At 43.1% G+C, this 57671-nt stretch carries 54 protein-coding genes and 3 pseudogenes (1 of these 57 only partly in view); 33 read left to right on the top strand and 24 right to left on the bottom strand.

All coding sequences use genetic code 11. The features are described from left to right. A protein-coding gene (locus Xsze_RS02515; protein WP_038237641.1) for a DEAD/DEAH family ATP-dependent RNA helicase crosses the window boundary here: on the top strand, window positions 1-738 show its 3' portion. It extends 1203 nt beyond the left edge of the window; only the last 738 of its 1941 coding nucleotides appear in the window; its start codon lies beyond the left edge, outside the window; the stop codon is at window positions 736-738. 207 nt (window positions 739-945) lie between these two features. On the opposite strand, the gene Xsze_RS02510 is transcribed toward Xsze_RS02515, so the two are convergent. From Xsze_RS02510 to Xsze_RS02495, 4 genes are all read right to left on the bottom strand, one after another. Continuing rightward, window positions 946-1374, bottom strand: coding sequence for a hypothetical protein (locus tag Xsze_RS02510; protein ID WP_143707570.1), 429 nt, complete (start codon window positions 1372-1374; stop codon window positions 946-948). A 552-nt stretch (window positions 1375-1926) separates the two neighbouring features. After that, the gene (btsR, locus tag Xsze_RS02505; protein WP_038237638.1) at window positions 1927-2649 is read right to left on the bottom strand and encodes a two-component system response regulator BtsR; all 723 of its coding nucleotides are present in this window, start codon (window positions 2647-2649) and stop codon (window positions 1927-1929) included. A 2-nt stretch (window positions 2650-2651) separates the two neighbouring features. Further along, window positions 2652-4349 (bottom strand): sensor histidine kinase, encoded by a 1698-nt coding sequence (locus tag Xsze_RS02500; RefSeq protein ID WP_038237636.1) that lies wholly within the window; start codon window positions 4347-4349, stop codon window positions 2652-2654. Window positions 4350-4554: 205 nt separating this feature from the next. After that, window positions 4555-7548: an inverse autotransporter beta domain-containing protein gene (locus Xsze_RS02495; RefSeq protein WP_038237633.1), complete on the bottom strand. Its 2994-nt coding sequence runs from the start codon at window positions 7546-7548 to the stop codon at window positions 4555-4557. An 896-nt stretch (window positions 7549-8444) separates the two neighbouring features. Between Xsze_RS02495 and Xsze_RS02490 the strand changes: the two genes are divergently transcribed. From Xsze_RS02490 to Xsze_RS02465, 6 genes and pseudogenes are all read left to right on the top strand, one after another. Then, on the top strand, window positions 8445-9038 hold the full coding sequence (locus Xsze_RS02490) for a tyrosine-type DNA invertase (protein WP_038237631.1): 594 nt from the start codon (window positions 8445-8447) through the stop codon (window positions 9036-9038). 1178 nt (window positions 9039-10216) lie between these two features. Further along, window positions 10217-11185, top strand: coding sequence for an HlyD family secretion protein (locus Xsze_RS02485; protein ID WP_038237629.1), 969 nt, complete (start codon window positions 10217-10219; stop codon window positions 11183-11185). Between the two features lie 12 nt (window positions 11186-11197). Next, window positions 11198-12343, top strand: coding sequence for an ABC transporter permease (locus Xsze_RS02480; RefSeq protein ID WP_038237625.1), 1146 nt, complete (start codon window positions 11198-11200; stop codon window positions 12341-12343). Next, window positions 12343-13521, top strand: coding sequence for an ABC transporter permease (locus Xsze_RS02475; protein ID WP_038237622.1), 1179 nt, complete (start codon window positions 12343-12345; stop codon window positions 13519-13521). The genes Xsze_RS02480 and Xsze_RS02475 overlap by 1 nt, the downstream gene beginning before the upstream one ends. 259 nt (window positions 13522-13780) lie before the next feature. Beyond that, window positions 13781-14071: pseudogene (gene ubiT, locus Xsze_RS02470) on the top strand (ubiquinone anaerobic biosynthesis accessory factor UbiT); the annotation flags it as partial. Then, complete coding sequence (locus Xsze_RS02465) at window positions 14065-14583, top strand: GNAT family N-acetyltransferase (RefSeq protein WP_038237619.1); 519 nt, start codon at window positions 14065-14067, stop codon at window positions 14581-14583. The pseudogene ubiT and the gene Xsze_RS02465, both read left to right, overlap by 7 nt. A 4-nt stretch (window positions 14584-14587) precedes the next feature. Here Xsze_RS02465 and Xsze_RS02460 read toward each other — a convergent pair whose 3' ends face one another. Continuing rightward, a complete protein-coding gene (locus Xsze_RS02460) occupies window positions 14588-14923 on the bottom strand; it encodes a GIY-YIG nuclease family protein (protein ID WP_038237617.1) in 336 nt (111 codons plus the stop codon). Window positions 14924-15193: 270 nt separating this feature from the next. Between Xsze_RS02460 and bhsA the strand changes: the two genes are divergently transcribed. Together bhsA and Xsze_RS02450 are read left to right on the top strand one after the other, a co-directional pair. Beyond that, a complete protein-coding gene (gene bhsA / locus Xsze_RS02455; RefSeq protein WP_038237615.1) occupies window positions 15194-15445 on the top strand; it encodes a multiple stress resistance protein BhsA in 252 nt (83 codons plus the stop codon). A gap of 118 nt (window positions 15446-15563) precedes the next feature. Next, window positions 15564-16001, top strand: a complete 438-nt coding sequence (locus tag Xsze_RS02450; protein ID WP_038237613.1) for a YhbP family protein — start codon at window positions 15564-15566, stop codon at window positions 15999-16001. Here Xsze_RS02450 and nrdG read toward each other — a convergent pair. The 4 genes from nrdG to pyrI form a co-directional block, all read right to left on the bottom strand. After that, window positions 15998-16462: an anaerobic ribonucleoside-triphosphate reductase-activating protein gene (gene nrdG, locus Xsze_RS02445; protein ID WP_038237700.1), complete on the bottom strand. Its 465-nt coding sequence runs from the start codon at window positions 16460-16462 to the stop codon at window positions 15998-16000. The two genes, Xsze_RS02450 and nrdG, sit on opposite strands and share 4 nt — an antisense overlap. A gap of 4 nt (window positions 16463-16466) precedes the next feature. Then, window positions 16467-18383: an anaerobic ribonucleoside-triphosphate reductase gene (gene nrdD, locus Xsze_RS02440; protein WP_051462378.1), complete on the bottom strand. Its 1917-nt coding sequence runs from the start codon at window positions 18381-18383 to the stop codon at window positions 16467-16469. Between the two features lie 239 nt (window positions 18384-18622). Continuing rightward, complete coding sequence (ridA, locus tag Xsze_RS02430; protein WP_038237609.1) at window positions 18623-19009, bottom strand: 2-iminobutanoate/2-iminopropanoate deaminase; 387 nt, start codon at window positions 19007-19009, stop codon at window positions 18623-18625. A gap of 147 nt (window positions 19010-19156) precedes the next feature. After that, on the bottom strand, window positions 19157-19621 hold the full coding sequence (gene pyrI / locus Xsze_RS02425) for an aspartate carbamoyltransferase regulatory subunit (protein ID WP_038237607.1): 465 nt from the start codon (window positions 19619-19621) through the stop codon (window positions 19157-19159). Window positions 19622-19890: 269 nt separating this feature from the next. On the opposite strand from pyrI, the gene Xsze_RS02420 reads away from it, so the two are divergent. The 4 genes from Xsze_RS02420 (at window position 19891) to Xsze_RS02405 (ending at window position 25261) form a co-directional block, all read left to right on the top strand. Beyond that, window positions 19891-20619, top strand: coding sequence for a M15 family metallopeptidase (locus tag Xsze_RS02420; protein ID WP_051462377.1), 729 nt, complete (start codon window positions 19891-19893; stop codon window positions 20617-20619). Window positions 20620-20661: 42 nt separating this feature from the next. Further along, complete coding sequence (locus Xsze_RS02415) at window positions 20662-21882, top strand: DUF819 family protein (protein ID WP_176553639.1); 1221 nt, start codon at window positions 20662-20664, stop codon at window positions 21880-21882. A 203-nt stretch (window positions 21883-22085) separates the two neighbouring features. Then, window positions 22086-22445 (top strand): hypothetical protein, encoded by a 360-nt coding sequence (locus Xsze_RS02410; RefSeq protein ID WP_038237604.1) that lies wholly within the window; start codon window positions 22086-22088, stop codon window positions 22443-22445. Between the two features lie 497 nt (window positions 22446-22942). Then, window positions 22943-25261 (top strand): FdhF/YdeP family oxidoreductase, encoded by a 2319-nt coding sequence (locus tag Xsze_RS02405; RefSeq protein WP_038237602.1) that lies wholly within the window; start codon window positions 22943-22945, stop codon window positions 25259-25261. Window positions 25262-25356: 95 nt separating this feature from the next. On the opposite strand, the gene Xsze_RS02400 is transcribed toward Xsze_RS02405, so the two are convergent. The 7 genes from Xsze_RS02400 to Xsze_RS02375 all read right to left on the bottom strand — a co-directional run bounded on the left by Xsze_RS02400 (window position 25357) and on the right by Xsze_RS02375 (window position 29823). Then, on the bottom strand, window positions 25357-25635 hold the full coding sequence (locus tag Xsze_RS02400) for a hypothetical protein (protein ID WP_038237599.1): 279 nt from the start codon (window positions 25633-25635) through the stop codon (window positions 25357-25359). 136 nt (window positions 25636-25771) lie between these two features. Then, entirely contained in the window at window positions 25772-27307 is a 1536-nt protein-coding gene (locus Xsze_RS02395; RefSeq protein WP_038237596.1) for a hypothetical protein, read from the bottom strand. Next, the gene (locus tag Xsze_RS02390) at window positions 27304-27591 is read right to left on the bottom strand and encodes a hypothetical protein (RefSeq protein ID WP_038237594.1); all 288 of its coding nucleotides are present in this window, start codon (window positions 27589-27591) and stop codon (window positions 27304-27306) included. The genes Xsze_RS02395 and Xsze_RS02390 overlap by 4 nt, the downstream gene beginning before the upstream one ends. Then, window positions 27576-27836: a hypothetical protein gene (locus Xsze_RS02385; RefSeq protein WP_038237592.1), complete on the bottom strand. Its 261-nt coding sequence runs from the start codon at window positions 27834-27836 to the stop codon at window positions 27576-27578. The genes Xsze_RS02390 and Xsze_RS02385 overlap by 16 nt, the downstream gene beginning before the upstream one ends. Before the next feature lie 309 nt (window positions 27837-28145). Continuing rightward, a complete protein-coding gene (gene pyrB / locus Xsze_RS02380; RefSeq protein ID WP_038237590.1) occupies window positions 28146-29087 on the bottom strand; it encodes an aspartate carbamoyltransferase in 942 nt (313 codons plus the stop codon). 57 nt (window positions 29088-29144) lie between these two features. Beyond that, window positions 29145-29303, bottom strand: a complete 159-nt coding sequence (locus Xsze_RS22060) for a hypothetical protein (RefSeq protein WP_156935880.1) — start codon at window positions 29301-29303, stop codon at window positions 29145-29147. A 91-nt stretch (window positions 29304-29394) separates the two neighbouring features. Beyond that, entirely contained in the window at window positions 29395-29823 is a 429-nt protein-coding gene (locus Xsze_RS02375; RefSeq protein WP_038237587.1) for a carboxymuconolactone decarboxylase family protein, read from the bottom strand. Window positions 29824-30010: 187 nt separating this feature from the next. Here Xsze_RS02375 and tnpA point away from each other — a divergent pair, with 187 nt between their 5' ends. The 3 genes and pseudogenes from tnpA to Xsze_RS22550 form a co-directional block, all read left to right on the top strand. Next, window positions 30011-30439 (top strand): IS200/IS605 family transposase, encoded by a 429-nt coding sequence (gene tnpA, locus Xsze_RS02370; protein ID WP_099138321.1) that lies wholly within the window; start codon window positions 30011-30013, stop codon window positions 30437-30439. A gap of 240 nt (window positions 30440-30679) precedes the next feature. After that, window positions 30680-30760 (top strand): annotated as a pseudogene (locus tag Xsze_RS23285) (RNA-guided endonuclease InsQ/TnpB family protein); the annotation flags it as partial. Then, a pseudogene (locus Xsze_RS22550) lies at window positions 30759-30987 on the top strand (hypothetical protein); the annotation flags it as partial. The pseudogenes Xsze_RS23285 and Xsze_RS22550, both read left to right, overlap by 2 nt. Here Xsze_RS22550 and rnz read toward each other — a convergent pair. After that, on the bottom strand, window positions 30885-31805 hold the full coding sequence (gene rnz / locus Xsze_RS02360) for a ribonuclease Z (RefSeq protein ID WP_038240389.1): 921 nt from the start codon (window positions 31803-31805) through the stop codon (window positions 30885-30887). The pseudogene Xsze_RS22550 and the gene rnz overlap by 103 nt on opposite strands. A 26-nt stretch (window positions 31806-31831) precedes the next feature. Next, on the bottom strand, window positions 31832-33409 hold the full coding sequence (rtcR, locus tag Xsze_RS02355) for an RNA repair transcriptional activator RtcR (protein WP_038240387.1): 1578 nt from the start codon (window positions 33407-33409) through the stop codon (window positions 31832-31834). Window positions 33410-33960: 551 nt separating this feature from the next. On the opposite strand from rtcR, the gene Xsze_RS02350 reads away from it, so the two are divergent. From Xsze_RS02350 to Xsze_RS02305, 10 genes are all read left to right on the top strand, one after another. Next, on the top strand, window positions 33961-35103 hold the full coding sequence (locus Xsze_RS02350; protein WP_038240385.1) for a slipin family protein: 1143 nt from the start codon (window positions 33961-33963) through the stop codon (window positions 35101-35103). Between the two features lie 11 nt (window positions 35104-35114). After that, on the top strand, window positions 35115-36341 hold the full coding sequence (locus Xsze_RS02345) for an RtcB family protein (RefSeq protein ID WP_038240394.1): 1227 nt from the start codon (window positions 35115-35117) through the stop codon (window positions 36339-36341). A gap of 50 nt (window positions 36342-36391) precedes the next feature. Next, a complete protein-coding gene (locus Xsze_RS02340; protein ID WP_408909173.1) occupies window positions 36392-37210 on the top strand; it encodes a nucleotidyltransferase domain-containing protein in 819 nt (272 codons plus the stop codon). 144 nt (window positions 37211-37354) lie between these two features. After that, window positions 37355-37921 (top strand): RNA 2'-phosphotransferase, encoded by a 567-nt coding sequence (locus Xsze_RS02335; RefSeq protein WP_038240383.1) that lies wholly within the window; start codon window positions 37355-37357, stop codon window positions 37919-37921. 19 nt (window positions 37922-37940) lie between these two features. Continuing rightward, complete coding sequence (locus Xsze_RS02330; RefSeq protein ID WP_038240381.1) at window positions 37941-38564, top strand: LysE family translocator; 624 nt, start codon at window positions 37941-37943, stop codon at window positions 38562-38564. A 126-nt stretch (window positions 38565-38690) separates the two neighbouring features. Continuing rightward, window positions 38691-39122 carry a hypothetical protein gene (locus Xsze_RS02325; protein WP_038240379.1) on the top strand — a complete coding sequence of 144 codons (432 nt, stop codon included), beginning with the start codon at window positions 38691-38693 and terminating at the stop codon, window positions 39120-39122. Between the two features lie 175 nt (window positions 39123-39297). Then, on the top strand, window positions 39298-39669 hold the full coding sequence (locus Xsze_RS21770) for a hypothetical protein (protein WP_141557224.1): 372 nt from the start codon (window positions 39298-39300) through the stop codon (window positions 39667-39669). Beyond that, window positions 39669-40619, top strand: coding sequence for a hypothetical protein (locus Xsze_RS02315; RefSeq protein ID WP_038240377.1), 951 nt, complete (start codon window positions 39669-39671; stop codon window positions 40617-40619). Before Xsze_RS21770 ends, Xsze_RS02315 begins: the two co-directional genes overlap by 1 nt. 480 nt (window positions 40620-41099) lie before the next feature. Next, window positions 41100-41393: a type II toxin-antitoxin system TacA family antitoxin gene (locus Xsze_RS02310; protein WP_038240376.1), complete on the top strand. Its 294-nt coding sequence runs from the start codon at window positions 41100-41102 to the stop codon at window positions 41391-41393. Further along, window positions 41374-41886 carry a GNAT family N-acetyltransferase gene (locus Xsze_RS02305; protein ID WP_038240375.1) on the top strand — a complete coding sequence of 171 codons (513 nt, stop codon included), beginning with the start codon at window positions 41374-41376 and terminating at the stop codon, window positions 41884-41886. Before Xsze_RS02310 ends, Xsze_RS02305 begins: the two co-directional genes overlap by 20 nt. A gap of 211 nt (window positions 41887-42097) precedes the next feature. Here Xsze_RS02305 and argF read toward each other — a convergent pair whose 3' ends face one another. Next, a complete protein-coding gene (gene argF / locus Xsze_RS02300; RefSeq protein ID WP_038240373.1) occupies window positions 42098-43108 on the bottom strand; it encodes an ornithine carbamoyltransferase in 1011 nt (336 codons plus the stop codon). A 233-nt stretch (window positions 43109-43341) separates the two neighbouring features. Here argF and rraB point away from each other — a divergent pair, with 233 nt between their 5' ends. Continuing rightward, complete coding sequence (gene rraB / locus Xsze_RS02295; RefSeq protein ID WP_038240371.1) at window positions 43342-43767, top strand: ribonuclease E inhibitor RraB; 426 nt, start codon at window positions 43342-43344, stop codon at window positions 43765-43767. Window positions 43768-43861: 94 nt separating this feature from the next. Here rraB and Xsze_RS02290 read toward each other — a convergent pair whose 3' ends face one another. Then, the gene (locus Xsze_RS02290; protein ID WP_038240369.1) at window positions 43862-44365 is read right to left on the bottom strand and encodes a GNAT family N-acetyltransferase; all 504 of its coding nucleotides are present in this window, start codon (window positions 44363-44365) and stop codon (window positions 43862-43864) included. A 124-nt stretch (window positions 44366-44489) separates the two neighbouring features. Next, a complete protein-coding gene (locus Xsze_RS02285) occupies window positions 44490-45416 on the bottom strand; it encodes a LysR substrate-binding domain-containing protein (RefSeq protein ID WP_038240367.1) in 927 nt (308 codons plus the stop codon). 104 nt (window positions 45417-45520) lie between these two features. Here Xsze_RS02285 and Xsze_RS02280 point away from each other — a divergent pair, with 104 nt between their 5' ends. The 5 genes from Xsze_RS02280 (at window position 45521) to Xsze_RS02260 (ending at window position 52520) form a co-directional block, all read left to right on the top strand. Beyond that, complete coding sequence (locus Xsze_RS02280; RefSeq protein ID WP_038240365.1) at window positions 45521-46603, top strand: tartrate dehydrogenase; 1083 nt, start codon at window positions 45521-45523, stop codon at window positions 46601-46603. Window positions 46604-47201: 598 nt separating this feature from the next. After that, window positions 47202-48821: a BCCT family transporter gene (locus Xsze_RS02275; protein WP_038240363.1), complete on the top strand. Its 1620-nt coding sequence runs from the start codon at window positions 47202-47204 to the stop codon at window positions 48819-48821. Window positions 48822-48838: 17 nt separating this feature from the next. Next, window positions 48839-49960: an aromatic ring-hydroxylating oxygenase subunit alpha gene (locus Xsze_RS02270; RefSeq protein WP_038240361.1), complete on the top strand. Its 1122-nt coding sequence runs from the start codon at window positions 48839-48841 to the stop codon at window positions 49958-49960. Window positions 49961-50013: 53 nt separating this feature from the next. Continuing rightward, a complete protein-coding gene (locus Xsze_RS02265) occupies window positions 50014-51462 on the top strand; it encodes an NAD-dependent succinate-semialdehyde dehydrogenase (RefSeq protein ID WP_038240359.1) in 1449 nt (482 codons plus the stop codon). Between the two features lie 92 nt (window positions 51463-51554). Beyond that, a complete protein-coding gene (locus Xsze_RS02260; RefSeq protein ID WP_038240357.1) occupies window positions 51555-52520 on the top strand; it encodes a PDR/VanB family oxidoreductase in 966 nt (321 codons plus the stop codon). A gap of 294 nt (window positions 52521-52814) precedes the next feature. Here the strand turns inward: Xsze_RS02260 and Xsze_RS02250 are convergent, their stop codons facing one another. From Xsze_RS02250 to Xsze_RS02240, 3 genes are all read right to left on the bottom strand, one after another. Next, window positions 52815-53588 carry an amino acid ABC transporter substrate-binding protein gene (locus Xsze_RS02250; RefSeq protein WP_038240353.1) on the bottom strand — a complete coding sequence of 258 codons (774 nt, stop codon included), beginning with the start codon at window positions 53586-53588 and terminating at the stop codon, window positions 52815-52817. 112 nt (window positions 53589-53700) lie between these two features. Continuing rightward, complete coding sequence (locus Xsze_RS02245; RefSeq protein ID WP_038240351.1) at window positions 53701-54465, bottom strand: amino acid ABC transporter ATP-binding protein; 765 nt, start codon at window positions 54463-54465, stop codon at window positions 53701-53703. After that, window positions 54443-55144 carry an amino acid ABC transporter permease gene (locus tag Xsze_RS02240; protein WP_038240349.1) on the bottom strand — a complete coding sequence of 234 codons (702 nt, stop codon included), beginning with the start codon at window positions 55142-55144 and terminating at the stop codon, window positions 54443-54445. The genes Xsze_RS02245 and Xsze_RS02240 overlap by 23 nt, the downstream gene beginning before the upstream one ends. 1048 nt (window positions 55145-56192) lie before the next feature. Here Xsze_RS02240 and Xsze_RS22055 point away from each other — a divergent pair. Further along, window positions 56193-57671, top strand: a 1479-nt coding sequence (locus Xsze_RS22055; RefSeq protein WP_169924452.1) for a hypothetical protein, incomplete at its 3' end; no start/stop codon positions are given.

The following is a 57671-nucleotide window of genomic DNA, read 5'->3' as shown; positions in this document are numbered from 1 at the left end:
GATCAATACCGTGCACTGTTGTCTAAATTGGGTACGGATGAAGAGCTGGATATGGAAACTCTGGCTGCTGCCCTGCTGAAAATGGCACAAGGTGAGCGCCCACTGATCCTGCCACCAGATCCAGTTCGCCGCCCTCGCCGTGAATTCAACGACCGTGATGACCGTCGCCGTAATGGAAATGGTTTCGGTGATCGTGACAGAGGTGACCGCGGTGACCGAGGTGATCGTGGTGACAAAGGTGACCGTCCGCGTCGTGAACGTCGTGATGTGGGTGATATGGAACTGTATCGCATTGAAGTGGGCCGTGATGATGGTGTTGAAGTTCGTCATATCGTGGGCGCAATTGCTAACGAAGGCGATATCAGCAGCCGTTATATTGGCAATATCAAACTGTTCGCGACTCACTCCACGATTGAGCTGCCAAAAGGAATGCCGGGCGAATTATTGTCTCACTTTACCCGCACTCGCATTCTGAACAAGCCTCTGAACATGCAGTTGATGGGTGATGCACAACCATTCGAGCGCCGTGAGCGTCGCAGTGGTGGTGGCCGCAACGGTGGTGGCAATGGTCAGCGTCGTGATCGTGATAATGCAGGCAACAATGGCGGCCGTCGTTTTAATAACGAACGTCGTGGTGGCGGTGAGCGTGGTTCTTTCCGTGGCCGCAGCAATGATGATTTTAATGGCGGTGCTCCACGCCGTCGTCAAAGCAACAGCAATAGTGCGAGCAACGCATAAAAACGCATAAATAAGTCACCCAATAGCCCAAGCGACGAATAATGTATTCGTCGCTTGAGTGGCCGGGTTAGCTGCGGTTTTGAAAAATGCCGGAAATAAAGCCCTTTCTTTCATCGGAAAGGGCTTTTGTTATGTGTTCCGTTTGATATTTATAGAGAATATGAAGCTATGTATGAATGTAGTTTTATGGGGTGGAAGGGGATTGATTTAGCTCCATTTGATAGGGAATCGCTTATTTAATTGCGCCTTAACTTCTTCATCTGAAAGTAAGTGTTCACCTTCATAGATGACGGCTTCATTGATATAGCCACGGAAACTGATGTGTACGACTTCTGTCAATATCCGTTGTTCCACAGAACATAAACCGCCTTCGCTTTTCTCCAGAGGATGGATAATGATCCGATTTCTCCAATCTAAAAACCATCTGAGCCCTTTTCGGAAGTGATGCCGTCTCAGTAATTTGACTAATTGACGGTGGGCGTCATGAAACTCACCAATCAGCAAACGGGACGAACTAAAGTTTCCTTCAATCTCAAATTCTTTCTGGGTATTAATGTTTTTCAGGATCATCCTGTTTGTCTTTATCTTAAGATAAAAATATATCAAGCGTTTTTCCTTGTCAGAATTGAATGACATATCAACACCGAATTTTTGGGGCAAAATTGCCACAATCTTATGTTAGAAATCAGATATGAAAGAGACAATCGCCACCAGTTGGCTACTCTGTAATTCAGCTAAGTTTTCCAACCATTGCTTCAAGCTTCAACGTCATGTTTCAATGCAGTGCGCTTTATATCATATTTCCTTTTTGCTCAATGTGAATAACCGCCGGGATATCCAGGCTATTTGTTAACATCTTTTGTGAACTGTTTATCTCCTCACTGTGAAAGAAAATCTCACTGTAAAAGAAAATCGTCAGTCACAAGTCGGTTCGAATATGTGACATATAGCGCATGTCGTTATGGCGCAGGTAGTTATGGTGCATGTGGTTATGTGGTTATGTGGTTATGTGGCTATGGGTGGCTGTGGTCATACATAAAACACTGCTATAAACGGCGCGCGCAATATCTTGGTGGCGCGGTACATCATGCTTGCCTGTAGAGGAACGGTGCAAGTCAGGCTACCCGTTGAAGCAGGAACTCAGCGAGTGAGTTAAACAGTTCTGAACATTGTAGGAATTTCCGTTCCTTAGTAATTTAGTCCTAACGCCTCTTTCAGGGGTTTCAAATAACGACGGCTAACCGGGATCTGTTCATTATTCCTCAGCACCAGCTCTGCTTGCCCGCTTTCCCCAAACACAATTTCTCGCAAATGAATCATGTTGACCAAATATTGCCGGTGACAGCGGATCAGTGACGTACGGCTTTCCAGTGTACGCAGAGTCAACTCCGTAAAACCCTCTTGCCCGCTGGCACTCATCACATATACACCGCTCAGGCGGGAAGTGACATACAAAACATCATCCAGCGGCATCAGCCATATCCGGCTGCGGCCTGTGCAAGGAATATATTTCAGTTGCTCATCTTCGCGTTGTAATTCCGCCAGATTCTGCTTCTGATAACCAGAACGCAGCCGTTGTAGTGTTTTGCTCAGCCGCCCTTTTTCCAGCGGCTTCAATAAATAATCGAACGCATGTTCTTCAAAGGCTTGCACTGCATATTCATCAAAAGCCGTCAGAAAAACGATATAAGGGCGATGCTCCGGATCGAGCATTCCTACCATTTCCAGACCGGTAATGCGGGGCATCTGGATATCGAGGAAAACGACATCCGGTTTCAGGCGATGGATAGCACCAATGGCTTCTACGGCGTTGGCACATTCCCCCATGATCTGAATATCTGTTTCTTTTTCCAATAGACAACGTAGATTCTCACGAGCCAACGGCTCATCATCAACAATCAATATATTCATCTTTACGCTGCCTCTTTAGCCTCTTTTTCCAATGGTAAACGTAAAATGACACGGGTAAATTCTTCTGATTGGCAATGAACACTGATGCCATACTGCTTACCATAACGAAGCTGTAGACGTTTATCTACCAGACTCATCCCAAGTCCATCTCCTGCATGTTTGGGACAATAAAGCCCCGCATTATCTTCTATCTCTACTGTTAGCAAATTATCTTCCTGATAAGCTCTGATGGTAATCTTTCCTATATCAAGCAACTGTGATGTACCGTGTTTAATGGCATTCTCTACCATGGGTTGCAGAGAGAATGCAGGTAATTTTGCCGTGCTCAGGAATTCTGGTATCTCTATGGTGACTTGAAGGTGTTCACAGAAGCGCGCCTTCTCTATTTGTAAGTAAGCATTTACATGCTCTATTTCATTCTCCAGTGTGGCGATTTCTTCCGGCCGCTTCAAATTTTTACGGAAAAATGTTGAAAGATATTGTACCAATTGGCCCGCTTGCTGTTTATCCCGTCGGATCACTGCCTGTAATGTATTCAGGGCATTAAATAAAAAGTGAGGGTTCACTTGCGCATGAAGCAGCTTCACTTCTGATTGCAGTAAAGATTGCTTATTGCGTTCATACTGTCCGGCAAGAATTTGGGCAGAAAGCAAACTGGCAATACCCTCACCCAATGTTCGGTTGATTGAGCTGAATAAACGATTTTTGGCCTCGTAAAGTTTGATGCTGCCGAGCACTTGCTGATTTTCCCCTCGCAAAGGGATCACCAGAGCAGAGCCAAGTTTACAAGTTGGGTCAAGAGAACAACAATAAGGAGTCTCATTACCATCAGCATATACGACTTCATTGTTTTCAATGGATTGGCGTGATTGCGCCGAAGCTATGGGCGTTCCGGGCAAATGGTGATCGGAACCAATGCCGATAAATGCCAGTAATTTTTCCCTGTCAGTGATAGCGACAGCGCCTATTTCCAGCTCCTGATAAATCACTTTGGCTACACGCATACTGTTGTCTTCGTTGAACCCCTTACGCAGTATGCCTTCTGTGCAGACAGCAATTTTCAGCGCCTGAGCAGAAAAAGCACTGGTATATTTTTCGAAAATAGCGCGTCTATCCAACAAAATGCGAATAAACATGGCGGAGCCAATACTGTTAGCGATGATCATGGGAGCCGCGATATCTTTCACCAAACTCAGCGCTTCATCGAAAGGGGTAGCCAGTAGCAAAATTATGCCCATTTGGGCGCATTCAGCGAAGAACGTCACAATGGCGGCTGTCCAAGGATTCAATAACTTATTAATCTGCCCCCGCTTCATGAGATAACTGTGTACCAGGCCACCCAACACGCCTTCCACAATTGTGGATACCATACAACTGAATGCAGTCATCCCTCCGAGAGAATAACGGTGCAACCCTCCGGTAAATCCCACCATTGCCCCTACCGTTGGGCCGCCGAGAAAGCCTCCCAGTACCGCACCGATAGCTCGGGTATTCGCGATGGAATCATTGACGTTCAGCCCGAAATAAGTGCCCATAATGCAAAAAATGGAAAAAACAATGTAGCACATCAACTTGTGTGGCAAGCGTACAGTAACTTGCAGCAAGGGGATGAATAGTGGTGTTTTGCTCAGCAGCCAGGCGATGACCAGATAGACACACATTTGCTGAAGCAATAACAACACGAGGTTAAATTCGTACATATTTTTATTGAGTGATTAATAAATTGAATCAGCCATTATCAAAGGTGGAATTTAGCCTCGTCAATAGGACATTGGCAGATAGAGTGTGCCAGAAGTTGGCAAGGGATTGGTAATAAATCAACCAATATCAGTGTGGGGAAGGTGATCCGCCCAGATCAGGGCGGATATTTTCGTCAGTTTTTTTCGCTAATCGCCAATAAACAGATTATTGCTTACAGGTCACATAATCAGTGACATCTTCATCAATGACATGCGCGTATCCATCGCTGATGTTCACGGCATAATGGGCAGTTTTCCCTTTATCATTAATTGCCGGTGTTGAAGTACGATAAGAGCGGTGTTGTGGCCAGCCGAATAGCTCATGAATTCTGTTTTCAGGATAGGTCTGGTACAGACTCAGTAATTCGTCTTTTGTCGGTACAGTATCGGTTTCCTTCTTACAGAACCAATTGGCGCCTGTATTCATGCGGCGTGGCCAGATTTCACCATACTCAGTAATAATAGTTTCATGCCTGTGATCTCCATTCTTGACTATCTCAGTTTCCAGTAGTGGGCGTGTGAAAGTCATACCATTAACGGTGATCGTATCAGCCATATGTCCCCAAAAGTTTGCCACATCAACATCAGGGCTGGTTGCAACCGTGAAAGTGACATCTCTCGTCTCAGAAGGTGCCGTGCCATCTGCTGTGACTGACAGTGTCGTTTTTACTCCAAGCCCGAACGGATCTGCCACGGGAAGAGAAAGTACACCTTGATCATCGGTATAAGCTTGTGTTTCTCCAAGGTTGCCATTGAGCAGTATTGTGATTTTCTCATCATGCTTCTGACGGTTCATTGCCTGAACAGCTTTCACGTTGACAGAGACATTTCTGACTGACTGCCCGTGATTGAATGTTTCTATTTTCAGGGTAATTGGCTCATCTCTTTTGACTTTCGTGTCACTCATCGTGACTGTCATTTTATCGGCAAGCCCTCTGACAGTGCCGTTTTTCCCGCCATCATGAGTATGATTACCTTGTCCGGCACTCATGCTGGTATCAACGACTGCCGTATTACCGGTGAGCCCAAGCTCATTCTGAGCCTGTACTGCAATCTCTTTTACTGTTCCTGCATCTTCCAGAGTCAGGGTATAGTCAGGAATTTTGCCGGACTCAGAGATGATATGACCTTTGGTGATATCAGTATTCCCCTTATTGCCCCATATATAGCGCGATTTATCTACCGTATCGCCATGATTGGCGTCAAAGGTATAAATCGCACTCAATTTTTGCCCCATCTCTAACTTACCAACGAGAGCCAGATTTTTGACAATGGGGGTATTAGGATGCACGAACGCGATTTCAACCGGTTTGATGGTCACACCGTGTACTCGTGGTGTAATTTTCAGTATTCCGGTCTTTTTGCCTGCAGTAAGCTGGGACTGGTAAATACCTGGCTGAGACTCTTTCATCGCTTCGATTTTGGGATCGCTGCCTTCCCCGCCTAACCCGCTGGTGGTTAAGGTAATATCTGAGGCCTGCCCGCGGACAGGATTTCCTTCTTTATTTTTCAGTGTCAGTATGAGAAGCGTATTTGAATGCCCATCAGCGATTAATTTTTTATCTTTTGCTGTAAAACTAGACTGAGTGGCACTGGCTTCTTCACTCAATACTTGCAGTTGCATTTCTGCTTGCTTGGAAGCATTTCCTTTTTTATCGTAGGCAATCGCGTCTACGGTGTAGGTATTGTTTCCCTGCGCTTGGTATTCAGGCAAAGTCAGTGAGTAATGTATTCCATCCTGAGATTTGATTATGCCGCCGTTGGCAAATAGCCTTGGGGCATTCCACTGGATCTCTTTAAGCCCATATTTGCTCTTGATGCTAATATGAAGAGGTTTGGTATCTCCCTCATAACCGATCAGAGAATTATCCATTGTCAGGGAGATGACTTCACGTTTACGGTACTCCAAAACGATCTGATTATTGCGATCGACTAAATCGTAACGACCGCCTTGCAGGGTGCGCTTGAGTGTGACTGCATCCGGATCAATCTGTTTTGCCCACGGAGTACCGATTTCATAATTCAGTTCCACATTGAATTGTGTTTCCCCATGACCTGATCCCGCTTGCTTGCGGTCAATTTCGAAAGTCAGTAAAGGAATAGGGGTATAATTAATTCCCGCTGTAAAAGCAGACGGATTTTTTCCCCGGTGATCTTTATTGATTAATCCGACTTCATCCCCGAAATAGTGCTCATACACTAATTTCCCGCCAAGTTGAGGCAAAGAAGGGACATAGCCTTGTGCCCTCAGATCGAAACCGTTGGCAGGGCGCTCATCATAATCTGTCAACATGCGGGATTCTTTCCAGTGACTTAAACGCAAGTAACTGTTCACGCCTAATTTCAGATAATCACGGGCATATTCTGCACCAAGGCCAAAACGAGTATTATCACCGGTTAAGTCATGGTCAAGAAAAGCATTGTAACCCAGCATCCAGTCATCAAAAAAATGGCGTTGCCCGACGCCGACATTAAAAGTACTGCGTTTATCGATACGGCGCAGGCCAAATTGGGTGAAAGCCATTTGAGAGCGAGTATCATGCAAAGGCAAAAGCATATCGAGCTGGCTGCCATTTAAATGACCATGATTGTCGATATTGGCTTGCACACGGGCTGTACCATAGCGCCCTAACCAATTTTGAATTTGTTGATTGGCTTCTCCCATTGCCAGATGACTCAACTGACTTGTTGCACTATGCTCAATATTCCCATGGGATAATAAACTCCCCAGCCGGGAAGCTATTTCAGCCAAGCGACGAGGCTTTTCATCGGTAGCGGAAGCCTGACTGAGTGCCGAATAATTAAAAGGCAAAAATTTATTGGTTCGGGGGTTAGGGACATCAATCTCGCTGCCGGCACCAAGAGCGATAAAAGGTTTATCAAAGGTACGCAGTTGATTGATCTTTTTTAAGTCGTCGACGGTTAAACCATACCGCTTGGCAACAATATTGACTGTTTCCCCTGATTTTAGAATATACGGCTCTGTTGATAATGTGCGTATTTCATTTTGAAAAGTCGTTTGTGTTTCTGCATTAGCAATAACAGGATTCAATGCGCAAGCAACCGGAAATACAAGTTGGGTGACAATGTTTACCCAAGCTACACGTTTTAGCAAATATTGCTGATCCGGTAGCCACGGCTTATCGAATTTTTTGTTCATAGATATAAACCTGCAACAATAAAAATATCAGGCGACGGCCAGAAATAACCCATGTGTTTTAGAATATTGTCTTCTGTTTGACGTCAATCATGCGTCGGGCTTTCAGGAAGAAAGCATCACGTCATTACGGATTAAAAAAATGACAACATGACATTGCCTGAACTAAGATTTTAAAAAATGGTTAATGAATATTGCTTGGCAATTAACGAGTAGATTTTTGATCTGCATTTTCCTGATTATCAGGTTTTTTATTCCACCATAAAATCATTTCTCGATCAATAAAACTTTATTTATTGATTAGTGAAGTTTAAAAAGGAAGTTGATAAGAAAAGGGGCGTTGGATCTGGTTTTAAGTTATCTTGATAATAAAAGTGCCTTTAATTTGATTAATTTTGCAAAAACAAATAGTTATTATTTTACTTTGGATTACTCAGGTACTCTGTGTCTGGTTAAAATAAAAACAGTATAAAGTATAAGAGAATATGAATTGTTGCGAAATTGTTTATTTTTCTTGGTATGTTTCGATTTACCTCTCTTTCTAAACATAGGAAAGTAAACTGATGTACAGTTATCGTACTGCATATCAGGACGATTAATTTAAAATTGGAGGCAGGATTAACTATGATCAATTAGTTATTATTTTGTTTTTTGTGATTTAGATATTATTTATATTCTGCAAAATCGCATACAGGTCATATAATTATTGAAGTTTAAATTTTAATAAGGTCGATCAAAAAATGATCTTAAATTCATTATTAACTGATATTTCTTTATCAGGAGGGAGCTTGTTGCCGCAAGAATGATAAACATAAAGATATTCCTATTATGCCAGTGTTTTTTCAGAATTAAATTATGAAGTTGGAGTTGTGCTGGGTTCGTTTTATTGGAGATATCTCATGAGAAAATACATCACACAGGACGAATGGAAGCGTGTTTTTTCTGTATTAACTAATTCTGTAAATAAAGAGCGTGATCAGTGTTTATTGTACTTGACTTATATTCATGGCCTACGTGTGAGTGAGTTGATTTCATTAAAAATCTCTGATATCGATATTGCAGGAAAAACCATATTTATAAAGCGATTGAAAAATGGTTTCTCGACAACGCACCCTATATCAGCAACGGAACAGAAACTTCTATTGAAATGGTTGCAGGTCAGAGATGACAATAAGATATACAGGGCTTCTTCCTGGTTATTTCCTTCACGTAAAGGAGGAAAGTTATCGCGTCAGTGGATATATGTATTAATGGGGAGATATGGGGAGCAAGCAGGATTGACAATCAAATTACATCCTCACAAGTTACGGCATTCATGCGGGTTTGAGCTGGCTAATCAGGGGCTGGATACCCGGCTGATTCAGGATTATTTAGGCCATCGGAATATACGTCATACCATGCATTATACCGCCAGCAATCCAGAACGTTTTCAAAAAGCATGGCAACATACTGAAAACTTAAAAATTAATCATGGTAAATATATCACGCCTTAATTATTGGTAAAATCTGTTCAATAATCAGGATCTAATATCTAAGGTTCAATAACTCAGTCTCAATAGCTCAGTTTCAATAGCTAAGTTTCAATCACTGTGCCTGTATTTTACCTGAAATGACCACTGTCAAGGCTTAGGGGAACACCACATATTGCATATTAAATAGTTTGAACAGAGTAGATATCCTAATAATAGATAAAAATGGGGTGATCACGGTGATCTCCCTTTTTTTTATCTTATTTATCTGAACGTCATAATAAAAAAATGGAAATGCAATGATATTGACGGTATGGATATGTTTAGATTTCTATTGTTTACTATTTTATTTTGATTATTATATTCTGTTATGATTTTTATATTTAATATAAAAATTTAATGATACAGAAATGATGTTTATTTTTTATTCTGCATTGGTGTCGGGTTAATAAGTTTTTGTAGATAGAAATATCTGAATAATATTCTTGAAAAGACAAAACTGGGCGCATTTATTCTGCCGGTGATGATATAAATATATTAAAGTTTCTTTTAATAACGGTACAGCTGTAGTATGTCTGTGCATCTATTCAATCACCTTATTCGGCGATTAGATTTTATTGGTTTTTTTATTGCCGATCTTTCTTTTTTATGTAAATGGATATTAATGCTAATCTATATTTTTTGATTATTATCATAAAGAAAATAATAACATTGTATTACAAGTTATTCATACTGATGCGTTGGTTATTTTGTGATTGATAAATCGACACTTGGTAATAATTGTCATTTTCATTTATTGCTTTATTTTAATTCGATGATTTGTATTATCTTGGTGCTATCATCTGCATGATGGCGTGTTAATTGAAATATGCTAAAATTCATATTTCAGGTTGACATTTTGGTGAAGTTGTGAATTTTTAGTGTTTTTATGGGAATTTCATTTTTGTCAATGATCAAGCGCACGGATTTCTAAAAAGAATGTTACTCAATAGTGTCACACTACACTGTTAATTTTACATATACCCATTGTCTTTCAAGTTGCCGTTTCACTGGCGACGCTCATTCACCTCAGTCACCGTTTTTATCAACATGCGGTTTGCTGTGGCTCTTGGGAGCCGCGCCCTTATCGTTGCGCTGCAACTTGAAATCCATTGGGTACAGAACTTAGTACCTGATAGTACGCTTGGGACTTACAGAACATAATGAAGAAAAGAACACTTTTCACAATATTATTAATTATTTTCCTGATCGCAATGGCGGTGCTTTTCCGTTCTCACAACCAGAATTTGTTGTTGCAGGGCGAAGTTGATGCACCCGAAGTCATTATTGCTTCCAAAGCCTCTGGTCGTGTGGTTGCGCTCCATGTTGGGCGGGGAGATGACGTTAAGGCGGGGCAACTGATGGTCAGTCTGGATAGCCCGGAACTGGATGCAAAAGTTGCCGGAGCACAAGCTGCCCGTGATCAGGCAAGAGCAAAACTTGAACTCTCCCTGCATGGTACCCGTGAGGAGAGCATTCGTAACTTAGAGTCTATTTTTGCGCAGGCCCAATCCGCATACAAAAATGCACAGCGTGAATTTGAGCGCATGAGCAATGTGTCAGTTAAAGGTTATGTTTCTGCCAGCGCATTGGATAGTGCACGTAATACACGTGATGTTGCCTACCAGAAAATGCTGGGCGCTAAAGCCGAGCTGGATGCAGGGAAAAATGGCGATCGCATTGAATTGCGTCAACAATATCAGGCGGCAGTGAATGAAGCGGAAGAGAAACTGCGTGAATTGAAAATCCAGGGTAATGACCTACAGGTAAAAGCGCCTGTTGATGGTGAAGTCGGGCCATTACCCGCAGAAGTTGGCCAGCTTTTTAATGCCAATAGCCCGTTGGCGACATTGGTTCGCGTTCCACAAGCTTACTTCGTTTATAACTTGCGTGAAGATATTCTGGCGAAAGTGCGTAAAGGGGACAAAATCACACTGCGTATACCTGCTCTCGATAAAGACGTTGAAGCCGAAATCCGTTATATCGCACCCATGGGCGACTATGCGACAAAACGCGCCACCCGTGCGACAGGGGATTTTGACCTGAGAACTTTTGAGATCCGGTTATACCCGTTGCAACCCGTTGATGGGTTACGTCCGGGTATGAGTGCATTATGGGACTGGGATAAATAAGGTTGTGGCCTGATGAACAGAAAATTTGCGTGGCGCAGTTTTGGACTGGCGTTCACGCGAGAACTTAAGGCTGCACTTCACAATCCGGTATTTCACTGGCTGAGCTGGTTATTTCCTTTTTTGCTGTTTATTTTGATCAATGCAAACTTTTCGGAAGGAACATTATTCAACTTGCCAGTGTCGGTTGTGGATAATGATCAGAGTACGTTGTCCCGCACCCTGATCCGTGACTTGAATGCGGCGCCCCATGCGAATATCAAATCTTATGACAGTAACCTGCCGGAATCTCTGGAGCGTCTGAGCCGCGCAGAAGATTATGCATTGGTTTATTTCCCTGAGAATTTTGAAAAAGATGCGTTAAGTGGCAGGCAGCCCACGGTAAGCGCCTATTACAATGCCCTGTTTTACGGTGCCGGGCGTTATTCCATTCAGGACTTCAGCGGATTGATGGCTGAGGCAAATGCAAAATATCGTGCAATTATCGCATCAGAAATCGGTCAACAACTGCCTCCTTTAGCCAAGGCCACGATGTCCTATGACAGCTTGTTCAACGCCAGTGGCAGCTATATTTATTACCAGCAATTTGCGGCAATCATCCATTTATTGCAGCTTTTTGTGGTAACGAGCACCATTTATACAATGTCCAGAGATAAGCAGCTTTTGAAAACAAAATCTGTCGTGGGGGCATTGTTGGGGAAATTAGTGCCCTATACCTTAATTTTTACCCTGCTATTAATCTTGGAAATCACTGCACTGGTTGTTTTTTCTGATGCGAAAGTGACAGGCAATCCCCTGTATATGCCAATTGTCGGATTTTTCTATGTTATTGCGGCACAAAGTATTGGGTTGCTGTTATTTACGTTTACCAGCAGCGCCATTACTGCTTACTCCCTAATCGGTATGCTGGTGAGTATTGCAATGGCCTTTTCCGGCATGGTTGTGCCTGAACTCTCCATGGTATGGCCTGCAAGGATCATTTCTAACCTCGAACCCTTGACTCATGCGTTGAATGCTATGTTCGACATCTTTCTGAGGGAAGTCTCTTTACACGTTATTCTGCATGTCTGCCTGGTATTGCTAATCTATCCTGCGGTCTGTGGTTTCTTGATCCGCAATCGCTTATGGGTGCGTCTTACTCAATCAGAAGGAGCTGCATGATGGCGGATAATAATGGACGAGTTAACTGGACATTGTATTGGCAGACATTTCGCAACGTCTTTCTCGGGATGCTGGAAAAACCCCTCTGGCTGCTCTTGATCATCTCGCTGTGTATCATGAGTCTGGTGTATGTGCGCCCTTCTTTGTGGGATTTGCCGGTGGCAGTGATCGATCAGGATCACAGCCACATGAGCTGGGCATTGATCCGCCGGATTGATTCTACAGCGAAAGTTGAAGTCAAGGGCTATAACAATCTCGATAATGCGCGTCAGGACATGCTCCTGAGAAAAATTTTTGCCATTATTATCGTGCCCGTCGATTTTGAAAAACACCTGTTGAGCGGAATCAACGTCACTGTTCCTGTTTATGGGGATGCAACTAACCGTCTTGCAAATGGGCAGATACAACAGGATCTGGCATTAGCTTATCAGCAACTTTTATCAGAATTTAATGGCGCGCTGCTATTAAAAGCGGGTTTCAGCACAGAACAGGTGAAGCTCTTACTACAGCCAATTCGTGGAGAAACAATCGGGTTATTTAATCCGGGCATCAGCTATGCCGCGATAGTTTTTCCCGGTTTGTTAGTGATGCTTTTGCAGCATTCTTTATTGATTGCGAGCATCCGTGTCAGTGTGGCGATAAGGGGAACACCTAAAGGTAAGCCACCGCTGCCCGTTTATTTAGGGGCTTTGTCTGCCTTAATTCCCATCTGGCTGTTTTTGTCGGTGATCTTTTTTGTCTTGTGGCCGTGGGTATTGGGATATCGGCAAGATGCACCGATTTATCTCCTGTTGCTACTGACATTCCCATTTTTGCTGGCGGTACTGGGGCTGGGCAAACTGGTGACGGAATGTTTACGCAGTGTGGAAATGATCTACCTGACACTGGCTTTTATCACGACACCGATTTTCTACATTTCGGGGACAATCTGGCCGATTCAGGCGATGCCCGATTGGGTACGGATGATTTCATCGGCATTGCCATCCACTTGGGCGACAAAAGCTATCGCAGGCATCAACCAAATGGGTTTGCCATTGCACAGTGTGTTCAAGGATATTGGCATGATGCTGTTGCTTGGGGTGATATATATGATTCTGGGCATTTTGGTCGGCATGTTGCGCAATGGGGAATTGCGGGGCGTTACCCAGCGCATAAAACGCTTTTTCATTCATGACTGATAAAGAATATATCATCTGTAAGATACCGCCGGGTATTGAGTCGTCATTGAGTATTGTCGCGAGTTGGGCAATGGGATGCTTTGATTTGAAGCATTATTGTGTTCACTTTTCTTGTGTTTCCCCTGTAGACGTTTTGCTGCAAGGGATTTATTATCGATTCTTGATGTAGGATCGGGGAATACAGCAGGATCTTGGCAGAATAGCGCGTCACTTTGCATTAAAAGGAGTCTGAACTGTGCTAAGTAAAATCCACTCCCATTTGGTCGTTCGACAGTATGCTAGTGAAGACGTCAGTTTGAGTGGCGACTTAAATGATTTCGTCCTCATTGCTGCTCGTCGTGAAGATCCCGACACTCTGTTTTTTCAGCACCGTTTACGTATTGAAGGAAACACAGAATTAGGACTGCATGTGAAAAATCTGATGGATTCTATTGAACTGGAATCTATGCCATCCATCCTCCGTTTTGGTGTATTACGGTTAGCCGAATTTATCAAAGCGGGACAGAAAGAGGGCGTGGATCAGCACGATCGCGCATTATCATCATGTTAATTAGGGTAGAAATTCCGGTCGATGCGGTAGGGATTGATGCTCTTTTGCGTCAGTCTTTTGAAACATCGGCAGAAGCTGAATTAATTAATCAATTAAGAGAAGATGGCTTATTGACATTGGGCATTGTTGCGACTGACGATGATGGTCATGTGATTGGTTATGCTGCTTTCACGCCAGTTGATCTCAATGGCGAAGATCACCAGTGGGTGGGTCTGGCAGCATTGGCGGTGGAGGAACAATACCGTCACCACAAATTAAGTGAATATCTGGTCAATGAAGGGCTGGATAGCCTGAATGAATTTGGGTATGGTGCCGTTGTTGTCTTGGGTGAGCCCACATATTATCACCACTTGGGTTTCGAGCTTGCCAATGAGCACCAGCTGTATTGCCAATGGCCTGATTGTGAAGATTATTTCCTGATCTACCCCCTCTCTAATACTTCAGTGGAAAATTGTCGGGGCTTGGTGACTTATCCCAGTTATTTTGAGAATCTGTGGTCACAGTCCGGATAATGGATCATTGAGTGTGGTCTGGATGGGTGAAGAACTTCTCAGGTAAACCCATTGATATTAAATAAGTCATGACACAGAGAGGCTGATTGGCAATCAGCCTCTCTTTTTGTTTTTTACTGAGTTTTTTGACACGGTATTCCACTTTCAATGCAAGGCCTTGGCTCCTGACCAGACTTGTATAAACCAATGTCAACGGTCCTTTTCCCCTTAATGCCTTTGCGCCCTTGCCTGATGTGTGTTGTGTAAACCGACGGGATACATCGGTTGTGATCCCCGTATACAGCGTGCCATCCCGTGTTCTGATGAGGTAGAGATACCAGTTGGGTGTTTTAGATTTCATTATTTATTTTTAATAATTGTTTTAGGCGTAATAACAGATAAAAATTAACTTTGTATTCAATTATAAGTTTATTTGAGTTGTTTTGTTATCGCAATTAATTGAATTAATTTAAATTAATTATAAATATATTAACGATTGACGTACTTATTGTTCAAAAAATTAGAATAACAATAGCAACATTTGCTAATTATCATTTTCTTATCAGGCGTATAACATGCACATCATCACAAAGGATGAACCTTTTTTAAAAAACGAACTAAGGAGTAGAAGATGAAAGCTATTAAAAATATTATGGCAGTTTTAGCTTTAGGTGCTGTTTCATTTGGTTCATTTGCTGCTACAGAGGTTCAGGTTGCTCAGGGAGAAAAAATCGGTGTTGTTTCAGTGGCGGGTACTGAAACATTGGATGCTCTGACTAAAGAATTATCCAAAAAAGCTGATGAAGCTGGCGCAAAATATTTCCGGATTATTTCTGCCTCTGGTCAAAACCAACTCAATGGAACAGCGGAACTCTATAAATAATTTATAGTTTTCCATATAAACCTCATGGTGTGTTAGATTAAATGCAGTAAAAATGGCTGGATGAAAATCCAGTCATTTTGTGTTATCAGTAGATTTAATCACTATATGGGATTAGGCAATGTCAGATAAAAATAATTTAACAATAAGAGAGTATCTTGCTGAACAGCATGTATTTACGCTTTGTACCTCTTCCAGTCAGGATTTATGGTGCGCAAGCTGCTTTTATGTATTTGATGCTGATAGCATGGCACTCTGGTTTATGACTGAAGTCAATACCCGCCACGGGCAGCTGATGCAGAAAAACCCCATTGTTGCAGGCACTGTGGCTGAACAAATCCATAACGTTGCTGAAATCAAAGGTGTTCAATTTCGCGGTGAAGTGATCCCGCTGACAGGTGAGGCGGAAGCTGTGGCCAGAAAGCGTTACTGTCACCATTTTCCTGTCGCTCTGGCAAGCAAGTCACCCATTTGGCAACTTAATCTTAATGAAATAAAAATGGTGGATAATACTCTTGGTTTTGGCACTAAATTGCATTGGCAACGCCAAAATAATTAACGTAAATAGTGAATGACCTGATTGCGGCTACCACGCCAAATTAGTGTGGGATCAGACAACGCCTGCTCAAACTTACCATCAACCAGCACATGAATATAGCGGATGACTTCTTGCTGGATGTCACTTAACTCATTGAAGACATAACCCGTCCACAGCCAGATATCTTTATCCGGACACTCTTCTCTGACATGCTTAACCAGCCTCAGTATGGCGGGAATATTATGGGGATGCAGAGGATCACCTCCGGATAACGATAATCCTTGCCGCCTTATGCGCTGGTCTTTCAAATCAGAAATAATCTGTTCTTCGGTTGCTGGTGTGAAAGCTTGGCCTGAATCCACGCGCCAAGTGCTTTGGTTATAGCAACCACGACATTGATGCAAACAGCCTGATACAAACAGCGTACAGCGGGTTCCCGGGCCATTGACGACATCAACCGGATAATATTGATGATAATTCATGACATTAATCCATCCGACCATTCCTGAGATGTTTCACCCGGCGTTTTACTTCTTCCTGTTTACCTGCATTGAAGGGGCGGGCATCAGGGCTGCCCAAGTAACCACAAACACGGCGGATGACGGAAACATGGGCAGGATCATGATTGCCACATTGAGGGCAGGTAAATCCTTTGCTGGTACAAGTAAATTCTCCCGTAAAACCACATTGGTAACACTCATCAATGGGGGTATTGGTTCCATAGTAAGGAACACGCGAATAGCTGTAATCCCAAACATCTTCTAATGCTTTTAAATTATGTTGCAGATTAGGGTATTCGCCGTAACAGATAAAACCGCCATTTGCCAGTGGCGGATATTTTGCCTCAAAATCCAGTTTATCGTAGGGATTGACCTTCTTTTCTACATCCAAATGGAAGCTATTGGTGTAATAGCCTTTATCCGTGACCCCCTGGACCACGCCAAATTCAGCGGTATCCAGACGACAGAAACGGTCACACAAGTTTTCACTTGGGGTACTGTAGAGACTGAATCCATAGCCGGTTTCATGTTTCCATTGGTCAACAGCCTCACGTAACCGTTTGACAATGGAAAGCGCTTTTTGCTGACGTTGTTCATCATCAAAGAGATGAGGATGGTTGCCATATAACGCATTTATCGTTTCATGGATACCGATATATCCCAACGAAATAGAGGCACGGCCCTGTTTGAAAATCCCGGCAATATTGTCATCCGCTTTCAGCCGAACGCCACAGGCTCCTTCCATATAGAGAATAGGTGCAACACGAGCCTTCGTCTTTTCGAGGCGGGAAATTCTTGTCATCAGCGCTTTTTTAGCCATCACCAAACGCTGCTCCAGAATCGCCCAGAATTTCGCCTCATGACCTTTGGCTTCGAGCGCAATGCGGGGCAGATTAAGGCTGATCACACCTAAGTTATTGCGCCCCTCATGCAATTGCTGACCATTCTCTTCATAAACACCGAGAAAACTGCGGCAACCCATTGGCGTTTTAAATGAGCCGGTCACCTTAACCACTTGATCATAATTGAGGATATCGGGATACATCCGCTTACTGGCACATTCCAGCGCAAGTAATTTAATATCATAGTGGGGATCACCAAATCGGTGATTCAACCCATCACGAATGGCGAAAACCAATTTAGGAAACACAGCGGTCTTGTGGTTTTTCCCCAAACCGGCAATGCGGTTGCGCAGAATAGAAATCTGAATCAGACGAGACTCTTTTGACGTGCCCAGCCCGAAGCCAAATGTGACAAATGGTGTCTGCCCATTGGCGGTATGCAGTGTATTGACCTCGTATTCCAGAGACTGAAAAGCGTCATAGCACTCTTTTTCGGTTCGGGCTTCTGCGTAGGCGGCCTGATCTGCAATTTCCCACTCTTTGGCAATGGCCAGATGTTTGTCATAACTGGCTTTTACGAAAGGCGCCAAGACTTCATCAATGCGATTGATCGTTGTGCCACCATAAATATGGCTGGCAACTTGCGCGATGATCTGAGCGGTGACCGCTGTCGCAGTAGAGATGGATTTGGGCGGTTCAATCTCTGCGTTACCCATCTTAAAGCCATGGGTTAACATACCTTGCAAGTCAATCAGCATGCAGTTGAACATAGGGAAAAAAGGGGCGTAATCCAGATCATGATAATGAATTTCTCCCTTTTCATGCGCCATTACCACATCACGGGGCAACATATGCTGTTTGGCATACTGTCTGGCGACGATCCCAGCCAATAAATCGCGTTGGGTTGGGATGACTTTACTGTCTTTATTGGCATTTTCATTAAGCAGGGAAAAATGATTTTGTTCGATCAGGCCACGGATCTCTTGATCTAGCTGATCGTGCCATGTATGTGAATTCACGGTAAAGCTCCTCGATATATTATCCACAGGCGAAAATGACATGACAGCGTGTTTTGGTTATATGTGGATAATCTTGTGCATAAACACTATATATAGGTGTGTTTAAATATTTAAGCACAATATATGGATTTTTTAATCCAATATACCACCCACAAAGTTGATCTGAGACAAAGAAAAGGAAAATTGTCAGGAAAAGGGAAAAGAGGGAAGGAAAAAGAAAAATGGCTGGCCCGAAATAACAACCCTGACACAAATATGTTCAGGGTTGTGGAAAACAGAAATCAGCGGCGGACAGCCATCGCTTCGATTTCGATTTTCACATCTTTTGGCAGACGGGCCACTTCAACACATGAACGTGCAGGGAATGGCGCATTATGCTCATTAAAGAATGCTTCATAAGCCGCATTTACTGTTGCAAAGTCGTTCAGATCTTTAACGAACACAGTGGTTTTTACGATATCAGCGACTTTCAGGCCAGATTGCTCGATGATCGCTTTCACATTTTTCAGAGACTGGCGGGCTTGAGCGGTAATATCGTCAGGGATAGCACCGGTTTTCGGATCGACAGGGATCTGACCGGAAGTGATCACCATACTGCCAAGATCAACACCCTGAACATAAGGGCCAATTGCCGCTGGGGCATTATCGGTATGAATAGAACGTGACATTAGAAACTCCTGTTTAGCGTCTGAGTAAAAAATTCGATGAGATCGCCATTATAGTGATCTCAAATCCGGTATCAATTGATACCGGATTTGACTATACGGGTTTGAGCTATCGCTGTATTAGCTGCGCATGGCAGTTTAGGCTGACGATTAGTCGTTCTTGATAACGGCTTGGCGATCAAATTCTTTTTCACAATATTTACAAAGCAGTACAACATCATTTTTTGCTTTCAGCACGCGGAAACTGCTGTTGACCGGCTCATTGTGACTGATGCAGTTGCTGTTTGGGCAAACAAGAATACTGTCGATGCATTCTGGCAGATTGATTGGCATCTTATTAACCACAACATAGTTTTCAATATTATTGATTGTGGCATGGGGAGCATATATAGCGAGCTGGTTTGCCTGCTGTTCCGTCAGGAAAGTATTTTCAATCTTGATCAGATCCTTTCTGCCCAAATGATTGGAAGGCAGATTCAGGCCGATGGTAATGCGCTGGTCTGTTTCAGTCAGTTTGAACAGCGATAATAACTTAAAGCCGACATGAGCTGGAATGTGGTCGATAACGGTGCCACATTTAATGGCTTCTACTTGTAGTTGATGATCTTGGGTCATGTTGTGTCATTCCAAATATTAGGAGGATCAAGGAAAACGCCTTATTCTGTCACAGACCATTTGGCATTTCATCTGATTAACCTTTTAATTTTAAAGATGATTTAACCTATTGATTAAATAAAATTTAATGGCATCGGCTTTTGTTGTTAATCTGTGAAAATCTTTCTTAAAATGTACCGTGTTCAAACATAACGATAACGAATTGGATAGTGATTGATACCCTATTTCACAGGTTTCAAATCGTACCTCTCAAAATAGCAGGTTGAAAAATGAAGCAGATTGATACAGATAAAAATCCCGCAGAAAAAATCGTGCCGGAAAAAGATGCTGACTGGTCGCTCATTAATAAAATCCCTATTCATGAATGCCATGAACCTTTAGTTTTCATTACTGATACGGAAAAGTTAAAACAGAAACCGGTCTATTTTCTGGATGGAATAAAAGGCTCGATTGAACACGGCTTAGTAAGGAAAAGTGTTGCGGAAAAATTGACTCTGGTATCACAACTGCTCCCTGACCATTTAGGGTTATTGATATTGGATGGCTGGCGCTCCCGGGAAGTTCAGCAAGCATTGCAGGAGAAAACGCAGGCAGATATTGCAGCGCAATTTGCCGGCTTGCCCCCTGAAGAACAGCAACGGATGTTGCAGAAATTTGTCGCTCCGGCCCCCGTGGATGCGAATCAAGTTCTCCCTCATTTAACGGGAGGAGCGGTTGATGTCACTCTTTTTGATCGGGAAACGGGCCATGCCCTGAACTTGGGGACTGAATTTGATGAAGTGAGTGAGCGCTCTTATACCGTCGCATTAGAAGCCGATCCAGACAAAAATATGCCGGCAACCTTATATCGCCGATTACTGTATCAGGCCATGACGCAAGCAGGCTTTAGCAATTACCCGACAGAATGGTGGCATTATGATTACGGCAATTCTTTATGGGCATTTTATAAAAATCAGACGGCTCTTTATGGTGCGGTAGACTCGAGCATGGCACGATAGACGATAGCGTAATCGATAAAATAACATCTTAGGCAAGATCCCATGATCAACACCCTTATCACTGCCGACAATTCATTGATGCTCTGGGCCTTTATTATGATGACCGTTGCGGCTGCCATTCTGTCTGAACAGCATTTCAAATGGGCATCTAAAATTCCGGGTTCAGTGATTGCCCTGATCATTGCAATTGTGGCTTCAAACCTGCATATCATTCCTGCCGAAGCCCCCGCCTATGATGTTGTCTGGGAATATATCCTGCCACTGGCGATCCCTTTACTGTTATTTAAAACCAACTTACAACGCATTATCAGAGAAAGCGGGCGACTGCTGATCCTGTTTTTGATTTCTTCCATTGCCACCATGACGGGAGCCATCATCGCTTTCCACCTGTTCAGGGCATACATTCCTGAATTGGATAAAATCAGCGGCATGATTTCTGCTTCCTACACAGGGGGCGGTGTTAACTTCGTCGCAATGGCAGCCAAGCTGGACACATCCCAAGGTATGGTGGTATCCACCATCGTCGCCGATAATTTTATGATGGCAGGTTATTTTATTATCCTGATAGTCTTATCTGGCTGGAAAGTGGCGAGAAATATCTGGGGCAGTCCCTATACAGATGAAGTTGAAAATAGCCCCGCATTTGATAAATCCCAAACGATGGCAGCTGCCTATTGGCAGCCCAAAAATATCGCCCTGAAAGACATAGCATCATCGTTGGCATGGTCAATCTTTATCGTGGCGTTGTCATTTCATCTCTCAGCATGGTCAAAAGCCCTGTTGGGGCAACCCAATAATCTTTTTCAGGAGTTAATTTTCAGCCTGATCACCGATAAATACCTGCTCCTGACCACGGTGACGTTTATTATCGTTTCAATATTTAAAGAAACATTCAGCAAACTGAATGGCACACAAGAGCTGGGAACTTATGCCATTTACATGTTTTTTGTTGTGATTGGCATACCGGCATCCGTTCATGCCATCCTCAGCCATGCACCTCTGCTGTTTGGCTTTGTGTTTGTCATTGCCATGATAAACCTGATGCTGACCTTTGCGGCAGGGAAAATATTTAAATTCAGCCTTGAAGAAAATATTCTTGCGTGCAACGCCAATATTGGCGGGCCAACAACGGCGGCGGCAATGGCTATCAGCCGTGGCTGGAATAATCTGGTTGGCCCGATTATGGTGATTGGCACGGTGGGGTATGTGATTGGTAACTACGTGGGCACATTTGTTTATTTTATTGTGAGTCATGGGGGATGATAATAACGCTATTTTCTTCTTTGATAATCTTTGAGGAAAATCAGGAAGGAAATAATTTATAAAATAGGTTGAATGCAATTTATTTTGATGGGTTGAAATTCAGGAACAGTTTGGAAATAGTGCAGAAGGTAATGCAGGAAACAGTGATATATCGGCACCTGATAATATCAAAAAATTGCACATGACGATAAAAGTTTAACACTATGAATCCAATTAAAATCATGTTACTAAGTTCTTTGTTTCTTTCTGCATCCACAAGTTATGCTGCCTTTAATGGCAAGGAAGCGGAACAGCTTGAAATCATCAATCATCACAGTGAAATCAAGCTGAAAAACCTGCAGAGCAGGAAGGACAAATCAGTGGCACATGCAATCACGCTAAATCCGGAAAATAGTGCGCTTATCAAAGAATTGGAAGCGAGCTGGGATAATATGATAGCGAAGAAATGCTTGCTGGAAACGATTGAATCCGCCAATACCGATGCGGAAATAGCAGAAAAAAACGGGTGCCTGATAAAGGAATATGAAGCGGAAGCTATTTATTTTGAAAATATGCTGCCATAGTATCAAGGTTCTATTCTGAGCCTTTTAAAATGGGTGTTTAGGATAAATTATGGATAAGGTGATGGTTCTTTATTTTTTGCATATTATTTAATTTAAATACCCATGTTATTCAATTTTCATTAAATATTATTTTTTAATATAAAAATATAAACGAAGTTAATAATATTATTTTTTTACTATTAAACGATATCAAAAAATGTCGATAAATCGAATCAGAAATACGATTACACTTAACGTTCGGTTTTTTCGCATCATAACAATGGAATAACTACCACAATAAGCGAATAGGAGTATGATTACCAAGACGTGGTCATCGTTTGGCTTCTGATTTTATCGCGAAGCATGGCTGCTTGGTTCGCCCCTATGATTGCTGCGGTGGTCATCCGCCAATGCCAATGGATGAAATCGGCGTTATTGGTTTTTCTGTAACCAATTGGTTTATTTATAAATAATGACCAGTTTGGTGTCGACGACGACATAAAAAAATAGAGATTTTCATGAAATTCAAATCCAAAATAAAACCTTACCACTCAGCGGCTGGTGGTTGGGGATCACTGGAGGCAACAACCCGCTTTGTCTTTGATAGCAAACAAGCCCTGAAAAATATGGTTAACCTGATGCGCATGAACAAGCCCAAAGGCTTTGATTGTCCGGGATGTGCATGGGGAGATGATAATAAAAGCCTGTTCAGTTTTTGTGAAAATGGCGCTAAGGCGGTCACATGGGAAGCAACCCACCGCTATATTGATCGGACATTTTTTGCAACTCACAGCGTCAGTAAACTTTACCAGCAAAGTGATTATTTCCTTGAATATCAAGGGCGGGTTGTTGAGCCGTTGAGCTACAACCCACAAACGGATCACTATGAGCCGATTAGCTGGGATGACGCTTTTGCGCTGATCGCCTGCCATATCAATGCGATGGATAATCCCGATCAGCTTGAGCTCTATACTTCTGGCCGAGCCAGTAATGAAGCCTCATGGCTGTACCAGTTGTTTGGCCGCGTGCTGGGAACGAATAACTTCCCTGATTGTTCCAACATGTGCCATGAAGCCAGCGGTTTCGGCATGTTACAAAGCTTGGGGGTGGGGAAAGGAACAATCCGGCTGCAAGATTTCGATCATGCGGATGCCATTTTTGTCTTTGGCCAGAACCCCGGCACAAACCACCCGCGAATGCTGCATAGCCTGAGACATGCGGCTGAACACGGAGCGCGCATTGTGACCTTCAATACATTGCGTGAACGAGGTTTGGAACGTTTCGCAGATCCACAAAAACCCCTTGAAGTGGTGACTTCAAGGGCGGGAGAAATTAGCCATCGCTACTACCAACCTAAATTAGGTGGTGATATGGCCGCGGTGCGGGGAATGGTTAAGGCGCTTCTGGAAACGCATAATGCACGGCTGGCTGATGGTCAACCGGGCATTTTTGATAGGGAGTTTATTAACACTTATACCAAAGGTGTGGAAGCCTACTTGCAAGAAGTCGCTGAGACAGAATGGTCGTTTATTGAGGCTCAATCCGGATTGTCTGAAACACAGTTGCGGGAAGCGGCGGCGATTTACCAGAACGCAGAGCGTGTGATTTGCACTTGGGCAATGGGGATCACTCAACATAAACACTCTTTGGCGACCGTGCGTGAAATAGTCAATTTGCAATTGTTGTTTGGTCAGTTGGGGAAACCCGGTGCAGGGCTTTGCCCCGTGCGCGGTCACAGTAATGTGCAGGGCAATCGGACGATGGGGATTAATGAACAACCCAACAAGCCTTTCTTGGATAGCTTGGCCGCCCATTTTGGATTCGAACCTCCCCGTGCCCACGGGCATAACGTTGTGGAAGCCCTGAGTGCGATGTTGCGTGATGAGGTTAAGGTGTTGATTGCATTGGGTGGAAACCTTGCGGCGGCAGCGCCGGATAGCCCGCGCACCGAAGAAGCGTTGAAACATTGCGATCTGACCGTGCATATCAGTACAAAACTAAACCGGAGTCATCTGGTTACGGGCAAAAAAGGGGCGCTTATCCTGCCAACGTTGGGGCGTACCGAACGGGATATTCAGGCTACCGGCCCACAATTTGTGACAGTAGAAGACTCTTTCAGTATGGTTCATGCGTCAGAAGGCGTGAATAAACCGCTGTTTGATACCCAGCGTTCTGAAACCTCAATTATTGCAGGTATTGCTGACGCAACGGTTGGTCATCTCGAAACGATTAACTGGCTGGAACTGGCGGGTGATTACAATAAAATCCGCGACCATATTGCAGCAACCATCCCCGGATTTGATGATTTCAATAAAAAATGTGAACAAGCGGGAGGGTTTTATCTCGGGAATGCGGCGGCGGAATTACGCTTTGCAACGGCAAGCCAAAAAGCAGAATTCAGCCATGCGGCTCTGCCGAACACCTTATTTCCCCAAATTGCACTTGCAGACGTTCCTTTCACATTGCAGACCTTGCGTTCCCATGACCAGTACAACACCACCATTTATGGTTTGGATGACCGGTACCGTGGGGTTTACGGGCAACGGGAAGTGTTATTTATGAACCCGGAAGATATTGCACAATCGGGCTATCAGGCCGGTGATTTGGTGGATATCGAAACAATATGGAATGACGGAGTCCCGCGTAAAGTGTTTGGCTTCAAATTAGTGCCTTATTCCATTCCCCGTGGGAACCTCGCCGCTTACTACCCTGAAACGAACCCTTTAGTCCCAATGGAAAGTATTGGGGATGGAACCGGCACACCCACGTCAAAATCTGTGCCAGTGAAACTGTCTCTCACTGAACAGGATAAATCTAAATTTTCTCGCCTTATCTAATGGTTAATCAATAATCAGAAAAACACCCATTCTGGCCCGGCTTAGCCGGGCTGATTAGCGACACCATTTTCATTCTGAATGCACTAAAACGGTTTCTATGAGTTATCCGCCTCTTCCGTTGCCAGATGGCTATCCTGTTTTTCCAATGTATCTTTAATTGTGGATTCTGTATCTGTCGGTTGTCTGGTATGTGACCAGATATATCCTTCAGGGCGTTCGAAATCGACTTCGCTGACGGCATCTTTGCCATGCACTAAGAACTTAACGATAAATGAACAGATTTCAATTTGCGCAGGGCGTTTTCTCCACCGCCATTTTTTCCATTGCCATTGTGGAAATAGACCGACATACCATTGAAGGGCCTTAGGGGACATATGACAGTTGAAGAGTTTGATCCCAACGGGTATTTGTCGGGGAAAATGTTCATTCCAATAATTAAATTTAACTTGTGAATAACGTGTTGCATGAACCTGAAAGAGGCCCCAGGTAAAGATGATTTGCCGTTCACGATCAATGACTGTTAAATGTTCGCGCCAAAAGAAACCAAAATAGAGAATAAAAGGAATAAAAAAACAAAAACATCCCGAATTTTTCTGCATAGTCGGAGACAGTGTAAGTATTTTCACCGAGATAATGATAATGCAAGCGATAATAGAGATAAGCCCAGTCAGGAAGGGGATCATCGACATTCAGCCCCAGGCCATTGATAAATTTAAGCCCGTCCAGTGAAGGGGAAAGGTCATCCCGCAAGTGAAAATTATCGCCGTACTCTATTCTTACGCTTTGCACGTCCTTCAGGATCTCTGGCTCTTCCCAGCCTTTTGTTCGGTTGTAATTCTCAACATTGTGGTTAAAAACGAGAATACACAGCAACAGCGCCAGAAATAATAACGAAAATCGCAGGACAGGCCGGCGGCTGCGCAGAACACAATATCTGTCATTGATACTTTTTAAGGGCGCAAATGCCTTTAATTCCCGCCGATTTTTGGGTTTCATGGGCATTTCCAATAACGCCTTTTCTGCGTCAATGAGATAAGTATGGGACAAATATGCGGATAGTGATGAGGATTTTGTTGCAAGAGAGGGGGAGGGCGCGGTTTCTCCTGCATCTAACGCGGCAAGAATACGGGCCATTTGTTTATCAAAATCACCGGGTTTTCTTTCTTCGCGCCAAAAACGAGAAGGTTTAATTAACCCATAACAACTCTCGGCGATAGCCTCTTTGCCGTTGCAAAGGTATTGAACCATAAAAATATAGGGAGCCAGTGCCTTCTTTCTGATATCTGTCTCATTAAGTGAGATGAGCACATTGGGGCGAAACAGATATTGAAGCAACTTTTGATTTTTATCCTGAGTATATAGCCCTAATGCTGTGATTAATTTAGTTTCTGCTATTTTGTAGTCATACTGAAACATATTGACCTGAGAATAACGGGAAACAAAAACGTTTCCTTTATGCCAAGTAAAAATAATCTGACGTTTTCGATCAATAAAGAGTGGTGGGGGAAGCGGATGGAAATAATAGAGATAAAAAGGAAGCGAAAAACAGATCAGAAGCAGGAGGAACATCAAAATATTGAGGATCTGGTATGTCAGTTTATGTTCAGAGTAACTGTAGCGATAATGAAGCTCAGTCCAGAAAGAACGTGTTTTTTCATCGTCGACATACCGTGCAAACGCCATATTCTCAGGTAAAGTCGGCAGAAGATAATAGTGTTCTCCGTATTTTTTCTTGGCCAGCGTCACTTGAGCTTTAATTTTTTTATAATGATTCAATTGCTGTTCTTCAAAGGCCGTATAATAAAATAAGCCAAAAATCAGAGATAAAATAACGAGAGAAAAGCAGAGGAATTCATAGTGTAAACTCTGTCCTGCACGTTGTATGGAGCAGACATCATCATCAATGCCGGTGAGTGGAATAAATCCTTTCAATGCTGCCTGATCGTACTTGGCAAACGGTATTTTCAGCAATTCTATTTTTCTATCGACAAATGGTTTGGCCGGAATGGCATATTTGGAGATCTTTAATCTTTTAAACCAATTCATGGCAGTGTGTTTTCCTTATTTATTTTTCTGTTTATCCAGCTCCGCCAGAATACTTTCCAGTTGCGCATCAAAATCAGCGGGTTTCTTATCCCTGAATAAGAACAGGGCGGGGAAGCGTTTAGATTAAGAGGGTTTTCACCCGTAAAAGGCGGGCAGGGATACGAGGTTATTTCCAGAGAGCCGGTATCAATTGGCAAGGGTTCACTGATATCTTGCGTATTCAGCACAATAATCGGTTGTTCTCCATAGATTTTTTCAACGTTCAGGATTAATTGTTTTTCCAAATGGCGACAAGTACCCAGATATTGTAAAAAGGGAGTATTTTCTCATATTGGCCTTCGTCAGCCTGTAACGAATGCAATATATGATCCGATAACTGAACCAATGCCTGATGTTGATTTTGGGCATGAGTCAGAGCATGAGCCAAGTAATGCCGCGGCTTTTGCTGTTCTGAACCTTGATAGCTATATGAAAATTCGTCTACCCAAATATGTTCATATTGTTGATGGCAATTTTTTTTCCTTTGCATAAGTGCATATCATCAATTTATTTATCGTCGTAATGTTTATCAATTTGGCGGGTGCTTTTAATTACAGAGTAAGATAACGATGAAAAACTGACGTTATCGAAACACAGGATAATAACTTAATTTTATGGCAGGTTAAAATAAGAAAAGGGCTTTTAAATACACATGTATTTTAAATTGACTATTTATAATTTAATTATTTCATCTTGTTAATTTTTATTTTTATAAAAATAAAAACATGCTTTGAATTAAATAATATTATGACCAAGGGTAATTACCCTCAATCATAATATTAATGGCTATTTATTTTTATTAACTGTCCATAACCACTTCTTCATTCAAGACCAATGATAATAATGCCTGACGGGCGAAAATCCCGTTACCTGCTTGTTGGAAATAGTAAGCATAAGGCGTTTTATCAACATCCACTGTGATCTCATCAATACGTGGCAGAGGATGCAGCACTTTCAGGTTCTCTTTGACGTTTGCCAAGTCTGCCGCGCGCAGAACAAATTGCGCTTTGATATTGGCATATTCTGAAGGATCAAGGCGCTCTTTCTGAACACGGGTCATGTACAGAATATCCAGCTCTGGTAGGACGTCTTCAAAGTTAGTGTGGAGGCTGTAACTGACTTGTTTCTCTTCCAGCATATGCAGGATATAGCTTGGCATTGCCAGCGCATCCGGCGCGATAAAGCAGAAATGGTTGCCATTGAATTTCGCCAGTGCCTGAGTCAGGGAGTGAACGGTACGGCCGTATTTCAAATCCCCGACCATGGCAATTTTCAGGTTTTCCAGCCGGCCCTGGGTTTCCTGAATGGTGAACAGGTCCAACAACGTTTGGGTTGGATGCTGGTTTGCACCATCGCCGGCGTTGATGACAGGGATATCACCGGAAAATTCAGAAGCCAGCCGTGCCGCCCCTTCTTGTGGGTGACGCATCACAATCGCATCGGCATATTGGCTGATGATGGAAATGGTATCTGCCAACGTTTCTCCCTTTTTGCCCAATGACGTATTGCTGCTGTCAGCAAAACCAACAACAGAAGCGCCGAGTCGCTGAATGGCGGTTTCAAAAGAGAGGCGGGTACGCGTGGAAGCTTCAAAGAAGCAGCTTGCGATCACCTTGTGTTTCAGTAATTCAGTCTGTGGATTGGCTTTCAATGCAGCTGCCGTCTGCAATACCAATTCCAGATCTGCGCGGTTCAGATCATTAATTGAAATGATATGCTTGCGATATAACGGATTAGCCATGTGTACATTCCTCTTTTATGACTCGAGCCTTCGACGGGTCGGGCAAAAAAAAGCCCCTCAATTGAGGGGCTTTTTAAATGTTTGGTTAAGCAATGGGAAAAACAATACGCCCACGCTGCCAGCAGACAGTGTTTCGTTAACTTGATGTTTTGTAACGGCCTTGACAGCGCACTCTTTCATGTTTTCTCCCAGCAAATCGTCGCGCATTATACTCACGATAGCATTCACCGCAAGGTTTGCCGGAAGAAATTTTTGTTTTAACGGGTTATATCGCCCAAGGGTTGAAACTATTCGTTTTTATTTGCTTCTATTCGTTTCTGTCACCCAAACTGATGGCCATTCTGTTCAATGCATTCATTAAGGCAATGGCGGCGGTTAAATCAACAATTTCTTTTTCCGTAAAGACGCCATCAAGGCGGATTTTGATCTCATCCAACACATTTTGTCTGGGATTTGTTGTCAGGGCTTCAGCCCATTCCAGCGCCAGTTTTTCTTTTGGCGTGTAAATACTGGAATTGAACCATGCGGGCAGTTTATCCAGTTTTGCTGGTGCCAAACCATGATTTTGCCGGAGCATTTCAGCATGGAGGTGACAACAATAGGCACAGGCATTAATTTGGGATACCCGTGTTTCCACCAGCAGAATCAGTGCCTGATCCAGTTCAGAGGCATGGATTTTTTCATAGCTTTTATATAACGGATGAATGATTTCAGGTGAAACTTGTGCGTAATTCATGGCTATTCTTCCTCTCTTCCAGTTTATACCCAATGGATTTCAAAACTGCTGACCGCTGATCCTTGGGAACAATTCTCGGGAGTCATCGGTAATCTCATGCTTTTTATTCTTCCATATTAAAGGTTAAAACCACCGACTTTAGTCGGTCAGCTTTAGCTGCGATACTGTGTTGCACGGGAGGTGCAACATGGATTACAGATATGGCAGCCACACGGTATTTAATATCGAATATCATTTTGTGTGGGTAACAAAATACAGGTACAAGGTGCTGACGGGTGAAGTCGGTATTCGGGTGCGAGAGTTAGTCCGTCAGACGTGTGAAGCATTTGAAATCAGAATATTAAGTGGTGTCGTGAGCCAAGATCATGTTCACATATTGGTGAATAGTCCGCCGACATTAGCACCCTCAGAAATCATGAGGAGGCTGAAAAGGAGGACAGCGAGTAAGTTGTTTGAGGAGTTTACTCATCTGAAAAAACGCTATTGGGGTCAGCATTTTTGGGGCAGAGGCTATTTTTGTGCCACGGTGGGTCAGTTAACAGAAGAAATGATTGAGGCTTATCTTGCCCACCATTTTGAACCGAACCCAAATGATAATTTCAAGATGGACGATTGACGCATCGTTCAGCCGATGCGTATCCGGACTTTCAGTCCGTTAATCACTAACCCACCGACTTTAGTCGGTGGTTGTTGAGTTTTCGCTATATTTGGTACAAGCGGTAGGCCCAAAAACGGTGAATTTTGATGTACCACGAAATGGATAAACCTCTTGATTTACAGTTAGACCGATTGTCAAAAATATCCTTATCTGAACAAATTCATATTGGGATCACCAAGGCGATTGAAAAAGGGATAAAGCGTCACCCTGTCCAGAACCGCGACAGGAAAATACTACGCTTCCCTACTCTGTGATGATGAAGCCGAAACGCCAGCGAAACAAAATGGCGGAAATGCCACTGAATAAGAGTCTATGGCATTGTCCCGAATGTGGCGTGTGATACCAATGCGGCCCTCAACATCCGACAGAAGGGCATACTGGAATTACAGGCGGCGGGGAGCAGTCACGTTCTCACCGGGAACACGGCAAAATCTTTAGCCAGATCGGTATTGGGGAATATTTCCCGGCATTCCGCCAATAACCGCGGGCAATCTTCAACGCCATAACGTCCGCTGATATGGGTGGCGATAAAGTGTTTTGCCTTGGCATCACGGGCCAGTGCTGCGGCCTGTTTGGTGGTGGAATGGCCCCGTTCATTGGCTTTTTCGGCAAAGGCATCTTCCAATGTGATTTCATGTACCATCACATCAACATTGGCCGCCATTTTCAGGGCTTCCGGCGTTGGTTCAGTATCCCCGAAAATGGCCAGTGATTTACCCCGGATCGGCACACCTAAATAATCTTTACCACAAATGGTACGGCCATCTTCCAGGGTGATTGTGCCGCCTTGTTTTAATGCCTGCATCCACGGGCCACGGGGGATGGCGTCCTGATCCAGTTTCTGGGTATCCAGTGCACCGGCTTTATCATGTTCTTCAATGCGATAGCCATAACATTCCACGCGATGGTTTAAAGCGTAAGCCGTGACTTTCAGCTCACCATCATCAAATAACGGCCCTGCCTGAACTTCGGTAATGTCCAGAGGATAGGTCAGAAAAGAGCTGCTCAGTTGCAGTGAAGTTTCCACAAACTGGCGTATGCCGGTCGGGCCATATAAGGTAAGCGGGTCGGTAGAGCCGCCCATTGAGCGGCTGCACAGCAAACCGGGCAAACCAAAGATATGATCCCCGTGCAGGTGAGTGATAAAAATTTTCTCCAGTTTGGAGATCTTGACCGAAGAATGGAGGATCTGATGTTGTGTTCCTTCCCCGCAATCAAACATCCACAATGCATTGCGGGTGCCCTGCAAATCGAGGATCAGGCTGGTGACGTTACGCTCTTTAGTGGGAACGCCGGCGCTGGTGCCTAAAAATTTCAGTTCCATAGTTTCAGTTCCATAATGTGATTATCCTAACCATGTTGAAGGCTTTCCCAATCCAGACCGAATCGGGCAAGATACTTGCGTAGTCTATCGGCATCATTGGGCCGTTTTTTATGTTGGCGGGAAACGGCGAAAAGTTTGCGTCCCGCTTCCGATAAGCTGGTGGATTCTCGGCAGATCGTAATCACAGTTTCCAGCTGCTGGCGATCGAACAGATCAATGTCGGGCAGGTGGTCAGGCAATAAAGCGGAGTGCCGCCCACCATGCCAACTTTTTTTCAAACGTGTGATTTCTTCTTCTGCCAAAGATTGATTGATGCGCCCATTTTCGGCAAATGTTGCCATCCGCGTGATGGAAGCGCTGAGTTCACGAAAGTTGCCCCGCCATTGCGCCTGTTCAGAGCAGGCAAAATGCAGGTAAATTTTTCTTGCTTCTTTATCAAAACGAACCTGTGTTTGCTGCATTTGAGCATAGCGGGCAAGTTCATAATCAATGTTGGGTTCAATATCTTCACGGCGTTGTGCCAGACCGGGCAGTTGATATGTCCACATATTGATGCGGGCATATAAATCTTCGCGGAATTTCCCTTGAGCGACCCAATCCTGTAAGTCACGATGTGTACCGGCAATTAATTGGAAATCACTGTAAACCGCCTTGTCGGAGCCATAAGGCAGGAAATGTTTTTCTTCAATGGCTTTCAGCAACATCGCTTGTTCATCCAATCCGAGTTCAGCCACTTCGTCAAGAAACAGAATGCCGTTATCTGCTTCACGGAGCAATCCTGCGCGTGGCTGAATGGCGCCCGTAAATGCCCCTTTGACGTGTCCGAACAGGGTAGACATGGCATTGTCACCCCGCAGGGTAGCGCAATTCACCTCGACAAACTGCCCTTTGATTAAATGGCGCGATTGCCGCAACTGGTAGATCCGGCGTGCGAGGAAAGATTTGCCCGCTCCCGTAGGCCCTGTCAGCAAAATGGGGGCAGCAGAGCGCAAGGCGACGCGTTCAACTTGGTCTATCAAATGGTTAAAGTTAGCATTGCGTGTTGCGATGCCTGATTTCAGAAACGCCACCTGCTCCTGTTGTTCCCGCAGAAAGCGGCTGGTCAGTGTCGTATAACGGCTGAGATCTAAATCGATGATTGTGTAAACACCTTCGGGATGGATCTCATCACCCTGATTATTGGGGGCGGTTTGAAGCAATTGAGCTGGTAAATAACGGGCTTCCGTGAGTAAGAACCAGCAAATTTGGGCAACGTGGGTGCCGGTGGTGATATGGACCAGATATTCTTCATTTTCGATATCGAAAGGGTAGCGAACGGCAAAATCCAGCAATGCCGTATAAACTTCTTCGAAATCCCATGGATTTTCAATTTGAATTTCATGCAACACCACTTTTGTTTGTGGTGACACCTGCTCAATATCCTCTTTAACCCTCTCCGCCAAAACAGAATCATTGGATTGGTAAAGCAGTTCCAGCCTATCAACCGGTAATTCCGGCTGCTGGCACATTCCGACGGTTGGCCGCCATTTTGCCCATCGATTGGCTTTCTTGCCGCGCCTGTCTAATTTAGTTCCCAAAATCCCGATGGCCACTCTGCGTTTCATTGTCTTCTCTGTGTTTTATTTATCTGAATTTATAAACAACGATAGGGAAAGATAAAGAAATCTAACCATAAAAACCATCACTAAAAACAACCTGAAATAAAAATAATTATTTTTCAAATAGATAAAAAATATTTCTGTTTTTTTCCGAAGTTGGCACGTAATTGGCAATAACTAGGGAGTCATACGCTGAAATAGCACGGATTCAAAATCCAGCCGGTGCATGGGTGATGGCATGAGCCATTACGCCGTATGTATTCCGTCAGTGTATAGACAATGGTCGAATAACATTCAGGGTTTAATTGGGTTCGAATCCCAAATTCGAAACATGAAATACCTTTTACTTTCCCAGTAAAACACATTGAAAAAAAAGAAATAAAATCCTGTGGTTGCCTGTTGAGAACCACCATTTTGAAAGCTCGGCAGATGTTGCTGAGCTAAGGGCAGAATACTGAGCTACCGCAGTTGGGTACCTGTGTATTCCCTCCTTGGCCTCGCCCTGATGCTCAGTTTTCAGAATGTAAGGGAAGATAAAAATAAGAAGGAAAATAATAATGATCAAAAAAATAAAAATATTGCAGGGACAAATAGGTTTATTGGCAAAAAAATCTGAATACCAACAGATTTTGGTGGCTGGCGAATACCGCTTCTATGATTGGTTTAACAAACTGAAAGTGACGATTTTTGATCTGAATGGAAATGAAATTGAGACAAAACGGGCAGAGCACTTGCGTCAGTATTATTCCTCTTGGATAGGGCAGTATTGCGACGATATACAGCTTGCCGAAGATGAGCTGGGATTGTTGTATGAACATGATTTGCTGATGGAGATCCTCCCTCCTGCAACACGCCGTTTGTATTGGAAAAATGGTAATCCGCGTCGCATTGTGAAGTTCAAAACTTCAGAGCTGGAAGTATCACCAGAGCTGGTTTCCCTATTGACGGCCTCCATGTCACGCAAGCACAGCGTGAAAGGGTGGGACAGTGTTTTGATTGCTCAAATCCCAGCTTGGCATCTGGGTATTTTAAAAGTGGATGGCACGGTGCAGGAACTCTTGCAGCCGGGAATAAAAGGTTACTGGCGGGTCGGGTATGACGTTGCAGTAGAAATTATCGATACCCGTTTACAGTCGCTGGAAGTGAGCGGGCAAGAAATTTTAACGCGTGACAAAGTAAATCTGCGCATCAATTTATCCGCTAACTGGCGTTATCACGATGTATTGATGGCTTACGGACAACTCAGTGAGCCTGTGGCTTATCTGTATCGGGAGTTGCAATTCGCATTGCGGGAAGTGGTCGGAACCCGTTCGCTGGATGAGCTGTTGGAAAACAAACAAGTCATTGATGAATTGGTCAGTCAGCAACTTCTGGAAATCACCCAAAATTTTGGGCTGGAAGTGGCCTCTCTGGGGGTAAAAGACATTATTTTGCCCGGCGATATGAAGGCCATTTTATCGCAGGTTGTTGAGGCAGAAAAATCCGCACAGGCGAATGTGATCCGGCGCCGGGAAGAAACAGCGGCGACCCGCTCTCTGCTGAATACCGCGAAGGTGATGGAAAACAATCCCATTGCCTTACGGCTAAAGGAGCTGGAAACATTGGAAAGTATTGCAGAGCGCATTAATCAGATTTCGGTATATGGCGGTTTAGATCAGGTTCTAAACGGATTGGTACACATTAAAGGAGAACAAAAATGACAACGACAGAGATGAAAGCCAACGCTTATCACTTATTGAAGCAAGAGAATGGTGCACCGGTAAAAATGTGGACGAACGGCGTTCCCGTTGATCCCAAGGCGATCATTCAATTGCAGAACACGGCCAAAATGCCGTTTGTTTTTAAGCACTTGGCTGTAATGCCGGATGTGCATGTCGGTAAAGGTTCTACCATCGGTAGCGTGATCCCAACACGCGGCGCCATTATTCCGGCAGCTGTTGGTGTTGATATTGGTTGCGGAATGATTGCTGTGCGGACTTCTCTGGTGGCCTCTGATTTGCCGGACAGCCTGCTGAATATTCGCCATGCCATTGAAGCCGCAGTACCGCACGGGCGTACCGTAAACCGTGGCGGTCGTGATAAAGGGTCTTGGAACAAAGCACCGGAGATTGTGGATCAACATTGGGGAACATTGGCGGAGGGGTTTAAGCGTATTACCGATAAATACCCTAAGTTGCTGAACACCAATAACCACAATCATCTGGGGACGCTGGGAACGGGAAACCATTTTATTGAGTTATGCCTTGATGAAGCAGACCGTGTCTGGGTGATGTTGCATAGCGGCTCCCGTGGCGTTGGAAATGCGATTGGTAACTTGTTTATCACCTTGGCACAGAAAGACATGCAGCAGCATATGGCTAACTTGCCGGATCGTGATTTAGCGTATTTCGAGGAAGGAAGCCGTTATTTTGACGACTATATGGAAGCGGTGGGTTGGGCACAGGACTATGCCCGCCAGAACCGTGAGGTAATGATGCACCGCGTGCTTGAAGCACTGTCACGTGAGATCCCGAAACCTTTCACAACACAGCAGGAAGCCGTGAATTGCCATCATAACTATGTGCAGCGTGAACAGCATTATGGTGAAGAGGTTTTGGTGACACGCAAAGGTGCGGTATCTGCCCGAAAAGGCCAGATGGGGATTATTCCGGGATCAATGGGGGTGAAAAGCTATATCGTCCGTGGGTTGGGTAACGAAGAGAGTTTTTGTTCATGCAGTCATGGTGCAGGCCGGGTGATGAGCCGTACCGAAGCGAAAAAGCGTTTTACCGTCAGCGACCAAAAACGCGCAACAGCACATGTGGAATGCCGTAAAGACAGCGAGGTCATCGATGAGATCCCGATGGCTTATAAAGATATCGATGCGGTGATGCAAGCACAGTCTTCGCTGGTGGAAATCGTGCATACCTTGCGTCAAGTGGTGTGTGTAAAAGGTTAGTTTTCCCAAAAAATAAAGAATAGATGGAAAAAGAATAGATGGAAAAAGAAATGGAACTAGACACAGAAATGGAACTGGATACAGAAGACAGTGCTGTCAGTCCGGCGATGAAGGCTCGTATCTGTCAGGAATTGGTGGATATAGAAAAAAAATATGGTGTGCGGATATTGTATGCCTGTGAATCCGGCAGTCGTGGGTGGGGGGTTGCCTCCCCCGACAGCGATTACGATGTCCGGTTTATTTACGTTCATCCCGTGGAGTGGTATCTGAAAGTAGAAGACGGGCGGGATGTCATCGAACTGCCGATCAGCGATGAGTTGGATATCAATGGCTGGGAGTTGCGCAAGGCGCTAAAACTGATGAAACAGGCCAACCCGACTTTAATGGAATGGCTGGATTCACCCATCATTTATCATGCTGATCCGGCTGCAACCAACGGATTGAAAACGATGGCACCGTGCTTTTTCTCGGATATAAAAGCGCGCTATCACTATCTTTCAATGGCGAAAAAGAACTTTCAGGGCTACCTGCAAGGTGAAAAAATCCGGCTCAAAAAATATTTTTATGTTTTGCGCCCTTTGCTTGCGGTTCGCTGGATTGAAATGGGAAAGGGCGCACCACCGATAGATTTTGAAACGCTGGTCGCGGGAACCGTGGATGACCCACAATTGAAAATGGATATTGATGAGTTGCTGCGGATAAAGCGGGCAGCGAATGAATCAGAATATGGTTCCCGTAAATTGAAGGTTCATGCTTTTATTGAATCAGAATTGGATGAAGCACGGGCGCGCTGTGAACTCAATGATCAGCGCGAACGCAGTACTGAATTACTGGATCGCTATTTAAGACGTTGGGTAATGACCGGCTAATTATGTCAGAATATGGACTCAGCGGGGCTTTGGCCCTGCTTAGTATTCATCAATAAAAAGTCCCCTTCAATAAAAATGAATAGCATAGACTCGATTGGATAACACCCTGAGTTAAGTCGTTTCAAATAAACGGAAGGAAAAATAATGGGTAAAAACAGGGATCTGGCAGATACCAAAACCAGCAAGTTTTTAAGTTATATCTTGCGCCATCAACCGGAATCGATAGGTTTAACCCTGGATAGTGAAGGCTGGGCGGATATTGGCGTATTAATCAAATGTGCAGCCAGACACGGCAAGCAATTAAACTGGGCGCTGATTGAGAACATTGTTGAAACGAATGACAAGAAGCGATTTGCTCTTTCGGTGGATCAGCTACGTATCAGGGCAGTACAAGGGCATTCTACTCAACGGGTAGATATTCGCTATCAGGAAAAAACGCCGCCTGACACTCTGTATCACGGCACAGCGACTCGTTTTCTGGACTCTATTTTCAAACAGGGGCTGGCGGCGGGAACGCGGCACTATGTGCATTTATCGGCGGATAAAACCACCGCAACGAAGGTGGGAGCGCGCCATGGCAAGGTTATCATTTTGAAAATTGACGCCCGGCTGATGAATGAACAAGGTTTTAAATTCCATCAGGCAGATAATGGTGTTTGGTTGACGAAAACGGTACCCGTAAAATATATAAGCATCATTTCGCATCTTTGATAAAACATTTGGAGAAAGTATGACCGCGATGGATTCCCTCCTTGCATTTACCGTTGCCGCAACCCTGCTCACATTGACACCGGGCTTGGACACCGCATTGATTCTTAGGACCGCAACCGTAGAAAGCGGCAAAAAAGCCTTTCAGGCAGCGCTTGGCATAAATGCAGGGTGCTTTATTTGGGGTGCGATGGTGGCTTTTGGACTTGGAACTTTGATTGCGGTATCAGAATTGGCATTCAACATATTGAAATGGTGTGGTGCGCTGTATTTATGTTGGTTGGGCATGCAAATGATGTGGCATCCTAAAAAAGATCTTGGTGGAGAAATTACCTCTTCTACCAAAAATCAAAATTGGTTTATCAAGGGAATGTTGGGTAATGTTCTCAATCCGAAAATGGGCGTATTTTATGTTTCATTTTTGCCGCAGTTTATTCCTCAAGGGCATTCACCCGTTTTGTGGACATTTAGTTTAGTGTCTATTCATGTCTTGCTTGGCACATTCTGGTCATTATCATTGATTTATGCCACCCGCCCCCTTTCCCACATTTTACGCCGCGAAAACGTGGTTAAGTGGATGAATCGAGTGACCGGCGGGGTATTTTTACTTTTTGCGTTTAATTTAGCGCTGAGTAGCCGGAGATAATTGAGTCAGGGAAAACAAAAATGTTTCACTGAATTGGAAAAAAAGCAAAAAGGTCGCTATTTTCTCCTGTAAAAAAGTTAACCGGAATGATTATGATAATCAAAATACAGGGGAATATTTTTTTCGATGAATCCTCAATTTTTTAATGTCACATTGGAAAAGTGTGACTATGAAAACGTTATACTGGAAAATATGGTGAGGTTAATTGCCTCTGGTGAAGTTTTCTTTTTTCGCCAAGAAAATTTTCCTGACTGTCAGCAGGTGTTGAGGAAACTTGAATCTGGTGATCAATTAAAGATAGGCGCTCACCGATTAAAGGATGGAACGTACTGGCTGCATTGGTTACATCATGCAACTAAAGGGTATTTAGAGTCCAACAAGAATTATGTCTTCAAGTTCTCTATGCTTTGCTCTTTTGTTATAGGGATGATGGTTGTATTTTCGGGAGTATGGGTACATTACCTTAATATTTCTTCTAAAAATAATGATTTCTCGGATGTAATATTTATGGCATTCGTTACTATTTTAATGCTTGCTGGTTTTCTATTTCATTGTTAGAGGAATACGTAAAACGATACTTATATTTCATCCTGGCCGACGAAAATTATTAAAAGCATTAAATAGCGTACTGGAAGGAAGGTATAATATAAATCCTGATTCAATTTATCTGGATGTCGATGGCGTTAAGAATTATTATCCTAAACAAAAAAAGACAAATAATTATGTCAAATCAATGGATGATGAAATCCTTAAAAAATTAGGGGTATTATCCACAAAAATTATGCCTGTCAGAGACATGGATTGGCATAGATATACTGAAAGAAATACAACAACTGATATTTTTTTAAGAAAGACATTGTCTAATTTTATAGAAAGTGGATATGTTTTTTATTATTGGGATTGGATAGATGTCTTATCTTCATTTTTTGAATTTTCATTTATTTTACTCACTGTATTTTTTGGTATTTTCTTCTTTTTGGAAATGGCATGTACCCTTTATAAGGTGTTTTCAAGGAATGGTAAGATTTGCCATCAAATTTATTATTACTTAAGTAATAAACGACATAAATTGAATAAAAACTCTGATGTGGTGGTGTTGAAATAATGATTAATCCATTTTTAAACAGACATCTGATTATTATAACCGTCATGTTTTCCATTGGTTTATTAGGTTGGTATTTATTTATTGATAAAAACTATTACTCTGCATGGAAGTGGAATGAGAATATAAACAATAAGACAACGTTAAGCAATGTTGATATTATAAAATCTTATCCCGTTAAAGAAGGTTTAATTGTTATTGTTGGCATGGAAATTAATAAGAAAAAATACGATTATACACCTATGGAAAAAAGGAAATATGAATATAATATTTATTATTCCCGTCGGGGTGAGATTGTTTTTCTTGGGGGGTTATCAGGGTTGTTAAACAATGCTATATGCTCAGAAATACGTTGTGTATTATTGATGGATAAAAACATAGTTAAAATTAACTTGGCTGATCAACCCATAATTACATCACAGCCTTGGAAAAAGAACAATAACGAACGCTCTAGAATAACGGCCTTTATTTTTGGGGAGATTATGTTCTCAAAAGAGGAAGATGATATTATATATGTTAACAAAGATAATGTTAATTATAGCCCGGATGGTGGGAAAAACTGGCAGAATAAATTAAATATAAAGAGCGTTATGAGTAAACATAATGCAGATAGTATGTATGATGATCAATATTTATTTACAATAAAAGGCAGTGAGGTTTTAATTTGGCAAACCCCGAATTCTAATCGCGCTTCATTAGAAATTAAAATGAATTATAAAACGAGTAAGGTACTGAAAGTAAAATGGTTACCCTTTAGGGTTAATGAAGCGGTGCAAGGCATGGATGGGGAACTGTTTTTATTAACCCAAGATTTGTCACGTGGGTTGAATGATCTCCGTCGGTATTCTTTTGATGGAGAAAGTGAAATTTTGTTAGAAACAGGCTATAGAGATCTTCATTACTTACAGATTGGTGTTGAGCATTTAATTGTTCAACATGGCAAATATGACTGACAAATATCTGTCATCATGGATAAGCAAGGAAAAAATATACGGTATAAACAAAAAATGGAGACAGAAACAAAGAGAACAACATTTGATCCTGTTCAGGAGCGTTTTATCCATTTTGAAACTGATTATGAAGGTTTAAATCACAAAAAACTCTTATACACGGATGTGACTCCTTAATCATTAGCCTGATGGTTGAAAGAGGAAATTCCTGAAAATTTTGGGTAGGTTTTTCATATTGGTTTAACATTATGATTAACCTATCAAAATTAATTCAGGTATTGTTTGTGTTGCATGTGGATAGGCGGTTTTCTTACTCGGTAGTTTGATCAGGTTGCACAATTTAGCTTACAAGAATGTGTCATTTTGGCACATAAATTGACACTTGTTAATTTTGGTGATAAATTCATCAATGGATGAAAGGTATCTGAGTAAAGAAAGGTATAAATTCATATAAATCAAATATATAAGTCAAAGGAACATAATATGAAACATGAAGCTCAAGAAAGGATCACTACGAGAGTGAATCCTGAAATCAAAGAGCTACTTGAACGAGCGTTATCATTATCAGGGTATGCAAGTTTGAACAGTTTCATTGCAAATGCCGCTGTAGCGGAAGCAAAGAGGCTAATTGAACAAGATATGCGTATTCGATTGTGTCAGGAAGATGCATTGGCATTTGTCCATGCATTGGAAGAGCCAATCAAGGCAAATGAACGCTTCCTTCGAGCTGCTCGCCATCATAAGGAAACAATAATAAATGAAGATAGTTCGTCTTGATAAAAAACAGCATATTAGGAGTCATTTTGATTGTGGTGAGCCAGCTCTAAATAACTATCTGAAAGCGATTTCAGGGCAACATGATAAAAAGGATTTATCAAGGACATTTGTTCTGGTTAGTAGCCAAAATGAATCGCAAATTAAAGGGTTTTATTCTTTAGCATTATGTACGGTAGAGCTGAATGAATTACCTGAAAATATATCTAAAAAATACCTTTCATCACTACATTGTGCACTGATTGGCCGATTAGCGGTAAGCAAGCAATTTCAGCGGCAAAGGCTGGGCGAGATTTTGCTTATAGATGCAATTCGAAAAGCGATAGAATCGTCAAAATCGATCCCTACTCCTATGATAATCGTTGATGCTAAGAATGATGTGGCAAAAAAGTTTTATATTAATGTAGGGTTTCAGGAGTTTCCTCAATTGAGCGGCAGATTATTTATGCCAATGGCTGTTGCAATAGAAATGCTAAAAGAAATAGATGGAATGTAATATAAGTGGGATTTCGGCGCTATTAGTCGTTAAGGTGAACAGATAGCAATATAAACATTGTCATAATGAATCAACACGAATATTGCTATTTGATTGCACATAATCGCTATGCGTAATACTCGGGTTTTATATTGGCACTAAATAATTTTGACCATTTTTTCTATTCATTCCTAAACTTTTGGGCGGTCTTATATCAACCCATTCGTTTTCATCAATCCAGCTTTTCCGCCATCGTTGCCACCATCACGGCCTTAATGGTGTGCATTCGGTTTTCAGCCTGATCAAACACAATGCTGTGCTTTGATTCAAAGACTTCATTGGTCACTTCCAGCCCGCCATATAAGCTAAATTCTTCTGCCAGTTGTTTGCCGAGTATCGTTTCTTCATCGTGAAAAGCCGGTAAGCAATGCAGGAATTTAACTGCTGGGTTTTTTGTCAGTTTAATCACCGCCATATTGACCTGATAAGGCTTCAACAAAGCGATGCGTTCTTGCCAGACTGATTTAGGCTCTCCCATCGATACCCAAACATCGGTATACAAAAAATCGGCTTCTTTTACACCTTGTGCAATATCTTCTGTCAGAGTGATCTGCCCCCCCGTTTCCTCGGCCCGTTTTTGGCATTCTGTCACTAACGTTGCATTGGGCCAAAACATCTTTGGGGCGACTAAACGGAGATCCATACCCGTTAATGCAGCCGCTTCGAGCAGGGTATTGCCCATGTTATTCCGGGCATCGCCCAGATAGGCAATTTTGATTTCAGACAGTGTTTTTTGGCTGTGCTCCTGTATTGTCAGTAAGTCAGCCAATAACTGAGTTGGATGGAATTCATCAGTCAGGCCATTCCAGACCGGAATGCCTGAAAAATTCGCGAGCGTTTCGACAATATTTTGACTGTAGCCACGGTATTGGATACCGTCATATAAGCGGCCAAGTACCCTTGCCGTATCTTTGATGGACTCTTTGTGTCCGATCTGGCTGCCATTTGAACCTAAATAAGTCACGTTGGCGCCTTGATCATGAGCGGCAACTTCAAATGCACAGCGTGTCCGTGTAGAGTCTTTTTCGAAAATAAGGGCGATATTTTTTCCTTTGAGCAAGGGAGATTCCATACCTGATTTTTTATTCGCCTTCAATTCATGAGCCAATGTTAAAAAACGATTGATTTCTATAGGTGTAAAATCGAGTAATTTTAGGAATGAGCGCTTAAAAAATGGGTTCATGTTGTATGGTCTCCATTACTGCAATTTTGAATTTATATTCACTATACATCGATAAAAAATCACATTGCAAGTTCCTTGCTAGGTGCTTGTAAGTGTAATAATGTGAAGACTGGTTATATATCAGTCGCTTACGGTTTGCGTTTCTCCTCGAACAAAATGGGATAGATATATCCTTTGTAAAGAAAAGGTGGGAGAATGCAAAACAGGACAGCCAACTGACGGAGGGGATTTGCATGGCAGACCCACATGCTTTAGAAGAACAGCGCGAAGAAACTCGCTTGATCATTGAAGAATTATTGGAAGACGGCAGCGATCCGGATGCGCTTTATATCATTGAGCATCATTTCTCGGCGGAAGATTTTGATCTATTGGAGAAGGCCGCCCTGGAAGCATTCAAGCTGGGTTATGAAGTAACCGATGCTGAAGAGCTGGAAACGGAAGATGGTGTTGTTTTGATGTGTTGTGACGTGATTAGTGAAAGTCGTCTGGAGGCTGATCTGATTAACGCACAAGTTGAACAACTGATGGATCTCGTTGAGAAAATGGGTGTGAATTACGATGGTTGGGGAACTTATTTTGAAGATCCCAATGCGTCGGATGATGAAGATGACAATGATGATCTCTTCCCGCCAGAAGAAGATGAACCAAGACTTCACTAAGATGTTTCAGAAGTAAGGCGTTCCCTGAATCCTGTTAAAATTCAATGCCCCACTTCATCTGTGGGGCTGATTTATTGCTCGTGGCTGCTCGGGGTTACAGCGCTTTGATCATTCTGACTTCACAGTCACTGTGGCCTGTGTTGCCAAGGGGTTCATCAAGATAACCGAAGCCCAGTTTTTCATACAAGGCAATGGCCGCTTTTAAGTTTTCCGTCGTTTCCAGATAGCAGCGTTTAAAGCCTTGTTCTGTACCAAATTCGAGAGACAGTTTCACAATTTGCCTGGCAACGCCTTTTCCCCGCAATACCGAAGAAAGATACATTTTTTGTAATTCACAGGTATCACCATCACCCCCTGCCAGCGGAGCAACACCGCCCCCGCCAACAATTTCTCCATCCATTTCGACGACCCAATAGGCGCTGCGCGGCTGGCTGTAAACTTCGTACAGGGTATCCAGAATCGGATCAGCAACCGCAAAGCCCTTGTCTGCGGTTAAACCGTGCTCGGCGGAAACTTCACGGATAACAGCGGCAATGCCTGTATTATCGTGTTGGGTAATAGGGCGAATAAGGTAATTGTGTGTTGTTTGGGTTGTCATTATTTTCTCTTTATTGTTTTTCTTGATTGATAGGGACGTAATAACACAAAGCAGAATATATCATATTTTATTAAGGTGAAATGGTATTGGGGTGAAATTGCATTCATATTATATAATATTGAAATTAAACAGATTTAACTTCAATTTGATCGGAGTAATGGAGTTGGAAATAACGTTCCAGAAACTCAACGGTAACTCGAATGCGGGCAGACATGGCCAGACGAGTAACATACACCGCCCAGATATTCGCGGGTTGATAATATTCCGGCAGAATATGAACCAATGCCCCCGATTTGATATTTTCCCGGACATCCCAATAAGAGCGCAGCGTAATGCCATGCCCATCCAGACACCATTGGTGAATAATCTCACCGTGATTGGATGACATCGGTCCGGTGATTTTTACTGATTGGGCACCTGCATTGCTTTGTAATTGCCAGATGCCGAAAGGATGATCCCGTTCTTTGATGACCAGACAGGAGTGAGAAGGGAGATCATTAAGTGATTTTGGCATCGGGTGACGGGCGAGGTAAGAGGGCGCGGCACACAGAATCCGGCGGTTGGATGCGAGCTTGCGCGCAATAAGATTATTATCGATGTCATCACCAACACGAATGTCCAAATCAATGCCTTCCATGACTAAATCAACAAGACGATCTTCCACATCAAACCGGATCTCCAATTGCGGATACGCTTGGATAAGGGCTGACAGGGCAGGGGCCACGAATTGCCGCCCAAAACCAAAGCTACTGACAATCCGGATTGTGCCTTGCGGCTCTTGCCGAAGTTCAGAGAGTTCATCAAGCATCTGGTTCACATCATTGAGAATACGGTGCGCCCATTCATATATCCGCTCACCATCTTCCGTAATTGAAACCCTGCGCGTTGTTCGGTGCAACAGGGTGACATTCAATACCCCTTCCAATATTGCAATGCGTTTACTGATAAAGGCCGGGGATGCGCCCATTTCTTCCGCAGCAGCGGCAAAACTGGCTCTCTTGGCAACTAAAAGGAAAACACGCAGATCCTGTAAAATAGGCAAATTATTCATATATCGTAAATTATGTTTCTACATTTTTTGGATTGAATACAAATCAGTCAATTATAAGATAGTGCAAAAGTCAATTTTGCATTCTGATAATTGAGAGATGTCTGATGAAAAAACTGTTCAAGATTGCTGCAATTCCGGGGGATGGGATTGGTCACGAAGTTTTGCCGGAAGGAATTCGGGTATTACAGGCGGTAGCCGAAAAATGGGATCTCCATTTATCGTTTGAATATTTCGAATGGGCCAGCTGCGACTATTACCTTAAGCACGGCACAATGATGCCTGATGATTGGTTTAAACAGTTAACGGCATTTGATGCGATCTATTTTGGTGCGGTGGGTTGGCCTGACAAAGTGCCTGACCATATCTCTCTTTGGGGATCATTGCTGAAGTTTCGCCGTGAATTTCAGCAATATGTCAATTTACGCCCTGTCCGTCTTTTACCGGGAGTTCCGTGCCCGTTAGCCAATAAGAAACCGGAAGATATCGATTTTTATGTCGTCAGGGAGAATACCGAAGGGGAATATTCAGCGATTGGTGGACGACTGCATGAAGACACGGAACATGAAGTGGTGATCCAAGAGTCAGTTTTTACCCGCCGTGGTGTTGATCGCATATTGAAATATGCCTTTGAACTGGCGCAAAGTCGTCCCCGCAAGCTGCTGACATCCGCCACTAAATCAAACGGTATTGCGATCAGTATGCCTTACTGGGATGAGCGGGTTGAGGAGATGGCAAAACAGTACCCGGAAATTAAATGGGACAAACAGCACATTGATATTCTTTGTGCACGGTTTGTGTTGAATCCGGAACGGTTTGATGTTGTTGTCGCTTCCAACTTATTCGGCGATATCCTTTCTGATCTTGGCCCGGCATGTACAGGAACCATCGGGCTTTCACCTTCTGCCAATCTGAATCCGGAAAGGGATTTCCCTTCCTTGTTTGAACCTGTTCATGGGTCCGCACCCGATATTTATGGCAAAAATATTGCCAACCCCATCGCGATGATTTGGTCTGGTGCCATGATGATCCAGTTCTTGGGTGAAAATGATGAACATTACCAACATGCCCATAATGATATTTTATCTGCCATTGAAGCGGTGATAGCGGAAGGCACAGTGACGCCTGACATGAAAGGCAAAGCATCAACACAGCAGGTCGGAGACGCCATTATTCGGCATTTGTCGTGAGTTGTGCCCCAAAATCCTTAATCAAAGCGAAGGTGACATTTTAGCAAAATCCGCTGTAAACCCTTGCCCGACAGGGCGGGGAGCAGTCACGATCGGGTAAAGGGGCAATGTACTATAAAAAAAGAACGTATTATTACGCCTGTTCAGAATACACAGGAATTTAATCGAGTGGATAGTTTTAGGGTAGAAGACCGGGCGCTTGAATAAATTATTTGTCAAAAATTAGTGATTCAGATAAAGGGCATAATTAATCAGATTATGCCCTTTATTTTTATTGTGATTTTTTTAATAAAATCAGGGTTAATTAAACTATTAAATATCCATTTTAATTCATGCCGGTCTAATTATGACGAACATCACAAAACATTCATTACGATATGTGTTTTATCTATTTACCCTTTTCTCAATTGTTTAAAATATATATCAATATTATATTCCAGTGGTTAATAAAAAGATGCGGTAAATATCGTTTCTACTTATTGAATTTTTCTTTTTGCCGTATTTATAACAACAATAACAAGCATTTTGTTTTTATCGATTAAACGCAAAGTGGATATATGAAAAGTGGATATATGCAAAGTGATAAAACGGAGGGTTCATGTTGAGCAATACCAAGAAAGATATTCCCTTAATAGTCATAAGCTTGGTTTTTATCGTTGTGATAGCAATAACACTTAGCTTATTTCCTAAAGAGACAAGTATTATTGCGAATTCAATTTTTAATGGGCTGACGCGTTTACTGGGATCTACAATTCAAATATTGGTTCTTATTGCTTTGATGTTTGTCATTTATTTAGCAATAAGTAAATACGGCAATATTCGATTGGGTGAAGGAAAACCAAAATATGCTACAGCACCCTGGCTGTGTATGTTTATTTGTGCAGGGCTGGGGTCCTCAACTTTATATTGGGGAGTTATGGAGTGGGCATACTATTACCAAATGCCGGGCCTGAATATTCCTCCCCATACCCCCAAGGCACTGGAATACAGCATCAGTTATTCTTTCTTTCACTGGGGCTTAAGTGCTTGGGCAACTTATGCGCTCGCTTCATTGATTATGGCTTACCATTTCCATGTCAGGAAAAATAAAGGTCTGAGCTTGTCAGGCATTATTTCCGCCATTATCAAAATCAACCCTCAAGGTTTCTGGGGGCGTTTGATTGATATGACGTATTTAATCGCGACGGTAGGCGCGTTAACCATTTCTTTGGTGGTGACTGCGGCCACATTGAGTGGCGGGCTTTCTTCACTTATCGGTACGCCTAATAATTTTGCCGTTCAGGCGGGAATTACGTTATTGGCCGCCCTGATCTTTTCCCTGAGTTCTTATATCGGCATTGATAAAGGAATGCAGCGTTTAAGCCAAATGGTGGGATGGGGTGCCTTGGGGTTTGCATTGCTGGTACTGATCGTCGGGCCTACGGAATTTACCATTAACAATATGATTAATGCGGTTGGCCTGACAACACAGAATTTCCTGCAAATGAGCCTATTTACCGATCCGATGGGAGATGGCCAATTCACACGCAGCTGGACGGTATTCTACTGGTTATGGTGGGTTTCCTATACACCGGGTGTTGCCATGTTTGTAACCCGGGTTTCTCACGGGCGTAAAATTAAGGAAGTGATTTGGGCATTGTTACTCGGGAGTACTTTTGGTTGCTGGTTCTTCTTTGGCGTATTGGAAAGCCACGCCATGCACCAATTTATTACCGGCGCCATCAATGTACCGGAAATATTGAATACATTGGGTGGTGAAACTGCCGTTCATCAATTGCTGAGCGCGTTGCCATTAGGCCAATTCTTCCTCGCCGCTTATCTCTTTATCATGGTTATTTTCCTGGCTTCGCATATGGATGCGGTGGCTTATACCATGGCGGCGACCTGCACGCATAACTTGCGGGAAGGTCAGGACCCATGCCGGAAACTGCGTCTTTTCTGGTGTGTCGTGATTACGCTGATCCCGCTTTCCATTCTCTTTACGCAAGCGTCGTTGGAAACGATGAAAACAACAGTAGTTTTGACTGCCCTGCCTTTTCTGGTGATCTTATTGATCAAGACGTACGGCTTCATTCGCTGGATAAAACAAGACTACTCACAAACCCCCACACATCCTATTGATGGTTTACATCAACAAGATCCTATCACCACACCGGCAATAACAGAGAAAAAAGTCCCAAGAACTTCATCAACAACACCAGCTACACCATTTCGTTAAATGATTAAGGAATTGATATGAGCATCAAAGATTCTTATTTCACACTCCCCCAAAATTTTTGCGCAAATCCAGCAGAAGCGTATACCTTGCCTGCGCGTTTCTACACTTCTCAGGACGTCTTTGATTATGAAAAAGAGGCGATTTTTGCCAGAAGCTGGATTTGTGTTGCGCACAGCAGTGAGCTTGCCAATCTCAATGATTATGTGACGCGCGAAATTATTGGAGAGAGTATTGTGATTGTTCGTGGGCGGGACAAAGTATTGCGTGCGTTTTTTAACGTTTGTCCTCATCGCGGCCACCAGTTATTAACAGGGGAAGGAAAAGCGAAAAATGTCATCACTTGCCCCTACCATGCCTGGACATTCAAATTGGATGGTTCTTTAGCACATGCACGTAATTGTGAAAATGTGGCTAATTTCGACAAAGAATTGGCGCAATTAACCCCCGTAAAAGTAGAAGAATATGCAGGTTTCGTTTTCATCAATATGGACATGAATGCAGGAACGGTTGAAGAGCAGTTACCGGGGTTAAGTGCCAGAGTATTGGAAGCCTGCCCGGACGTTCATGACTTAAAACTGGCGGCACGTTTCACAACGTCTACACCTGCCAACTGGAAAAGCATTGTTGATAATTATCTGGAGTGCTACCACTGCGGCCCTGCCCATCCGGGCTTTTCAAAATCCGTTCAGGTTAATCGTTATTGGCATACCATGCATGAGAGATGGTCCCTGCAATTTGGTTATGCCATTCCCTCTGATCAGTCTTTCAAATTTGAAGGGGAATCGTCATTTCATGGCTTTTGGTTATGGCCCTGCACCATGTATAACGTGACACCTATCAAGGGCATGATGACTGTTATTTATGAATTTCCCGTGAATGCTGAAACCACACTGCAAAATTATGACATTTATTTTACAAATGAAGAGATGACTGATGATCAGAAAGCATTGATTGAATGGTATCGCGATGTTTTTCGTCCGGAAGATCTGCGCTTGGTTGAAAGTGTTCAGAAGGGGCTGAAATCACGTGGTTATCGTGGTCAGGGGCGCATCATGGCAGATAATACGGGAAGTGGGATCAGCGAGCACGGAATTGCTTACTTTCACCATTTTATTGCCCAGACGTACCACGAAAAATAAGACGGAATCAGGTAAGAAAACGACAGTATCGGCTTAATCAAAGAGGTCATTAGGTGAATATTTCAGAAAATCCTTTTTTTCGTCAACAGGCTCACATCAATGGGCAATGGTGTGATGCTGATAATAAAGAGACATTAATCGTATCTGATCCAGCAACCGGAAAGGTTGTCGGGCAGATACCCAATATGGCCGCCACTGAAACGAAAAAATCCATTCAGGCCGCACACAATGCATTGCCGGAATGGCAAGCGCTGACAGGCCATCAACGTGCCCAGTTATTACAGAACTGGTTTCGCCTAATCAGTGAAAATAAAAAATGGCTGGCAGAAATCATGACGCTGGAGCAAGGGAAACCGTTGGCGGAAGCGGAGGGTGAAATCACCTATGCCGCTTCTTTTGTTGAGTGGTTTGCGGAACAAGGAAAGCGGACAAACGGAGAGATCATTCCCTCTCCGGCGGCAGATAAACGGCTGATGGTAATTAAACAGGGCATTGGTGTTTGTGCGGCCATCACCCCCTGGAATTTTCCGGCAGCGATGATTACCCGCAAAGCCGCACCTGCACTTGCGGCAGGCTGTACCATGATAATAAAACCGGCGAATGAAACACCTTTTACAGCCTTGGCAATGGTGGAGCTGGCCATTCAGGCGGGAATACCTGCGGGGGTGATCAATATCATCACTGGCCATTCCCGTGTTATTGGTGAAATACTCACGAATGATGAGCGCGTGCGCAAACTGAGTTTTACGGGTTCCACTGAGGTTGGGCGTTTATTGATGCGGCAGTGTTCGGGCAGCATAAAGAAAATCTCCTTAGAATTAGGGGGAAATGCACCTTTTATTGTTTTTGAAGATGCGGATATTGAAAAAGCGGTAGAGGGGGCGATGGCCGCCAAATTCCGCAATGCGGGGCAGACTTGCGTTTGTGCAAATCGTTTGTATATCCACAAAGACATTTATCAGGCATTCAGCCAACGTCTTATCGAAGAAGTTCAAAAACTGCAAGTCGGTAACGGTTTTGAACAAGGAGTACAAATAGGCCCGCTGATTAATGCTAAATCAGCGGATAAGGTTCAGTTCCTTTTAGAGGATGCACTAAATAAAGGCGCAGATTTATTATATGGTGGTAAGCGTCATGTTTTGGGTGATAACTTCTTTATCCCTACGGTACTCGGTAATGTTGTGAAAAATAGCCTGATATTAGAGGAAGAAATATTCGGGCCAATTGCCCCTCTGGTGATTTTTGATGACGAAGAAAGTGTTATTGAATCTGCCAATAATACCATTTATGGGCTTGCTGCTTATTTTTACACTGAAAACCCACAACGCATTTGGCGTGTTTCAGAAAAATTAGATTATGGCATGGTAGGTATTAATACCGGACTTATTTCCAATGAAGTTGCTCCATTTGGTGGAGTAAAACAGTCAGGTTTGGGGCGTGAAGGTTCTACCCACGGCATTGAGGATTATTTAGAGCTTAAATATCTTTGTCAGGGCGTTTAACTGGATATACCCAATATATATTCCATGGGTTTTAAAATACAGCCAACACAGGGCAAATTGAAAGATGAAGGTATAATCATCAGGAATGGCGCATGTCAACTTATCAAACAATGGGTGTGATTGTCAGTAATATTGAGGCCATTACACCGAAGATTAAACGATTTACATTAATACCGGCTGAAAACACGCAATTGCCCGCGTTTACCGGTGGAAGTCACATCTTTGTTCAGATGCAGGATGGAGATAAGCGTTATAGTAATGCATATTCTTTATTAAACTCACCATGTGATAAAAATCGCTACCAAATTGCAGTCAAGCGGGAAGAAAATTCCCGAGGCGGTTCTGCCTTTATGCACGATAAAGTGATTGTTGGTCATAATCTCATTATTTCTGAGCCAAATAACTTATTTGCATTAGTGCCGGAAGCCAAGAAACATATATTAATCGCGGGTGGGATCGGGATAACCCCTTTTATGTCTTACCTGCATGAACTACGACAGAAAAATAGTGAGTATGAATTGCATTATTGCTACCGCTATCCCAATGAGAATGCATTTTCGAAAGAGTTAATGACTGCGGAATTTAAGGATAAAATCTATTGTTATATTTCATCTGAAGGAAATCGCCTTAAACTTGATACACTTATTTCCCGATTGCCAGAAGGAAGCCATATTTATACCTGTGGTTCAGGTTCATTGAATAATGGGGTAAAACAAGCGGCGAAAAATGCCGGATTTCCTGCTCACCAATTACATTTCGAACAGTTTGCTGTTGAAGATAAAACCGGTGATGCGTTTACTGTTGTTTTGGCGAAATCCGGCGTTGAGCTGGACGTTGACAGTGACTCGACAATTCTTCAGGTTATCGAAAGAAATAACGCCGCCCATGTTGAAAGCTTATGCCGTGAGGGAGTGTGCGGAACTTGTGAAACCACGATTTTGGAAGGAGAAGCAGACCACCGTGATCAATACCTCAGTGATGAGGAAAAGCAGAGCCAGACATCCATGCTGATTTGTTGTTCCCGGGCTAAAGGGAAACGATTGGTGCTGGATTTGTGACTGAGGAATCGCAGTGGCTGGTGGATGTGATGAATCAATATCAATTTGCAGAAATCGGTACTGCTTTATCCTGAACCTGACGGCTTGCCACTTTTATTGCAAGTATCGCAAGCCGTCATCTTGGGTGAATGGGCCACTATCGTATATGCAAGTGTTCAACGAAATGCCCAAATTCCTATGAAAAGCGAATTTTTTATTTATAACCCGAGTGATGAATTACTTAATGGGATGAAGGAAAATGGGGGTGAAATAAAAGTGGGGCCGCAGCCCCAAATTATTTAAATAAAAGATCCCTTACTGAGAAATATCCACGCCAAAATACTTCTTTGAAATGCGGGCGTAGGTACCGTCCTCTTTTAATTCTTGCAGAGCCTTATTAATCGCTTCTGCCAATTCCGGATCGCCTTTGCGCAGCAACACCGCGGATTTACTGGCATCTGCTTGTTCGGCAACAATTTTCACCGGTGCATTAGGGCGTTGTTTCTTGAAATCAAGGAAAGACAGGCGATCATTCAATGTTGCATCTGCGCGCCCTGTGGCAACCAAATCAATGGCTTGGTTAAAACCGTCAGTACTGACTAAACTAGCGCCGTAAGATGTTGCCAATTGCCCGTAATTGCTGGTCAGAGACTGGGCTGATCGTTTTCCTTTCATATCCGCAAAAGTTTTTATCGTGTTGTTATTGTCGCGGGTGATCAACACCACCTGAGATGTTGTGTAAGGAATGGAAAAACTGAATTTTGCCGCCCGCTCAGGGGTAACACCCACTTGGTTGATGACGGCATCAAAACGTTTTGCATCCAACCCTGCAATTAATCCATCCCATTTTACTTCCATAAACTCAGGCTTAACATTCAAACGACGGGCGATCTCCCGTGCGATATCCACATCAAATCCAGTCAGCGTGTTGTTGGTATCATGATAAGTAAAAGGGGGATAAGTGCCTTCTGTGCCAATCTTAAAGACACCAGAGGTTTTTATGGCATCCAAATCTTTGCCCGCATAACCCGGGGCAGAAATAGCAAGGGCAGCCGCACCCGCCAGTAACAGACTCAAAAATTTTTTCATTGCGTTTCTCCAGTTAAATAATGTTGCTGATGTCATACCCCATGAATTCCGAGTTTCGTCGAGGCGGCAAAGGCGCAACCTGAAAGGTGACGGGTATAAATGTGACTGCTTGCTATATCTCCCAATCCGGTAAAGTTTCTGTCAGGGTTGAGATAAATTTAACGGTACGCTCCTTATCGGGACGGGTGAAGAGGGTTTTTGCCGGGCCTGACTCGACAATTTCACCGGATTCCAAAAAAATGACATCATGGGCAAGATTGGCGGCCAATCGTAAATCATGCGTCGCCATTAACATGGTGGTGCCTTCCCCTGCCAATTGCTTCAAAACTGAAACGACTTCTTTGGATAATTCGGGATCGAGTGCTGAAGTTGGTTCATCGCACAACAACACCTTCGGTGACGGGGCCATGGCCCTGGCGATGGCGACGCGCTGCTGCTGCCCGCCGGACAGTGTGGCTGGCCAGACATCGGCCTTATGAGACATGCCGACTTTCTCCAGTAGCTCCAGCGCGCGCTTTCTGGCACGTTCATGTGGCCATTTCTGTACCCAAATCAGTCCTTCCATAATGTTTTCAATCACCGTCAGATGCGGGAAAAGCTGGAAGTTCTGGAATACCATGCCGGTTTGCAGACTGAAACGCTGAATTTCCCGGTGTGGCAGTCGCTCTTTGCCATTAAACGTAATTTGTTCTTTGCTTATCTCCAGCTTGCCAGCCTGCGGAATTTCCAACAAATTGATGCAGCGCAGCAAGGTACTTTTTCCGCTGCCAGAAGGGCCAATCAGTGCCGTCAGGCTGCCTTCCTTAATTGTCAGGCTTATATTTCTCAGCACCTTTTGCCCGTCGAAACTTTTTTCAATGTTGGTTAGCTGAATCATCTTTGGCTTCCTTATGACTGCTTTGCTGGGTGAATTTCTTTTCCAGCCGGACTTGCAGGGCTGACAATACTGAACTCAAGAGGAGATAGAGAATAGCGGCTTCGGTATACAGAATTAACGGTTGATAGGTGACAGCAGCGATGCGCTGTGCCGCCAGAAACATCTCTGGTACGGTAATGACGGAAGCCAGAGAAGTGTCTTTTACCAACGAAATAAATGTATTGGACAAAGGCGGAATAGAAAACCGCGCGGCCTGTGGCAAGACTATCCGGCGCAGTGATTGCCACCAGCTCATGCCGATGGAGTGGGAAGCTTCCCATTGCCCTTTGGGGACGGAAACCAAGGCAGCACGGATCACTTCTGAGGTATAGGCGCCCACATTCAGGGTAAAGCCGATAACGGCGGAAGTGAATGCTTCCAATGTAATGCCCACGCTGGGCAGGGCGTAGAAAATCAAAAACAGTTGTACCAGCAGTGGTGTACCTCGGATCAGCCAGACATAAAACCGAACGACAGCGACCAGTGGTTTAGGCCCGTACAGCCTGATTAATGCAACAACAAACCCCAACGATATCCCAAGTGCGAAAGTAATCAGTGTGAGGGGAATAGTGAATGTCAGGCCAGCGTAAAGCATCGGCCACAGAGAATCCAGCGCTAAACTGAGCCATGATGGGGTCATAGAACCTTCCTGATAGAGATTAAAAATATGTTTATTTTTTATAGGGTTGTTTCAATGATGATATGGCAAGAAAAGGGCAATACTATATACAATAAAGTTATAGCTTAGAACTTTGGAATCAGCGCGGCCAACAAAGCGGCCGTTTGATATAGAAAGGGTGTATATCGATAAATGTGGAAAATATATCGGAATGATAAATAATAATATTATTGTTTAAATGTAAAGAGAAAATAGGCGGGTTAAGTTATTTCTATAGATGCCTGAATCATTATTAATAGATATGAGTTAAAGTAAAATAATTTATATTATGGATTAATAAATAGTGTGCCGAAAAGTTAATTTCTGGTCTGTTTTTAGGAAGGTATTTGTGTTTAATGGCGAATGGAATCATTCTGTTAATTGTGATTCACTAAAATTAACAATAAGGCTGGTCTTTTAATTTTTATTGTACAGTTTTTACTATGGATTTATTGAGTTTTAATTAAGTTGAGGTGACAAGCTTGTTAAGAAAGAGCTTCCCCCATATAAATAAGGCAATTAGAACCTGATAATGATGAGTTATCGCCTAATTGTAAACTTTATTCTTTTTTTATTTGATTTAAATGTTTTTTTTAAATTATTAGTAGAATCAATCCCTTGTATGTATTTATTGAATTTAATGACGGATTGGTTAACTTTAAGACAAGTATTTGAATGTGATCTAATAGACAAAAATTTGATTTTTGTATTTCTGTGGTGTTTAATTTTTATCCTATTTTGAACGAGAATATGAAGTTATTATATAAACTTATCTTTGTGTGATACTAATTAACTTAGTGTGGATGTATTATTCTCCATGAATAATAGCCGTTTAATTCATTAAGATTGCAATGGCTAACTCTTTCGTATCATTACTTTCATAGTAAATGTAATAACCCTTCATCGTAGAATCATAGCTATTATGATCAGAGAGTATTAATTTCAATGGACCAGATGTAAGTCAACGAAAAAGAATTGAGCATTATTGTGAGAGTGTTCTGCCTATATCATTTTTCGTATGAATTAATTAATGAATTTATCTGTTTTATATTATGGTGAAATAGTGCAAAATAAAATCTTTAAGAGAGCGAGTTTGGCGTTTCTTGTTAATACTGTTTTAATGTCATATTCTGATGCTGAAACTACCAATAATCAACTCGGGAAAACGGATCTAACGTTATCTACTAATGAACAACCTGAGGAAAGGGATCTTATAGATTTGATAAAACATTTGAAAATTTATAAATCCTCTTCTCACAGTGCTGCACCATCAGATAAGGAATTTTATCTCATCAAATCAGAGGAGAGTGAGATAGATACGGGGTATATTAGCAATGACTTTTCGTGGGGAACATCAAATTCTATAGCATTACTCAATGGTTCTTTAGGTAGAAATGTACCTAACTCTATTGCTATCGGAGAATCTAGTATTGCTGATAAAGCTCATCATTCAGTTGCCTTGAGTGACTCGAAAATTGGTGAAAGCTCTTTTTATTCCACTGCCTTGAATAAATCGACAATCGGTAAAGGCTCTCATCGATCCGCTGCCTTGAGTAACTCGACAATCGGTGAAAAATCTCATCAATCCACTGCCTTGAGTAACTCAACTATTGGTGATAACGCGCATTATTCTTTTGCCGCGGGTTGGTCGACAATTAATAAACGCAGTCCCGGATCTTCAGCTTTGGGTTGGTCGGCAATTGGCGAAGATAGTTATGGCTCTTTTGGGATCGCGTTATCGGCAATTGGTAGCAGGAGTCACAGATCTTTTGCTGCTAGCTATTCGACCATTGAGGATGATAGCCCATATTCTTTCGCTGCTGGCGAGCAGGCGAGGATTTACTCTAAGGCTGAACACAGTATTGTGATAGGAAGAAAAGCGTCTGCGTATAAAGTGCATGGTATTGCTTTGGGAAAAGAGGCGACTGCTAATCATGCTAACTCAGCTGCTATCGGTAAAGGCGCTAAAACGGATAAAGAGAACTCCGTTTCATTTGGGTATAAAGATAAAGAAGACGAAAATAAATCTTTCTATAAATATCTGACGAATATTGCAGCTGGTCAGGACCCCAATGATGCAGTTAATAAGAAGCAGCTTGATCAGAGTATGGAAGATGTTAAAAATAATGTTATTGCTGAATTGAAAAAGGATATGGGAGCTCTCAAGAACGCAGGTGATGCAGCCAAAGAAATCAATGATGCAATGGTAAATATTCCTCAGATCACCGCCGCCGCCGACAGTGCGAGTACAGTCAAGCAGGCTGCCGCGGATGCTGCGAAAGTGAATGACCCACAGACGCTGACCAATGCCGGGACCATCACTACCGCCGCCGACAATAGCACGAAGGTAAATGACCCACAGACGCTGACCAATGCCGGGACCATCACTACCGCCGCCGACAATAGCGCGAAGGTAAATGACCCACAGACACTGACCAATGCCGGGACCATCACCACTGCCGCCGACAATAGCACGAAGGTAAATGATCCACAGACACTGACCAATGCC

Origin of the sequence: Xenorhabdus szentirmaii DSM 16338, from assembly GCF_002632585.1 — a bacterium.
GTDB classification, from domain to species: Bacteria; Pseudomonadota; Gammaproteobacteria; order Enterobacterales; family Enterobacteriaceae; genus Xenorhabdus; species Xenorhabdus szentirmaii.
The sequence above is the reverse complement of the archived record's forward strand: the minus strand, read 5'-3'. Positions and strand labels throughout refer to the sequence as shown.

Coding starts and splice junctions, on each gene's coding strand:
- Xsze_RS02395 (WP_038237596.1), bottom strand. CDS start 27,307: ATGAATTGGTTTAAAAGATTAAAGATCTCCAAATATGCCATTCCGGCC.
- bhsA (WP_038237615.1), top strand. CDS start 15,194: ATGAAAGCTATTAAAAATATTATGGCAGTTTTAGCTTTAGGTGCTGTT.
- Xsze_RS02415 (WP_176553639.1), top strand. CDS start 20,662: ATGATCAACACCCTTATCACTGCCGACAATTCATTGATGCTCTGGGCC.
- Xsze_RS02290 (WP_038240369.1), bottom strand. CDS start 44,365: ATGACAACCCAAACAACACACAATTACCTTATTCGCCCTATTACCCAA.
- Xsze_RS02325 (WP_038240379.1), top strand. CDS start 38,691: ATGAATCCTCAATTTTTTAATGTCACATTGGAAAAGTGTGACTATGAA.
- rraB (WP_038240371.1), top strand. CDS start 43,342: ATGGCAGACCCACATGCTTTAGAAGAACAGCGCGAAGAAACTCGCTTG.
- tnpA (WP_099138321.1), top strand. CDS start 30,011: ATGGATTACAGATATGGCAGCCACACGGTATTTAATATCGAATATCAT.
- Xsze_RS02315 (WP_038240377.1), top strand. CDS start 39,669: ATGATTAATCCATTTTTAAACAGACATCTGATTATTATAACCGTCATG.
- pyrB (WP_038237590.1), bottom strand. CDS start 29,087: ATGGCTAATCCGTTATATCGCAAGCATATCATTTCAATTAATGATCTG.
- Xsze_RS02275 (WP_038240363.1), top strand. CDS start 47,202: ATGTTGAGCAATACCAAGAAAGATATTCCCTTAATAGTCATAAGCTTG.
- Xsze_RS02475 (WP_038237622.1), top strand. CDS start 12,343: ATGGCGGATAATAATGGACGAGTTAACTGGACATTGTATTGGCAGACA.
- btsR (WP_038237638.1), bottom strand. CDS start 2,649: ATGAATATATTGATTGTTGATGATGAGCCGTTGGCTCGTGAGAATCTA.
- Xsze_RS02490 (WP_038237631.1), top strand. CDS start 8,445: ATGAGAAAATACATCACACAGGACGAATGGAAGCGTGTTTTTTCTGTA.
- Xsze_RS02240 (WP_038240349.1), bottom strand. CDS start 55,144: ATGACCCCATCATGGCTCAGTTTAGCGCTGGATTCTCTGTGGCCGATG.
- rtcR (WP_038240387.1), bottom strand. CDS start 33,409: ATGAAACGCAGAGTGGCCATCGGGATTTTGGGAACTAAATTAGACAGG.
- rnz (WP_038240389.1), bottom strand. CDS start 31,805: ATGGAACTGAAATTTTTAGGCACCAGCGCCGGCGTTCCCACTAAAGAG.
- Xsze_RS02305 (WP_038240375.1), top strand. CDS start 41,374: ATGAAGATAGTTCGTCTTGATAAAAAACAGCATATTAGGAGTCATTTT.
- argF (WP_038240373.1), bottom strand. CDS start 43,108: ATGAACCCATTTTTTAAGCGCTCATTCCTAAAATTACTCGATTTTACA.
- Xsze_RS02335 (WP_038240383.1), top strand. CDS start 37,355: ATGGGTAAAAACAGGGATCTGGCAGATACCAAAACCAGCAAGTTTTTA.
- Xsze_RS02250 (WP_038240353.1), bottom strand. CDS start 53,588: ATGAAAAAATTTTTGAGTCTGTTACTGGCGGGTGCGGCTGCCCTTGCT.
- Xsze_RS02280 (WP_038240365.1), top strand. CDS start 45,521: ATGAAAAAACTGTTCAAGATTGCTGCAATTCCGGGGGATGGGATTGGT.
- Xsze_RS02245 (WP_038240351.1), bottom strand. CDS start 54,465: ATGATTCAGCTAACCAACATTGAAAAAAGTTTCGACGGGCAAAAGGTG.
- Xsze_RS02480 (WP_038237625.1), top strand. CDS start 11,198: ATGAACAGAAAATTTGCGTGGCGCAGTTTTGGACTGGCGTTCACGCGA.
- Xsze_RS02340 (WP_408909173.1), top strand. CDS start 36,392: ATGGAACTAGACACAGAAATGGAACTGGATACAGAAGACAGTGCTGTC.
- Xsze_RS02495 (WP_038237633.1), bottom strand. CDS start 7,548: ATGAACAAAAAATTCGATAAGCCGTGGCTACCGGATCAGCAATATTTG.
- Xsze_RS02420 (WP_051462377.1), top strand. CDS start 19,891: ATGAAGCAGATTGATACAGATAAAAATCCCGCAGAAAAAATCGTGCCG.
- Xsze_RS02460 (WP_038237617.1), bottom strand. CDS start 14,923: ATGAAATCTAAAACACCCAACTGGTATCTCTACCTCATCAGAACACGG.
- Xsze_RS02310 (WP_038240376.1), top strand. CDS start 41,100: ATGAAACATGAAGCTCAAGAAAGGATCACTACGAGAGTGAATCCTGAA.
- Xsze_RS02260 (WP_038240357.1), top strand. CDS start 51,555: ATGTCAACTTATCAAACAATGGGTGTGATTGTCAGTAATATTGAGGCC.
- Xsze_RS02465 (WP_038237619.1), top strand. CDS start 14,065: ATGTTAATTAGGGTAGAAATTCCGGTCGATGCGGTAGGGATTGATGCT.
- Xsze_RS02385 (WP_038237592.1), bottom strand. CDS start 27,836: ATGCAAAGGAAAAAAAATTGCCATCAACAATATGAACATATTTGGGTA.
- Xsze_RS02375 (WP_038237587.1), bottom strand. CDS start 29,823: ATGAATTACGCACAAGTTTCACCTGAAATCATTCATCCGTTATATAAA.
- Xsze_RS02350 (WP_038240385.1), top strand. CDS start 33,961: ATGATCAAAAAAATAAAAATATTGCAGGGACAAATAGGTTTATTGGCA.
- Xsze_RS02345 (WP_038240394.1), top strand. CDS start 35,115: ATGAAAGCCAACGCTTATCACTTATTGAAGCAAGAGAATGGTGCACCG.
- Xsze_RS02330 (WP_038240381.1), top strand. CDS start 37,941: ATGACCGCGATGGATTCCCTCCTTGCATTTACCGTTGCCGCAACCCTG.
- Xsze_RS02450 (WP_038237613.1), top strand. CDS start 15,564: ATGTCAGATAAAAATAATTTAACAATAAGAGAGTATCTTGCTGAACAG.
- pyrI (WP_038237607.1), bottom strand. CDS start 19,621: ATGACCCAAGATCATCAACTACAAGTAGAAGCCATTAAATGTGGCACC.
- Xsze_RS21770 (WP_141557224.1), top strand. CDS start 39,298: ATGGATGATGAAATCCTTAAAAAATTAGGGGTATTATCCACAAAAATT.
- nrdD (WP_051462378.1), bottom strand. CDS start 18,383: ATGTCATTTTCGCCTGTGGATAATATATCGAGGAGCTTTACCGTGAAT.
- Xsze_RS02485 (WP_038237629.1), top strand. CDS start 10,217: ATGAAGAAAAGAACACTTTTCACAATATTATTAATTATTTTCCTGATC.
- Xsze_RS02405 (WP_038237602.1), top strand. CDS start 22,943: ATGAAATTCAAATCCAAAATAAAACCTTACCACTCAGCGGCTGGTGGT.
- Xsze_RS02285 (WP_038240367.1), bottom strand. CDS start 45,416: ATGAATAATTTGCCTATTTTACAGGATCTGCGTGTTTTCCTTTTAGTT.
- Xsze_RS02410 (WP_038237604.1), top strand. CDS start 22,086: ATGAATCCAATTAAAATCATGTTACTAAGTTCTTTGTTTCTTTCTGCA.
- nrdG (WP_038237700.1), bottom strand. CDS start 16,462: ATGAATTATCATCAATATTATCCGGTTGATGTCGTCAATGGCCCGGGA.
- Xsze_RS02500 (WP_038237636.1), bottom strand. CDS start 4,349: ATGTACGAATTTAACCTCGTGTTGTTATTGCTTCAGCAAATGTGTGTC.
- Xsze_RS02270 (WP_038240361.1), top strand. CDS start 48,839: ATGAGCATCAAAGATTCTTATTTCACACTCCCCCAAAATTTTTGCGCA.
- Xsze_RS02400 (WP_038237599.1), bottom strand. CDS start 25,635: ATGTCCCCTAAGGCCCTTCAATGGTATGTCGGTCTATTTCCACAATGG.
- ridA (WP_038237609.1), bottom strand. CDS start 19,009: ATGTCACGTTCTATTCATACCGATAATGCCCCAGCGGCAATTGGCCCT.
- Xsze_RS02510 (WP_143707570.1), bottom strand. CDS start 1,374: ATGTCATTCAATTCTGACAAGGAAAAACGCTTGATATATTTTTATCTT.